Source organism: Photobacterium angustum (assembly GCF_002954615.1).
Lineage (GTDB): Bacteria > Pseudomonadota > Gammaproteobacteria > Enterobacterales > Vibrionaceae > Photobacterium > Photobacterium angustum_A.
The window spans coordinates 115,344-173,014 of record NZ_MSCJ01000002.1; the positions used below are offsets into that span (position 1 = coordinate 115,344).

General features: G+C 43.4%; 50 protein-coding genes, 7 tRNA genes, 3 rRNA genes and 1 riboswitch (2 of these 61 cut by a window edge). Of the genes, 13 read left to right on the top strand and 47 right to left on the bottom strand.

Annotated elements, in window-relative coordinates:
• On the top strand, nucleotides 1-244 hold the 3' end of the coding sequence (gene purD, locus BTO08_RS14195; protein ID WP_105061406.1) for a phosphoribosylamine--glycine ligase. The gene continues 1,043 nt to the left of window position 1, outside the view; the window shows 244 of its 1,287 coding nt (coding positions 1,044-1,287); the start codon falls outside the window, past its left edge; the stop codon is at nucleotides 242-244.
• Nucleotides 245-313: 69 nt separating this feature from the next.
• On the opposite strand, the gene BTO08_RS14200 is transcribed toward purD, so the two are convergent.
• Complete coding sequence (locus BTO08_RS14200; protein ID WP_242446270.1) at nucleotides 314-1,000, bottom strand: DUF1481 domain-containing protein; 687 nt, start codon at nucleotides 998-1,000, stop codon at nucleotides 314-316.
• Between the two features lie 43 nt (nucleotides 1,001-1,043).
• The gene (gene hupA, locus BTO08_RS14205; protein ID WP_005372678.1) at nucleotides 1,044-1,316 is read right to left on the bottom strand and encodes a nucleoid-associated protein HU-alpha; all 273 of its coding nucleotides are present in this window, start codon (nucleotides 1,314-1,316) and stop codon (nucleotides 1,044-1,046) included.
• Between the two features lie 227 nt (nucleotides 1,317-1,543).
• On the opposite strand from hupA, the gene BTO08_RS14210 reads away from it, so the two are divergent.
• Complete coding sequence (locus tag BTO08_RS14210; protein ID WP_005372680.1) at nucleotides 1,544-2,602, top strand: CNNM domain-containing protein; 1,059 nt, start codon at nucleotides 1,544-1,546, stop codon at nucleotides 2,600-2,602.
• Nucleotides 2,603-2,668: 66 nt separating this feature from the next.
• Here the strand turns inward: BTO08_RS14210 and brnQ are convergent, their stop codons facing one another.
• The 3 genes from brnQ to BTO08_RS14220 form a co-directional block, all read right to left on the bottom strand.
• Complete coding sequence (gene brnQ / locus BTO08_RS14215; protein ID WP_105061408.1) at nucleotides 2,669-3,976, bottom strand: branched-chain amino acid transport system II carrier protein; 1,308 nt, start codon at nucleotides 3,974-3,976, stop codon at nucleotides 2,669-2,671.
• Between the two features lie 115 nt (nucleotides 3,977-4,091).
• Nucleotides 4,092-4,214 carry a hypothetical protein gene (locus BTO08_RS22500; RefSeq protein WP_255418321.1) on the bottom strand — a complete coding sequence of 41 codons (123 nt, stop codon included), beginning with the start codon at nucleotides 4,212-4,214 and terminating at the stop codon, nucleotides 4,092-4,094.
• A gap of 350 nt (nucleotides 4,215-4,564) precedes the next feature.
• Nucleotides 4,565-5,152, bottom strand: a complete 588-nt coding sequence (locus tag BTO08_RS14220) for a YjaG family protein (protein WP_005372684.1) — start codon at nucleotides 5,150-5,152, stop codon at nucleotides 4,565-4,567.
• A gap of 67 nt (nucleotides 5,153-5,219) precedes the next feature.
• On the opposite strand from BTO08_RS14220, the gene BTO08_RS14225 reads away from it, so the two are divergent.
• The gene (locus BTO08_RS14225) at nucleotides 5,220-6,131 is read left to right on the top strand and encodes a D-2-hydroxyacid dehydrogenase (protein ID WP_105061409.1); all 912 of its coding nucleotides are present in this window, start codon (nucleotides 5,220-5,222) and stop codon (nucleotides 6,129-6,131) included.
• A 31-nt stretch (nucleotides 6,132-6,162) separates the two neighbouring features.
• Entirely contained in the window at nucleotides 6,163-6,750 is a 588-nt protein-coding gene (locus tag BTO08_RS14230) for a uracil-DNA glycosylase family protein (RefSeq protein WP_105061490.1), read from the top strand.
• A gap of 58 nt (nucleotides 6,751-6,808) precedes the next feature.
• Here the strand turns inward: BTO08_RS14230 and hemE are convergent, their stop codons facing one another.
• Nucleotides 6,809-7,876 carry a uroporphyrinogen decarboxylase gene (hemE, locus tag BTO08_RS14235; protein WP_005372689.1) on the bottom strand — a complete coding sequence of 356 codons (1,068 nt, stop codon included), beginning with the start codon at nucleotides 7,874-7,876 and terminating at the stop codon, nucleotides 6,809-6,811.
• Nucleotides 7,877-8,009: 133 nt separating this feature from the next.
• Complete coding sequence (gene nudC / locus BTO08_RS14240; protein WP_105061410.1) at nucleotides 8,010-8,771, bottom strand: NAD(+) diphosphatase; 762 nt, start codon at nucleotides 8,769-8,771, stop codon at nucleotides 8,010-8,012.
• Between the two features lie 150 nt (nucleotides 8,772-8,921).
• Here nudC and rsd point away from each other — a divergent pair, with 150 nt between their 5' ends.
• Nucleotides 8,922-9,404 carry a sigma D regulator gene (rsd, locus tag BTO08_RS14245; RefSeq protein WP_105061411.1) on the top strand — a complete coding sequence of 161 codons (483 nt, stop codon included), beginning with the start codon at nucleotides 8,922-8,924 and terminating at the stop codon, nucleotides 9,402-9,404.
• A 167-nt stretch (nucleotides 9,405-9,571) separates the two neighbouring features.
• On the opposite strand, the gene rpoC is transcribed toward rsd, so the two are convergent.
• The 16 genes from rpoC to murB form a co-directional block, all read right to left on the bottom strand.
• Nucleotides 9,572-13,789: a DNA-directed RNA polymerase subunit beta' gene (gene rpoC / locus BTO08_RS14250; RefSeq protein ID WP_105061412.1), complete on the bottom strand. Its 4,218-nt coding sequence runs from the start codon at nucleotides 13,787-13,789 to the stop codon at nucleotides 9,572-9,574.
• Nucleotides 13,790-13,889: 100 nt separating this feature from the next.
• Nucleotides 13,890-17,915, bottom strand: coding sequence for a DNA-directed RNA polymerase subunit beta (gene rpoB, locus BTO08_RS14255; protein WP_105061413.1), 4,026 nt, complete (start codon nucleotides 17,913-17,915; stop codon nucleotides 13,890-13,892).
• A 228-nt stretch (nucleotides 17,916-18,143) separates the two neighbouring features.
• Nucleotides 18,144-18,509 (bottom strand): 50S ribosomal protein L7/L12, encoded by a 366-nt coding sequence (gene rplL, locus BTO08_RS14260; RefSeq protein ID WP_105061414.1) that lies wholly within the window; start codon nucleotides 18,507-18,509, stop codon nucleotides 18,144-18,146.
• Nucleotides 18,510-18,568: 59 nt separating this feature from the next.
• Entirely contained in the window at nucleotides 18,569-19,063 is a 495-nt protein-coding gene (rplJ, locus tag BTO08_RS14265) for a 50S ribosomal protein L10 (RefSeq protein WP_105061415.1), read from the bottom strand.
• 234 nt (nucleotides 19,064-19,297) lie between these two features.
• Entirely contained in the window at nucleotides 19,298-20,002 is a 705-nt protein-coding gene (rplA, locus tag BTO08_RS14270; RefSeq protein WP_005372706.1) for a 50S ribosomal protein L1, read from the bottom strand.
• A gap of 4 nt (nucleotides 20,003-20,006) precedes the next feature.
• Complete coding sequence (gene rplK, locus BTO08_RS14275; RefSeq protein WP_005372708.1) at nucleotides 20,007-20,435, bottom strand: 50S ribosomal protein L11; 429 nt, start codon at nucleotides 20,433-20,435, stop codon at nucleotides 20,007-20,009.
• A gap of 125 nt (nucleotides 20,436-20,560) precedes the next feature.
• On the bottom strand, nucleotides 20,561-21,106 hold the full coding sequence (gene nusG, locus BTO08_RS14280; protein WP_045084741.1) for a transcription termination/antitermination protein NusG: 546 nt from the start codon (nucleotides 21,104-21,106) through the stop codon (nucleotides 20,561-20,563).
• Between the two features lie 11 nt (nucleotides 21,107-21,117).
• The gene (gene secE / locus BTO08_RS14285) at nucleotides 21,118-21,495 is read right to left on the bottom strand and encodes a preprotein translocase subunit SecE (RefSeq protein ID WP_005372715.1); all 378 of its coding nucleotides are present in this window, start codon (nucleotides 21,493-21,495) and stop codon (nucleotides 21,118-21,120) included.
• Between the two features lie 241 nt (nucleotides 21,496-21,736).
• Nucleotides 21,737-22,921, bottom strand: a complete 1,185-nt coding sequence (tuf, locus tag BTO08_RS14290) for an elongation factor Tu (protein ID WP_105061082.1) — start codon at nucleotides 22,919-22,921, stop codon at nucleotides 21,737-21,739.
• 100 nt (nucleotides 22,922-23,021) lie between these two features.
• Nucleotides 23,022-23,097, bottom strand: a tRNA-Thr gene (locus tag BTO08_RS14295).
• A gap of 12 nt (nucleotides 23,098-23,109) precedes the next feature.
• Nucleotides 23,110-23,184, bottom strand: a tRNA-Gly gene (locus BTO08_RS14300).
• A 39-nt stretch (nucleotides 23,185-23,223) separates the two neighbouring features.
• Nucleotides 23,224-23,308 (bottom strand) — tRNA-Tyr (locus tag BTO08_RS14305).
• 15 nt (nucleotides 23,309-23,323) lie between these two features.
• Nucleotides 23,324-23,399: transfer RNA gene (locus tag BTO08_RS14310), tRNA-Thr, on the bottom strand.
• 96 nt (nucleotides 23,400-23,495) lie between these two features.
• The gene (locus tag BTO08_RS14315) at nucleotides 23,496-24,227 is read right to left on the bottom strand and encodes a type III pantothenate kinase (protein ID WP_105061416.1); all 732 of its coding nucleotides are present in this window, start codon (nucleotides 24,225-24,227) and stop codon (nucleotides 23,496-23,498) included.
• Complete coding sequence (gene birA, locus BTO08_RS14320) at nucleotides 24,227-25,189, bottom strand: bifunctional biotin--[acetyl-CoA-carboxylase] ligase/biotin operon repressor BirA (protein WP_105061417.1); 963 nt, start codon at nucleotides 25,187-25,189, stop codon at nucleotides 24,227-24,229. Before birA ends, BTO08_RS14315 begins: the two co-directional genes overlap by 1 nt.
• Nucleotides 25,186-26,226, bottom strand: coding sequence for a UDP-N-acetylmuramate dehydrogenase (murB, locus tag BTO08_RS14325; RefSeq protein ID WP_105061418.1), 1,041 nt, complete (start codon nucleotides 26,224-26,226; stop codon nucleotides 25,186-25,188). The genes birA and murB overlap by 4 nt, the downstream gene beginning before the upstream one ends.
• 85 nt (nucleotides 26,227-26,311) lie before the next feature.
• On the opposite strand from murB, the gene BTO08_RS14330 reads away from it, so the two are divergent.
• Nucleotides 26,312-26,779 (top strand): GNAT family N-acetyltransferase, encoded by a 468-nt coding sequence (locus BTO08_RS14330; protein ID WP_105061419.1) that lies wholly within the window; start codon nucleotides 26,312-26,314, stop codon nucleotides 26,777-26,779.
• Between the two features lie 84 nt (nucleotides 26,780-26,863).
• Entirely contained in the window at nucleotides 26,864-28,213 is a 1,350-nt protein-coding gene (pssA, locus tag BTO08_RS14335; RefSeq protein WP_105061420.1) for a CDP-diacylglycerol--serine O-phosphatidyltransferase, read from the top strand.
• 325 nt (nucleotides 28,214-28,538) lie between these two features.
• On the opposite strand, the gene rrf is transcribed toward pssA, so the two are convergent.
• From rrf to BTO08_RS14365, 6 genes are all read right to left on the bottom strand, one after another.
• Nucleotides 28,539-28,654: ribosomal RNA gene (rrf, locus tag BTO08_RS14340) — 5S ribosomal RNA — on the bottom strand.
• A 132-nt stretch (nucleotides 28,655-28,786) separates the two neighbouring features.
• A 23S ribosomal RNA gene (locus BTO08_RS14345) occupies nucleotides 28,787-31,677 on the bottom strand.
• 357 nt (nucleotides 31,678-32,034) lie between these two features.
• A tRNA-Val gene (locus BTO08_RS14350) sits at nucleotides 32,035-32,110 on the bottom strand.
• A 31-nt stretch (nucleotides 32,111-32,141) separates the two neighbouring features.
• Nucleotides 32,142-32,217, bottom strand: a tRNA-Lys gene (locus tag BTO08_RS14355).
• 2 nt (nucleotides 32,218-32,219) lie between these two features.
• Nucleotides 32,220-32,295, bottom strand: a tRNA-Glu gene (locus BTO08_RS14360).
• Between the two features lie 99 nt (nucleotides 32,296-32,394).
• Nucleotides 32,395-33,939: ribosomal RNA gene (locus BTO08_RS14365) — 16S ribosomal RNA — on the bottom strand.
• Together the 16S, 23S and 5S rRNA genes with 3 tRNA genes alongside form the textbook arrangement of a ribosomal RNA operon.
• A 638-nt stretch (nucleotides 33,940-34,577) precedes the next feature.
• Here BTO08_RS14365 and BTO08_RS14370 point away from each other — a divergent pair.
• Nucleotides 34,578-35,048 carry an RNA recognition motif domain-containing protein gene (locus BTO08_RS14370; RefSeq protein ID WP_005372573.1) on the top strand — a complete coding sequence of 157 codons (471 nt, stop codon included), beginning with the start codon at nucleotides 34,578-34,580 and terminating at the stop codon, nucleotides 35,046-35,048.
• Here BTO08_RS14370 and murI read toward each other — a convergent pair.
• Together murI and btuB are read right to left on the bottom strand one after the other, a co-directional pair.
• Nucleotides 35,011-35,823: a glutamate racemase gene (gene murI, locus BTO08_RS14375; protein WP_105061421.1), complete on the bottom strand. Its 813-nt coding sequence runs from the start codon at nucleotides 35,821-35,823 to the stop codon at nucleotides 35,011-35,013. The genes BTO08_RS14370 and murI overlap by 38 nt on opposite strands.
• A 243-nt stretch (nucleotides 35,824-36,066) precedes the next feature.
• Entirely contained in the window at nucleotides 36,067-37,926 is a 1,860-nt protein-coding gene (gene btuB, locus BTO08_RS14380) for a TonB-dependent vitamin B12 receptor (protein ID WP_105061422.1), read from the bottom strand.
• Nucleotides 37,927-37,958: 32 nt separating this feature from the next.
• Nucleotides 37,959-38,199, bottom strand: a riboswitch (cobalamin riboswitch).
• A 147-nt stretch (nucleotides 38,200-38,346) separates the two neighbouring features.
• On the opposite strand from btuB, the gene trmA reads away from it, so the two are divergent.
• Nucleotides 38,347-39,453 (top strand): tRNA (uridine(54)-C5)-methyltransferase TrmA, encoded by a 1,107-nt coding sequence (gene trmA / locus BTO08_RS14385; RefSeq protein ID WP_105061423.1) that lies wholly within the window; start codon nucleotides 38,347-38,349, stop codon nucleotides 39,451-39,453.
• Nucleotides 39,454-39,519: 66 nt separating this feature from the next.
• Here the strand turns inward: trmA and BTO08_RS14390 are convergent, their stop codons facing one another.
• Nucleotides 39,520-39,900, bottom strand: a complete 381-nt coding sequence (locus BTO08_RS14390) for a YijD family membrane protein (RefSeq protein ID WP_105061424.1) — start codon at nucleotides 39,898-39,900, stop codon at nucleotides 39,520-39,522.
• A 27-nt stretch (nucleotides 39,901-39,927) separates the two neighbouring features.
• Nucleotides 39,928-40,560, bottom strand: a complete 633-nt coding sequence (fabR, locus tag BTO08_RS14395) for an HTH-type transcriptional repressor FabR (protein WP_005372563.1) — start codon at nucleotides 40,558-40,560, stop codon at nucleotides 39,928-39,930.
• A gap of 305 nt (nucleotides 40,561-40,865) precedes the next feature.
• On the opposite strand from fabR, the gene sthA reads away from it, so the two are divergent.
• Nucleotides 40,866-42,281 carry a Si-specific NAD(P)(+) transhydrogenase gene (gene sthA, locus BTO08_RS14400; RefSeq protein ID WP_105061425.1) on the top strand — a complete coding sequence of 472 codons (1,416 nt, stop codon included), beginning with the start codon at nucleotides 40,866-40,868 and terminating at the stop codon, nucleotides 42,279-42,281.
• Nucleotides 42,282-42,345: 64 nt separating this feature from the next.
• On the opposite strand, the gene cysQ is transcribed toward sthA, so the two are convergent.
• The 14 genes from cysQ to gspC all read right to left on the bottom strand — a co-directional run bounded on the left by cysQ (nucleotide 42,346) and on the right by gspC (nucleotide 55,144).
• Entirely contained in the window at nucleotides 42,346-43,179 is an 834-nt protein-coding gene (gene cysQ / locus BTO08_RS14405; RefSeq protein ID WP_005372561.1) for a 3'(2'),5'-bisphosphate nucleotidase CysQ, read from the bottom strand.
• A 3-nt stretch (nucleotides 43,180-43,182) separates the two neighbouring features.
• Nucleotides 43,183-43,740, bottom strand: coding sequence for an ADP compounds hydrolase NudE (gene nudE, locus BTO08_RS14410; RefSeq protein WP_105061426.1), 558 nt, complete (start codon nucleotides 43,738-43,740; stop codon nucleotides 43,183-43,185).
• A 159-nt stretch (nucleotides 43,741-43,899) separates the two neighbouring features.
• A complete protein-coding gene (locus tag BTO08_RS14415; protein WP_105061427.1) occupies nucleotides 43,900-44,658 on the bottom strand; it encodes a type II secretion system protein N in 759 nt (252 codons plus the stop codon).
• Nucleotides 44,659-44,660: 2 nt separating this feature from the next.
• A complete protein-coding gene (locus BTO08_RS14420; protein ID WP_105061428.1) occupies nucleotides 44,661-45,143 on the bottom strand; it encodes a type II secretion system protein M in 483 nt (160 codons plus the stop codon).
• Complete coding sequence (gspL, locus tag BTO08_RS14425; RefSeq protein WP_242446271.1) at nucleotides 45,143-46,432, bottom strand: type II secretion system protein GspL; 1,290 nt, start codon at nucleotides 46,430-46,432, stop codon at nucleotides 45,143-45,145. The genes BTO08_RS14420 and gspL overlap by 1 nt, the downstream gene beginning before the upstream one ends.
• Entirely contained in the window at nucleotides 46,401-47,414 is a 1,014-nt protein-coding gene (gene gspK / locus BTO08_RS14430; RefSeq protein WP_105061430.1) for a type II secretion system minor pseudopilin GspK, read from the bottom strand. The genes gspL and gspK overlap by 32 nt, the downstream gene beginning before the upstream one ends.
• A complete protein-coding gene (gene gspJ, locus BTO08_RS14435) occupies nucleotides 47,411-48,061 on the bottom strand; it encodes a type II secretion system minor pseudopilin GspJ (protein WP_105061431.1) in 651 nt (216 codons plus the stop codon). The genes gspK and gspJ overlap by 4 nt, the downstream gene beginning before the upstream one ends.
• Nucleotides 48,048-48,407, bottom strand: a complete 360-nt coding sequence (gene gspI, locus BTO08_RS14440) for a type II secretion system minor pseudopilin GspI (RefSeq protein WP_045150031.1) — start codon at nucleotides 48,405-48,407, stop codon at nucleotides 48,048-48,050. Before gspI ends, gspJ begins: the two co-directional genes overlap by 14 nt.
• Nucleotides 48,397-48,984: a type II secretion system minor pseudopilin GspH gene (gene gspH, locus BTO08_RS14445; RefSeq protein WP_005372552.1), complete on the bottom strand. Its 588-nt coding sequence runs from the start codon at nucleotides 48,982-48,984 to the stop codon at nucleotides 48,397-48,399. Before gspH ends, gspI begins: the two co-directional genes overlap by 11 nt.
• 9 nt (nucleotides 48,985-48,993) lie before the next feature.
• On the bottom strand, nucleotides 48,994-49,437 hold the full coding sequence (gspG, locus tag BTO08_RS14450; RefSeq protein ID WP_105061432.1) for a type II secretion system major pseudopilin GspG: 444 nt from the start codon (nucleotides 49,435-49,437) through the stop codon (nucleotides 48,994-48,996).
• A gap of 19 nt (nucleotides 49,438-49,456) precedes the next feature.
• Nucleotides 49,457-50,683, bottom strand: a complete 1,227-nt coding sequence (gene gspF / locus BTO08_RS14455; RefSeq protein ID WP_105061433.1) for a type II secretion system inner membrane protein GspF — start codon at nucleotides 50,681-50,683, stop codon at nucleotides 49,457-49,459.
• Entirely contained in the window at nucleotides 50,683-52,185 is a 1,503-nt protein-coding gene (gene gspE / locus BTO08_RS14460) for a type II secretion system ATPase GspE (RefSeq protein WP_105061434.1), read from the bottom strand. The genes gspF and gspE overlap by 1 nt, the downstream gene beginning before the upstream one ends.
• Nucleotides 52,185-54,197 carry a type II secretion system secretin GspD gene (gene gspD, locus BTO08_RS14465; RefSeq protein ID WP_198038480.1) on the bottom strand — a complete coding sequence of 671 codons (2,013 nt, stop codon included), beginning with the start codon at nucleotides 54,195-54,197 and terminating at the stop codon, nucleotides 52,185-52,187. Before gspD ends, gspE begins: the two co-directional genes overlap by 1 nt.
• A gap of 59 nt (nucleotides 54,198-54,256) precedes the next feature.
• A complete protein-coding gene (gene gspC, locus BTO08_RS14470) occupies nucleotides 54,257-55,144 on the bottom strand; it encodes a type II secretion system protein GspC (RefSeq protein WP_105061436.1) in 888 nt (295 codons plus the stop codon).
• Between the two features lie 281 nt (nucleotides 55,145-55,425).
• Here gspC and hslR point away from each other — a divergent pair, with 281 nt between their 5' ends.
• From hslR to pckA, 3 genes are all read left to right on the top strand, one after another.
• A complete protein-coding gene (hslR, locus tag BTO08_RS14475; protein WP_105061437.1) occupies nucleotides 55,426-55,836 on the top strand; it encodes a ribosome-associated heat shock protein Hsp15 in 411 nt (136 codons plus the stop codon).
• Between the two features lie 167 nt (nucleotides 55,837-56,003).
• Entirely contained in the window at nucleotides 56,004-56,882 is an 879-nt protein-coding gene (gene hslO, locus BTO08_RS14480; RefSeq protein ID WP_105061438.1) for an Hsp33 family molecular chaperone HslO, read from the top strand.
• 315 nt (nucleotides 56,883-57,197) lie between these two features.
• On the top strand, nucleotides 57,198-57,671 hold the 5' portion of the coding sequence (gene pckA / locus BTO08_RS14485) for a phosphoenolpyruvate carboxykinase (ATP) (RefSeq protein WP_105061439.1). The gene runs 1,158 nt beyond the window's last position; 474 of the gene's 1,632 nt are visible here — the first part of the coding sequence; it begins with the start codon at nucleotides 57,198-57,200; the stop codon falls past the right edge of the window.

Sequence of the window (57,671 nt, forward strand, 5' to 3'; positions counted from 1 at the left end):
AGATGTGATTTCAGGTTTACCACAACAAGAAATCGCAGGCGAAAAAGTCTTCCATGCAGGTGCTGCAAATAACAACGGTAATATCGTTACTAACGGTGGTCGTGTGTTATGCGCAACGGCGATGGGCGATACTGTCCTTGAAGCACAACAACGCGCTTATGCGCTGGCAAAACAAATTTCGTGGGATGGCATGTTCCATCGTGACGATATCGGTTATCGTGCTATTGCTCGTGAGCAACAATAAAACTCATTCCTCCTGAGTTAAAAAAACGCGCTTAATCAGCGCGTTTTTTATTGCCTTTTTAACAAGCATTTATTGCTTAGTATCAATCAATATCGGTGCTTGTAGACAAGCCTCACTCACCACATCCGGTAACAGCTTATTAATTGTTAACTTACCGTTTTTCTGCTTGCCAATTGCCGCCCAATATCCCGATGGGTCAAATACGGATAATACATTAGGATCATCAATAGCGATCGGTTGTTGAGTTTGACAAGAGATCAGCTGTTGTTGCTGCCTATAACCTTGCTCAAAATACTGTTTTGATTTTTTTAATCGTTCAACCTGATCGATTAAATATTCGCTGTGCTGTTTAAGCTCTGCTATCTCATTTGTCGTTAACGGTAAGATATGACCATCTTCTTTATAGCGTTGATAAACTGCAACGCCTTGGCTATCGAAGCGAAGTTGTAATTCAAAGGGAACTTGCTGCCCATCGATTAACCGATCACCTTGTTGTAACAGCGTCTTAAGCTTACCAGACTGCCATTGATAATCACTTTGATAATCACCTTGCTTGGTATTATAAACACGCTCTCCTAGCCGTTCAGGAGCATTCTGGCGGGATAAATACCAATAGATATGTGTACCATCTGATTTTTGCTCAGCAACATTCACCTTAGTGATCGGTAATGCGGGGTTATCAGCAAGGTTTCCTGCAACACATCCAGAAAGAACGAGAGGAAGAAGAAAAGGAAAGAGAAATGAAATTTTAGACATAAAAAAACCGCCAGACGAATAATTCATTCTGGCGGTATCACAATTACTTCAATGCATCTTTTAGTGCTTTACCAGCAACAAACGCAGGAACGTTAGCTGCAGCAATTTGAATTTCAGCACCAGTTTGTGGGTTACGGCCAGTGCGAGCTGCACGATGGTTTACTTTAAATGTACCAAAGCCAATTAGTTGAACCTGGTCACCGTCTTTTAGCGCATCAGTAATGCCGTCAAGAGTAGATTCCAAAGCTGCTTTTGCTTGTGCTTTAGATAGATCCGCTTTTTCTGCGATCAGGTCAATCAGTTGGGTCTTGTTCATTAGGTTTCCCTTCTAAGGTTTTTTCGTAAGACGGGACAACTCTAATTCAAAAGAAGCCCGTGTGGCAAAGGTTTGTCTGCTTTATTCGACTCAGGTGCGGACTCTTTAACCACAATCTGAGCGCAAGTTCACAAAATGTTACTAAATACTGCATGAAAATAGTTGTATTTATTCTGTCTAGCCCCGATTAATATAGCGGATATTCGCTAATTTACTGATAGGTTGACATGGTACTCCTTACGATTTACATCTCCGTTGCGATTGGTGTTTCGTTTATTTGTTCCGTATTAGAAGCGGTGTTACTTAGTATTTCACCAAGTTATATCGCCACATTACGCCAACAGAATCACCCGGCGGCGGCAAAACTCACCGCGCTCAAAGATAATATTGATCGGCCTCTTGCCTCGATCTTGACCCTAAACACCATTGCTCACACCATCGGTGCTGCAACCGCAGGTGCACAAGCGACTATCGTATTTGGTAGTGAGTGGCTAGGTGTGTTCTCGGGCGTATTAACAATAGGTATTTTATTACTCTCTGAAATTGTGCCAAAAACCATTGGTGCAACTTACTGGCGTCAACTTGCACCATTCTCAGCGACTATGTTGCGTTGGATGGTATTGCTTTTGATCCCTCTAGTGTGGGTATCAGAGCAAATTACTCGTCGTTTATCACGCGGTCATGAGCAACCAAAATTACGTGATGAAATTTCAGCAATGGCATTACTAGCACACGAAACAGGTGAGTTAGGTGAAGGCGAGTCAAAAATCCTAACCAACTTACTGCAATTCCGTGATGTAAGCGTAACGAAAATTATGACGCCACGTCCGGTGCTATTTCGTGTTGATGCAGAGCAAACCATTAATGAATTCTTGTCTCAGCATAAAAATAGCCCGTTCTCTCGTCCATTGGTATATAGCGAGCAGAGTGACAACATTGTCGGTTTCGTTCACCGCCTAGAGCTATTTGCAGAAAGCCAAGCGGGTAAAGGGGGTCAAGAGCTCGGTGTATTAATGCGCCCACTACCCGTTATTATGAATAACGTTAGCGTACCTAAGGCTTTTGAACGCTTAATGCAGGAACGTTCACAGCTTATCTTAATCGTTGACGAATACGGCACAGTACAAGGTCTAGTGACCTTAGAAGATATTTTCGAAAGCCTGGTGGGTGAAGAAATTGTCGATGAAGCCGATAAAAATACTGACATGCAGCAACTGGCTTTCCAGCGTTGGGAAAAGTGGAAGAAAAAGCATGGTGTAATTCAAAATAATGATGAAGAGAAATAATCCTCCATCATGAAAAAAGGGACCTTTCGGTCCCTTTTTTATTATCTCTTTAAACTACTCAGTACATTAGTATTCTTTAGTCAGTACTTGGCGTTTTACTGTCAAACGCTGCGCAATTAATCCGATAACCAAAGTGATTACCGTAGGTAAAATCCAACCTGCGTAATAGTGATATAACGGTAGATTAACCTCTAGTACCTTATCCATCTGTGCTGGCATCGCTTCAAGAATATGCGTTGCATCAATACAGCCAAAAATCATCGCAACGGCTAAGGTTGCTAGTACCATCTTTTGTGATAATTGATGGCGTAACGGCGCAATAATCAGTAATGAAATCGCAATAGGGTGTAACGCAACAACCACAGGTAATGTCACTTTCAACAATTGCGATAAACCAACGTTAGCAATAACGCCTGATAGCACCATGATCACAATAACACTTTTACGATAAGTCACCGGTGTGAAAGTACGGCTATAAAACTCACTACCCGCAGTTGTCACCCCAATCGCCGTTGTTAAGCACGCCAAGACTAATACCGCACCTAATAACAAAGTACCAAACACACCAAAATGATAATTGGTGAAAGCAGTTAAGATCTCACCACCATTGGTGAAGTTTAACCCTAGCCCTTCACTTGTTACGCCAATATAAGCAAGAGACAAGTACACTAATGCCATTGCACTTGAATACATAAGCGCCGCAATTAACGTGTATTTTGCAATTGCTTTAGGCTCTTTAACGCCCATGCCTTCAATAGCACGGAAGATAACCCAGCCAAAACCAATCGATCCTAACGCATCCATCGTCATATAACCTTGGGTTAAACCTTCAGCCATCGCTCCATTAACATAAGCTCCCGTTGCTTCAGTGACATAACCTGAAGGATATAAAATAGCGACAACAGCCATCACACCTAAAATCGTTAGCAGTATTGGCGTTAACCATTTGCCTAAAGTGTCCACCAGCTTACCGGGATATAACGAGAACAAAATAGCGGCGATACAAAATGCTATAGAAAAAGGGATGAGACCAACATCACCCATGAAGGGAGCAAGACTAAATTGGTAAGCCACGGTGATCGTACGAGGAATAATAAAAGCAGGACCAATCACAATAAACAACATCACCCAAAAGCTAGTTGCTAAAGGTTTCGGTAATGCAGCGGTTAAGTTATCAGAGCCTCGAACCCAAGCGACAATCACCAGCGCAATCGCAGGTAAACCCACTCCAGTTAAAAGAAAGCCTGTCATGCCACTTAGAAAGTTATCACCAGCTTGATAGCCTAAGAATGGAGGGAAGATTAAGTTTCCCGCGCCTAAATACATGGCGAATGTCATAAAGCCTAATGCGGCAATATTGCGTGCACTTAACATAGTATTCCTTTGATTGTGACTTTCAGCTTGGAGGAAGCGAGATGGGAATATGTTTCAAAGGACCTATCAGCTTCTTCGCAAGCTGACAGTAATGTTTAAATATAAGTTGCCAGCTCTAAATACGTTTTAGAGAGAGCATGAGGAGTTGGCGTATATTACCGTCACACATCGCATATTGCGCAGTAATATTACGACCACAAAAACAGGTAGCGAATGTCATTGCTATAAATGTATGCATTGTACCTCCTCGTGAATAAACCATTATTGCCATAAACAATGTGCTACGGCGCTGTAATGTTATAAACGGCGAAGGGATTGAATTACAATAGCCAAAATAAAATAAGTGGAATGGTGCAAAGTTAAACCAACAAGCAGTGATATTCACTGGTTTTCAAATAAAAAACCAGAACTAAAAACTTCACAAGCCCAAAACATACTGAAACATAAACAATACAAATGATGAAATAACAGTCTTTTCTACGATATTTTGCTTATATAACGAAATATTTTTATGCTGAAAAACGCACTTTCACCGATACAAAAAAAGAGCCCTTAGGCTCTTTCTTTACTGTCATAGCGATATAGCTGTTAGAGCTCAATACCGATATTACTGACAGGCTCATCACGCAACTCTGCACGAAGATCTTTAATCAATTCAATATCACGTGTTTCAGCTTCTTTTAATGCACGGAAAATCGCCCACTGGGTATCCCATTCCGCACATACAGCTTCATTTTCTTTTTGATTATCGTTAGTGATCTCGATACCTGTTTGTGCGTACTCAAGATTAGCAACAGTTTCTGCCGATAAAGCACTTAGTTTGATCACTGTTTCCATCATAAGATCACGATCTAACATCGCATGAAGAAGATCAGCAAGTGCAACACACGCATCAATCGCAGGGCTTACCGCGTAGATATCAAACTCATCTTCGCTTGGCACCATATCTTCTAATTTTTCTAGCTGATTCTCGAAGTTAATTTTGGCGTTTTTAACGGTCAAAATCTCCCAGACGCTATCTAAGATCACTCGATATTTATAAGAATCAGCAAATCCTGTTTCTGCACAGAAAAATACATAATTTGGGTACATACGCTCACACAAAGACACCATAAATGTCAGGTGTTGCCACGGTTCTAATTTTTCTAAGCGTAACTGGATCGGATTTTTAAGCATGAGATAATCTACAGTAGTGATTTGAAGTGAAGTTTACTTGATAAACGAATAAGGCTAAAGGAAAAGCATGATCAAAGTTTCAGTAATATCAAAGCAACAACAACGCTATACCCAATTATTGGCACAGGCGCAGTTACCGGACCTTTGCTTAACCGATGATCCTTCGCAAGCAAGCATAATTCTAGCGGATCCTCCTTTGATCGCCAACCAACTCGAACAATTACCCAAACTAAAGTGGTTACAATCAACATTTGCAGGTATTGATGCCCTCATTAAACCTCATCTAAGACAAGATTATTTACTCACTAACGTTAAAGGATATTTTGGCCCTTTGATCAGTGAATATGTTATTGGTCAGTGCCTTAATTACTATCGTCACTTCCACCAATACGCACAGCAACAAACACAATCTTTATGGCAGCCAATCCCTTATCAATCTGTCAGTGGTAAAACCATGGTAATCATAGGTACAGGAAGCATCGGCTGTATACTCGCAAAAACGGCAAAAGCATTGAATTTCTCGGTCATTGGTGTCAACAGGCAAGGCTTATCAGCCTCTACTGATTTTACTCAAACGTATCCAATTACAGAATTGCAGCACGCACTCAGCAAGGCAGATGTGATTGTTTCTATTCTGCCATCAACAGAGCAGACGAATGATATCTATAACCAACAATGCTGGTCCCACTGTCGTAATGCACTTTTTTTCAATGTCGGTAGAGGTAATACTGTTGTTGAATCAGACTTAATTAATGCGCTTGATAATAAACAGCTCAACCATGCTTACCTTGATGTTTTCAAGCAAGAGCCACTTAACCAAGATCATCCTTTTTGGCACCATCCAAAAATCAGTATCACTCCACATATAGCGGCAGAAAGTTTTCCAGAACAAGTCATAGAGATATTCAAAACTAATTACCTCCGCTTTAAACAACATCAAGATCTAAATTATCTTATTGATTTTAAAAGTGGATATTAAAAGTGCAACTATATTTGAACGTACAAACAAGATGAAACAAGTTGATAACTTACGCGATCTTATTCACCACTGCGAGATCTGCAAAGATCACCTAGCACCTCGACCAGTAATTCAATTTAGCTCTAAAGCTAGGTTATTGCTTATTGGGCAGGCGCCCGGATTAAAAGTCCATCAAACAGGGATCCCATTCAATGATCCTAGCGGTGATCGTCTACGCCAATGGCTTGGGCTGGACAAAGATACCTTCTATAACCCAGAACACATTGCCATTATGCCGATGGGTTTATGTTATCCAGGAAAAGGGAAAACTGGTGATTTACCACCTCGCCCAGAGTGTGCACCAAAATGGCATCAGCCAGTACTTGATCTGATGCCTAATATCGGTATGACATTACTGATCGGACAATACGCACAAAACTATTATTTACAAGGTAAGCCGAAAACACTCACAGAAACCGTAAGGCAATGGCAACAATGGGCACCCCGCTACATTCCATTGCCTCACCCATCGCCTCGTAATGCCATTTGGCTTAAAAAGAACCCATGGTTTGAATCAGATGTCGTTCCTTATATTCGCCAATACGTCCACCAGCATTTAGCAATCAAAGACCAAGTTTAGAGATAAAAAAACCCACGCTATTGCGTGGGTTTCAGTTTTATCATATCAATTTGGCAAATTATTTATGATAAGGCTTCGATAATTCATGTACGGCTTCAACAAAGACACCAGCATTTTCAGGCGGAACATCCAAGTGAATACCATGACCTAAGTTAAAGACATGGCCTGTACCACCGTCACCAAATCCTTCAAGAATCGTTGCTACTTCTTGACGAATACGTTCAGGTTGCGCATACAGCATGGATGGATCCATATTACCTTGTAGTGCAACCTTATCACCGATGCGACGTTTCGCTTCTGCGATATCAATGGTCCAATCTAAGCCTACGCCATCACAGCCCGTCGCTGCAATTTGCTCAAGCCACATGCCACCATTTTTAGTAAACAGCGTAACAGGTACACGACGACCTTCATTTTCACGAATTAAGCCATCTACAATCTTATGCATGTAACGCAGCGAGAATTCGTTGTAATCACGTGGGGTTAATACACCACCCCAAGTATCAAACACCATCACAGCCTGTGCACCGGCTTTGATCTGTGCATTTAGATATTCAGTAACACTATCAGCTAACTTATCTAGCAATAGGTGTAGTGTTTGTGGCTCTGCATACATCATCTTCTTGATCTTAGTGAAAGCTTTAGAGCTACCACCTTCAACCATGTAAGTCGCCAATGTCCATGGGCTACCAGAGAAGCCAATCAACGGTACTTCACCTTGCAGATCATGACGAATTTGACGAACTGCATTCATTACGTATTGCAGCTCACCTTCAGGATCAGGTAAACCAATTTTATCTACGTCAGCTTTACAAGTAATAGGACGTTGGAATTTAGGGCCTTCGCCGGCTTCGAAGTATAAGCCAAGACCCATTGCATCAGGAATCGTCAAGATATCTGAGAACAAGATAGCAGCATCAAGCGGAAAACGCTTAAGTGGCTGCAATGTGACTTCACTTGCTAGCTCAGCGTTCTTACATAGCGACATAAAGTCACCTGCAACGCTACGTGTTTCACGGTATTCAGGGAGATAACGACCCGCTTGGCGCATCATCCACACCGGCGTGTAATCAACAGGCTGTTTTAACAACGCACGTAGGTAGCGGTCATTCTTTAATTCGCTCATTTGAGACTCCATGGGTAAATTCTGCATTTATTGTATCATTCATTACTCAGAACAAAATAGAACATATCTTATTCTATCAATAGGAAATAACGATACGATAACGCGTTAAACCTGATTGTTAATCATTACAGGGCTAGCTTGAAAAAGACAGCGTATGATCTATCAACCGACGTGCGATTGTCCCTTGTGGCGGTAACTGAGGTAAATGCTCCGCATCAGCCCAGATTGCGTCGGTTAACTCTTCATAATCAGGCTTAATATCACCACTGGCGTAATCAGCAGTAAATCCCATCATCAGATTAGAGGGAAATGCCCACGGCTGACTAGCAAAGTATTGAATATTCGCAACAGTAATGCCTGTTTCTTCCAATACTTCACGTGCAACACATTGCTCTAGTGTTTCACCAGTTTCAACAAAACCCGCAATCACGGTATACATACCTGTTTTATGTCTGGGATGCTGCGCGAGCAAAATTTTCTCATCTTTACGTACCGCGACAATAATACAAGGCGAAACACGTGGATAATCTATTGCCTTACAAGTTTGACACTGCATTGCCAATTGGTCTTCACACAACATTGCTTCATGACCACAGCGTCCGCAAAAGTGTTGTTGATAGAGCATATGAGATAATTGGATTGCTCGTCCGACAAGATTAAAAAGCCCTGAATCTTCATTTAATAATTCGCGCAAACTATAGAAAACGTCTGAATCGTCTAAAAACTTAGCTTCTCCCCAATAAACAGGTATCCCATTAAACGTACCTATTTGTCGAATATCACTCATCTTAGTCGCTAAATCAGACATTGCTCGCAATGGAAGCTTACTATTTTCAAGTAGTATTTTACCATTCAGGGTTTCGCAGCTATATGCCACATTCTCATTTTTTAACATTTTTATTACATTCTTCCTTGCAGATGCTATTAATTACTGGCAATCTAAAGTTGAAACCAAGTAGTTATCCGAACAACTAGCTCTCTTTGAAAAGAGAAAGATCATCGACTATCGATTTAACGATACCGACAAGATCATGAGGACGTGCTCATGCTTAGTAAATTCGAACAAGTCAAAAAAGAATGGGGCGGTCATAATGACGTCATTGACCAATGGCTGATGATGCGTCAACAACTGCTTATCGATTATTGTAAACTAGCAGGCTTAGCCCCGAAAGAAGAGGCTAACCGCCAACTTCCTACCGCCTCTCAATTATCGTTATTCAGTGAAGCTCTAGTTGATTATATTTCAGCGGGTCACTTCAAAATTTACGATAACGTAATGGAGCGCTGGCATCAAACAGGTTATTCACCCACCGAAGAAATTTCCACTCTTTACGCAAAAATCACTTTAACGACAGATCCATTATTGAACTTCAATGATAAATACAGCGAAGTTAAAAAAGACGATTTACTCGAAAATTTTGATGAAGACTTATCTCAAGTGGGTGAGCTAATGGAACTTCGCTTTGCCCTTGAAGATAAACTGATTGAGCTGATCAGCGACAGTCTATCTTGCCCTCCTGGCGCATAGCCTAGCCATTATAATATGTGGCAGTACACCGGCTGCCACTTCATTACACACTATCCGACACCTCTCTATTACTCTCCTTATATGAACCGTCCACCAGCCTGACATTTATTACAGACAATAAAAAAGGCACCCCGAAGGATGCCTTTTAGAATCAGTCACGTTGAGAATTAATTCTCGTCGTTAAGACCTGCATTCAATAGTGCCGCTAAGTCTTGAGAGGCTTGCTCTGCATCAACTTGTGGTGCTACTGGCTCAAGCTCAACATCACGCTGCTGTTGACGACGTTGGTGGTAAGAGAAACCTGTACCCGCTGGGATCAGACGACCCACGATTACGTTCTCTTTCAGACCACGTAGGTCATCACGCTTACCAGAAACAGCTGCTTCTGTTAGTACGCGCGTTGTTTCCTGGAACGATGCTGCTGAGATGAATGACTCAGTCGCAAGCGATGCTTTAGTGATACCTAGTAAGTCACGAGAGTAACTTGCAGGAGTCTTACCTTCAGCTTCAAGCTGACGGTTAGCAATCGTTACGCGAGAGAATTCAACTTGCTCGCCTTCTAGGAACTCAGAATCACCAGCAACAGTGATAGTTACCTTACGTAGCATCTGACGAATGATAGTCTCAATGTGCTTATCATTAATCTTAACGCCCTGTAGACGGTAAACTTCCTGAACTTCGTTAACGATGTATTCTGCAACTGCGTGTACACCACGTAGACGTAGAATATCGTGCGGAGTTTCTGGACCATCAGCGATTACGTCACCCTTCTCAACTTTTTCACCTTCGAAAACGTTAAGCTGGCGATGCTTCAGGATCATCTCTTCGTACGGCTGACCTTCACTTGGAGTGATGATCAAACGACGCTTACCTTTAGTTTCTTTACCGAACGATACTGTACCGGTAATTTCTGCCAAGATAGCTGGTTCTTTTGGCTTACGTGCTTCGAACAAGTCAGCAACGCGTGGTAGACCACCCGTGATATCCTTGTTACCGCCAGATTTTTGCGGAATACGTGCAAGCGTATCACCGATACCAACCATAGCGCCGTCGTCAAGCTGAACAATCGCCTTACCAGGTAGGAAGTATTGAGCTGGCATATCAGTACCAGGGATCATTACATCATTACCATCAGCATCAACAAGTTTGATAGCTGGACGCATATCTTTACCTGCTGCTGGACGAGCTGCAGCATCAGTAACTTCGCTTGAAGATAGACCTGTTAGGTCATCTGTTTGACGAGAAACTGTTACGCCGTCGATCATGTCAACGAACTGGATACGACCTGCCACTTCAGTGATGATTGGCATGGTGTGCGCTTCCCAGTTTGCTACTGTTTCACCAGCAACAACGTCTGCACCGTCACCTTTGCTTAAGATAGTACCGTAAGACAGTTTGTAGTTCTCTTTCGTACGGCCGAACTCATCAATGATGCTTAGTTCAGATGCACGAGAAGTAATTACAAGCTTGCCAGCATTGTTCGTTACGAACTTAGCATTGTGCAGCTTCATAGAACCTGTAGTTTTCACTACAACGCTATTGTCTGCTGCCGCTGCTGATGCCGCACCACCGATGTGGAACGTACGCATCGTAAGCTGTGTACCCGGTTCACCGATTGACTGAGCAGCAACAACACCCACTGCCTCACCAGAGTTAACCAAGTGACCACGAGCAAGGTCACGACCGTAACAAAACTTACAACAACCGAAGTCATTTTCACACGTTACAACTGAACGTACTTTAACTTGGTCTACAGAGTTTGCTTCTAGGATCTCACACCACTTCTCATCAAGAAGCGTATTACGTGGTGCTAGAACTTCTTCTGTACCCGGTTTTAGAACGTCTTCAGCAACAACACGACCAAGAACACGATCACCAAGTTGTTCTTTAACATCACCACCCTCGATTAGAGGCATCATGGTGATACCAGCGTAAGTACCACAGTCATCAGCTGTGATCACTACGTCTTGCGCTACGTCTACTAGACGACGCGTTAGGTAACCTGAGTTTGCTGTCTTAAGTGCGGTATCCGCAAGACCCTTACGAGCACCGTGAGTAGAGATAAAGTACTGTAGTACGTTTAGACCTTCACGGAAGTTCGCAGTGATCGGCGTTTCGATGATTGAGCCATCTGGCTTAGCCATCAGACCACGCATACCCGCCAACTGACGAATCTGTGCAGCAGAACCACGAGCACCAGAGTCGGCCATCATGTATACACTGTTGAACGATTTTTGCTGCTCTTCAACGCCGTCACGGTTAATAACAGTGTCAAAAGACAGGTTATCCATCATCGCTTTAGCAACTTGTTCGTTCGCTGTAGCCCAGATATCGATAACTTTGTTGTAACGTTCACCAGCAGTTACAAGACCTGACTGGAACTGTTCTTGAATTTCAGCAACTTCTGCTTCAGCTTCAGCGATCTTAGTGTATTTAGCCGCAGGTACAACCATATCGTCGATACCAACAGATACACCAGAAAGTGCAGCGTAAGCAAAACCTGTATACATAATTTGGTCAGCAAAGATAACAGTATCTTTCATGCCCAGCTTACGGTAACAAGTGTTAAGAAGCTTAGAGATTTGCTTCTTACCTAGTGCTTCAGTGTTTACAAGGCTAAATGGCAGACCTTTCGGTACGATAGGCCATAGCATTGCACGACCAACAGTAGTATCAACAAGTTGAGTATTCTCAACAAAGTTACCCTGCTCGTCTTTCACGTATTCTGTAATACGTACTTTAACGCGAGCGTGAAGCTCAGCCATCTTAGTACGGTATGCTTTCTCAGCTTCAGCTGGTCCAGCAAGGTACATGCCTTCACCTTTCGCGTTGATTTTCTCACGCGTCATGTAGTAAAGACCCAATACAACGTCCTGAGAAGGTACGATGATCGGATCACCAGATGCTGGTGAAAGGATGTTGTTTGTTGACATCATTAGAGCACGTGCTTCTAGCTGTGCTTCTAGCGTCAACGGCAAGTGAACCGCCATCTGGTCACCATCGAAGTCGGCGTTGTATGCCGCACACACAAGTGGGTGAAGCTGAATCGCTTTACCTTCGATTAGGATTGGTTCAAACGCCTGAATACCTAGACGGTGCAGTGTTGGTGCACGGTTAAGCATTACTGGGTGTTCACGAATAACTTCGTCTAGGATATCCCAAACTACTGCTTCTTCGCGCTCAACCATCTTCTTAGCAGCTTTGATTGTCGTAGCAAGACCACGAGTCTCTAACTTACCGTAGATGAATGGCTTAAATAGCTCTAGTGCCATCTTCTTAGGAAGACCACACTGATGCAGACGTAGGTATGGGCCTACTGTGATAACAGAACGACCTGAGTAGTCTACACGCTTACCAAGAAGGTTCTGACGGAAACGACCTTGTTTACCCTTGATCATATCAGCAAGAGATTTCAGAGGACGCTTGTTAGAGCCAGTGATAGCGCGGCCACGACGACCGTTATCTAGCAATGCATCAACAGATTCCTGAAGCATACGCTTTTCGTTACGTACGATGATATCAGGAGCAGCCAGGTCTAAAAGACGCTTCAGACGGTTGTTACGGTTAATAACACGACGGTATAGATCATTCAGATCTGAAGTCGCGAAACGGCCGCCGTCTAGTGGTACCAAAGGACGTAGATCCGGTGGTAAAACTGGCAGTACAGACAGGATCATCCACTCTGGGTTGTTACCTGACTGTAGGAAAGCTTCAACTAGCTTAAGACGCTTAGTTAGCTTCTTACGCTTAGTTTCAGAGTTAGTTTCTTCTAACTCTTCACGCATATTTTCGATTTCAGCATTTAGGTCCATGTTGCCTAAAAGTGCTTTAACCGCTTCTGCGCCCATCTTAGCGTCGAACTCGTCGCCCCACTCTTCAAGTGCATCCAAGTACTGCTCTTCAGAAAGCAGCTGGCTACGCTCAAGGTTGGTCATACCAGGTTCAATAACTACGTATGATTCAAAGTAAAGTACACGCTCGATATCACGTAGAGGCATGTCCATTAACAAACCGATACGAGATGGCAGTGACTTTAAGAACCAGATGTGGGCAACAGGTGAAGCAAGCTCAATGTGACCCATACGCTCACGGCGTACTTTAGTCTGAGTAACTTCAACACCACATTTTTCACAGATCACACCACGGTGCTTCAGGCGCTTGTACTTGCCACAAAGACACTCGTAGTCTTTTACTGGGCCAAAGATACGTGCACAGAAAAGACCGTCACGCTCAGGCTTGAAGGTACGATAGTTGATTGTTTCTGGCTTTTTAACTTCACCAAAAGACCATGAACGGATCATGTCAGGTGAAGCTAGACCGATTTTGATTGCATCAAATTCTTCGGTCTTATGTTGTGCTTTCAGAAACTTAAGTAAGTCTTTCACATTCGGCTCCTGTGAGGAGTTGACCCATAAAGGCGCCAGTCTACTGGCGCCTTCATATTTATACCGGAGTAACTAATAAGTATAGGTGACTAACCCAGTCTTATTCGTCTTCCAGCTCGATGTTAATACCCAACGAGCGGATTTCTTTCAACAATACGTTGAATGATTCCGGCATACCTGGTTCCATACGATGATCACCGTCAACGATGTTTTTATACATCTTCGTACGGCCGTTAACGTCATCTGACTTAACGGTTAGCATTTCTTGAAGGGTATATGCTGCGCCGTATGCTTCAAGCGCCCATACTTCCATCTCACCAAAACGCTGACCACCGAACTGAGCTTTACCACCCAGCGGCTGCTGAGTAACAAGGCTGTAAGAACCGGTAGAACGGGCGTGCATCTTGTCATCAACCAAGTGGTTCAGTTTAAGCATGTACATGTAACCAACAGTTACAGGACGCTCAAATGCATCACCAGTACGGCCATCAAACAACGTTAGCTGACCTGATTCAGGTAGATCACCCAGTTTTAGCAACTCTTTAATTGATGACTCAGGTGCGCCGTCAAATACAGGTGTTGCAATAGGTAGACCTTTACGAAGGTTTTGTACAAGAGTACGCACTTCCTGATCAGTAAGAGCTTCGATATCAACTTTCTGGCGAGTATCACCTAGGTTGTATACGCGTTGTAGGAAGTTACGGAACTTGTGTAACTCCTGCTGCTCTTTAAGCATATCGTTAAGTTTGTCACCGATACCTTTCGCCGCAAGACCTAAGTGAGTCTCAAGGATCTGACCGATGTTCATACGAGACGGTACACCCAGTGGGTTCAGAACGATATCAACCGTTTGACCTTTCTCATCGTAAGGCATGTCTTCAACAGGGTTAATCTTAGAGATAACACCCTTGTTACCGTGACGACCCGCCATCTTATCACCCGGTTGGATGCGACGACGTACAGCTAGGTATACTTTAACAATCTTAAGTACGCCAGGTGCTAGGTCATCACCTTGAGTGATCTTACGACGCTTAGTTTCAAACTTCTTATCGAACTCAGCTTTCAGTTCATCATACTGCTCTGCAAGCTGTTCCAACTGGTTTTGTAAAGCTTCGTCATCAAGCGTAACAGCGAATAGTGCATCGCGGTTCATTGAAGCAATCTTGTCTTCGCCGTAACCCGCAGATAGTAGAAGCGTACGAACACGAGCAAGAAGACCACCCTCAAGGATCTGGAATTCTTCTGTGATGTCTTTCTTCGCTTCTTTCAGCTGCATCTCTTCAATTTCAAGAGCACGCTTGTCTTTCTCAACGCCATCACGAGTGAATACTTGTACATCAATGATCGTACCAGTAACGCTACCAGGAACACGTAGAGATGAATCTTTAACATCAGATGCTTTCTCACCGAAGATAGCTCGTAGAAGCTTCTCTTCTGGTGTTAGTTGTGTTTCACCCTTAGGTGTCACTTTACCAACTAGGATGTCACCACCCTTCACTTCAGCACCGATGTAAACGATACCTGACTCGTCCAACTTAGAAAGCGCAGCTTCACCCACATTAGGGATATCAGCAGTGATTTCTTCAGAACCCAGCTTCGTATCACGCGCCACACAAGAAAGCTCTTGAATGTGGATTGTTGTGAAACGATCTTCCTGAACTACACGCTCAGAAACTAAGATGGAATCCTCGAAGTTGTAACCGTTCCAAGGCATGAACGCGATACGCATGTTTTGACCAAGCGCTAGCTCACCAAGGTCTGTTGAAGGACCATCAGCAAGAACATCACCGCGTGATACTGGCTCGCCAGGTAGCACGGTTGGACGCTGGTTAATACATGTATTCTGGTTAGAACGCGTGTACTTAGTTAGGTTGTAGATATCGATACCTGCTTCACCAGGGATCAACTCGTCGTCGTTAACTTTGATAACGATACGAGATGCATCTACAGACTGAACTGTACCACCACGTTTAGCTACAGCTGTAACACCAGAATCAACACCGATTTGACGCTCAATACCAGTACCTACTAGCGGCTTATCAGCACGGATAGTTGGAACTGCCTGACGTTGCATGTTCGCACCCATTAGGGCACGGTTAGCATCATCGTGTTCTAGGAACGGGATCAGAGATGCCGCCACAGATACAACCTGGTTGGTTGCAACGTCCATGTATTGAACATGGTCACGTGGGTGCAGACCTGAATCACCTTTCTGACGAGCAGTGATCAATTCGTCAGCAAATGAACCGTCTTCGTTAAGCGCGGCGTTAGCCTGTGCAATAACGTATAGACCTTCTTCGATTGCTGATAGGTATTCGATATCGTCTGTAACTTTTCCGTCTACCACTTTACGGTAAGGTGTTTCCAAGAAACCGTAAGGGTTACAACGCGCAAAAACAGATAGCGAGTTGATTAGACCGATGTTTGGACCTTCAGGCGTTTCGATAGGACATAGACGACCGTAGTGCGTCGCGTGTACGTCTCGAACCTCAAAGCCAGCACGCTCACGAGTCAGACCACCTGGACCAAGCGCCGAGATACGACGTTTGTGAGTAACTTCTGACAGTGGGTTGTTTTGGTCCATAAACTGTGACAACTGAGAAGAGCCGAAGAACTCTTTCACTGCCGCAGAAATAGGTTTAGCGTTAATTAGGTCTTGAGGCATGATTGCATCAAGATCGCCTAAACTTAGACGCTCTTTCACAGCACGCTCAACACGTACTAGACCAACGCGGAATTGGTTTTCAGCCATTTCGCCAACAGAACGAATACGACGGTTACCAAGGTGGTCGATATCATCAACTTCACCTTTACCGTTACGGATATCGATCAGTTTACGCATAACATCAATGATGTCTGCGTGGTCTAAGATACCAGGACCTGTAGTCTCTTCACGAAGTAGAGAACTGTTGAACTTCATACGACCAACAGCAGATAGATCGTAACGATCTTCTGAGAAGAACAAGCTTTCAAAAAGTTGCTCAGCTGCTTCACGTGTTGGTGGCTCGCCAGGGCGCATCATACGGTAGATTTCTACCAATGCACTTAGACGATCAGTTGTATTGTCGATACGTAGGGTATCTGACATGTAAGGACCGTGGTCTAAATCGTTCGTAAACAGAACTTCAATAGACTTATGACCCGCCTGAGATAGAAGTGCTAATGCTTCCAGGCTTAATTCCTGGTTAGCCGCTACAATCAGTTCACCGGTTTCTTCGTTGATGTAATCGCGTGATGCGATCTTACCAACGATGTACTCAACTGGTACTTCGATGTGATCAATGCCGTCTTTGCCTAATTGGCGAATATGACGAGCAGTGATACGACGACCTTGCTCTACGTAAACTGTACCGTTCGCTTCGATATCAAAGCTTGCAGTTTCGCCACGTAGACGATCCGGTACCAACTCCATAACAAGAGATTTACCTTGAACTTCGAAATGAATTTTTTCGAAGAACATGTCAAGGATCTGTTCTGTTGTGTAGTTAAGTGCACGAAGGATGATAGACGCAGGTAATTTACGACGACGGTCGATACGTACGAATACACTGTCCTTAGGATCGAACTCGAAATCCAACCATGAACCACGGTAAGGGATTACGCGAGCGTTATATAACACTTTACCTGAGGAGTGGGTCTTACCCTTATCGCTGTCGAAGAAGACACCCGGGCTACGGTGTAGCTGGGATACGATAACCCTCTCGGTACCGTTAATAACGAATGTACCGTTATCTGTCATGAGCGGAATTTCGCCCATGTAAACTTCTTGTTCTTTAATGTCTTTTACAGTGCCAGCCGGCGCGTCTTTATCGTACATGACAAGACGTAGCTTCACACGCAGTGGAGCAGAATAAGTTACGCCACGAATCTGACATTCTTTAACATCGAAGACCGGCTCACCGAGACGATAGCTAACGTATTGCAGCTCGGAATTGCCATTGTAGCTCTGGATTGGAAAAACAGAGCGAAAGGCAGCTTCTAGACCGTAATGCCCTTCTGGATCCTGCTCGATAAATTTTTGGAAAGAATCAAGCTGGATCGACAGCAAGTATGGAGCATCCAACACTTGCGGACGCTTACCAAAATCCTTACGGATACGCTTTTTCTCGGTATAAGAGTAAACCATAGGTTCCTCAGATCGCTGATAAGTGATCCAAACTACCCCAATACACACGGGGGGTAGTGACTAAACGTTGTTTATGTGTAGGAACAACCCAATGAAATCAGGGTCGTTTTTTTGCTAGACAGTGGATACAAAACAAGGTGAAAATTACCACTGCCCTACAGCGCAAAAAGGCCGGTGGCAATTTGCCACCAGCCAATAGCCATAAAAGGCTATGAAATCAAATAATTATTACTTGATTTCAACAGAAGCACCAGCTTCTTCTAATTGAGCTTTAAGAGCTTCAGCTTCAGCTTTCTCAACGCCTTCTTTTAGAGGTGCTGGAGCGCCGTCAACTACTGCTTTAGCTTCTTTAAGACCAAGACCAGTTGCGCCACGTACTGCTTTGATTACAGCAACTTTGTTAGCGCCACAAGCTGTTAGGATTACGTCGAATTCAGTTTGCTCTTCAGCTGCGTCTGCAGCTGCGCCGCCTGCTACAACTGCAGCTGCAGCAGTAACACCGAATTTTTCTTCCATAGCTTCAATTAGCTCAACAACTTGCATTACAGACATTTCTGCAACTGCGTCTAGGATTTGCTCGTTAGTGATAGACATAACAATTCTCTTTTAAAGTCAACAATAAGTTTAAATAGTAACCAGATAAAACTCTGCTATTAAGCAGCAGCTTCTTCTTTCTGATCACGTACTGCAGCGATAGTACGTACAAGTTTACCAGCAGACGCTTCTTTCATGCACATCATTAGGCGTGCGATAGCTTCGTCGTAAGTTGGTAGAGTTGCTAGTACTTCAACGTTTGCAACAGCGCCTTCAAATGCAGCTGCTTTGATCTCGAATGCTTTGTTCTCTTTAGCGAAGTCTTTGAAAAGACGCGCTGCAGCACCTGGGTGCTCATTAGAGAAACCGATTAGAGAAGGACCAACAAAAACGTCTTTTAGACATTCGAAGTCAGTACCTTCTACTGCACGGCGTGCTAGTGTGTTACGAACAACTTTAACGTATACGCCAGCTTCACGAGCTTGCTTACGTAAAGTAGTCATCGCACCCACAGTAACACCGCGAGAGTCAGCAACAACAGCAGAAAGTGCACCGTTGGCAGCTTCGTTGACTTCAGCAACAATTGCTTTTTTGTCTTGAAGATTTAATGCCATTGGATTTGCTCCTGGATTGTTTGACACCACTCACTGCTCAAATAGCAGGAGAGTCTTACGGCGCAGATCCAAGAAAGACATACATCAATCATGCTCTGGCACCGTCTACGTAGGTAAATATTAAGTTCCGAAAAACACCTACGGTCTTTGACGGAGGCTAACTGCAAGCAATTAGCCCCAGCCACGAATTCGGAAGCGACAAATTATACACGAACTTGTCGCTTCTGCAAATTATTACGCTACGTTTGCTTTCAGAGAGTTCTGATCTAACGCTACGCCTGCACCCATAGTAGTAGAGATGCTTACTTTCTTAATGAAAGTACCTTTCGCTGAAGATGGCTTAGCCTTCTTCAGTGCAACTAGAAGAGCTTCTAAGTTCTCTTGTAGTTGAGCGGCATCGAAGTTCACTTTACCGATAGTAGTGTGAATGATACCGTTTTTGTCGTTACGGTAACGAACCTGACCTGCTTTAGCATTTTTAACTGCTTCAGCAACGTTAGGAGTTACAGTACCAACTTTAGGGTTTGGCATAAGACCACGAGGACCTAAGATAGTACCAAGTTGACCTACAACGCGCATTGCATCAGGAGATGCGATAACTACGTCGAAGTTCATCTCGCCTTTCTTAACTAGGTCAGCTAGATCTTCCATACCTACAAGCTCAGCGCCAGCTTCTTTAGCAGCTTCAGCGTTTGCGCCTTGAGTAAATACAGCAACACGGATGTCACGACCAGTACCGTTTGGTAGTACAGTTGCACCACGTACGTTTTGGTCAGATTTACGTGCATCAATGCCTAGGTTAACTGCAACGTCAACACTTTCATTGAATTTAGCAGTAGCTAGTTCTTTTAGAAGAGCAACAGCTTCGTTGATTTCGTACTCACGAGTAGAGTCAACTTTGTCACGGATAACGCGCATGCGCTTAGTCAGTTTAGCCATCTTATTAACCCTCTACCACTAGGCCCATTGAGCGAGCAGTACCAGCAATTGAACGCTTCATAGCTTCAATATCAGCACCAGTCATGTCTGCAGCTTTAGTCTCAGCGATCTCTTGGATCTGAGCGTCAGTTACAGTACCTACTTTCTCAGTGTTCGGACGACCAGAACCAGACTTAAGGCCAGCTGCTTTAAGCAGAAGAACTGCTGCAGGTGGAGTCTTAGTTACGAACGTGAATGAACGGTCACTGTAAACAGTGATAACAACTGGAGTTGGAAGACCTTTCTCTACTGAGTCAGTCTTAGCGTTAAACGCTTTACAGAATTCCATGATGTTAACACCATGTTGACCAAGAGCTGGACCAACTGGTGGACTAGGGTTCGCCATACCAGCTGCAACTTGCAGCTTGATGTAAGCTTCTACTTTTTTAGCCATTGCTATATACCTAAATTTGGGTTCAAACGTCTATTTTTAAACAAACAGACTCCCCGTCTAACGAAAGGGCGCGAAATTATAGCCTAATCTCACGCCCCTGACAATACAACTTGAACAGAATTTGATCAGTTCTTTTCGATTTGACCGAACTCTAGTTCTACTGGTGTTGCACGACCGAAAATCGATACAGAAACCTTCACGCGGCTCTTATCGTAATCTACTGATTCAATTGTACCATTGAAGTCAGCAAATGGGCCATCAGTCACACGAACAACTTCACCAGGTTCAAATACTGTTTTATGAACAGGAGACTCACTAGCTTGCTGTAGACGGTTTAGGATCGCATCCGCTTCTTTATCAGAAATCGGAGCTGGGCGATCAGATGTTCCGCCAATGAAGCCCATAACACGTGGAATACTGCGTACTAAGTGCCATGTTTCGTCGTTCATCACCATTTGTACCAGTACGTAACCTGGGAAGAACTTACGCTCACTCTTACGGCGCTGACCTGCACGAACTTCAACTACTTCTTCTGTAGGAACAAGAACTTCATCAAAGTGCTCTTCCATACCATGCATTTTGATATGTTCGCGTAGTGACTGTGCAACTCGGCCTTCAAAACCTGAAAAAGCCTGTACTACATACCATCGTTTTTTTGGAGCTTCGCTCATGAATTCTTACCTCACACGCCGGTAACTAGGCGTACTAAACGGACCATAATGCCGTCGATACCCCAAAGGGCTAACGCCATCACTACAGTGACTGCTAGAACGATAAAGGTTGTCTGCGTAGCTTCCTGACGAGTAGGCCATACCACCTTGCGGACTTCCATGCGCGACTCACTTGCAAAACGAATCGCGGCTTTACCTTTTGCTGTAAATGCGGCAGTGATCCCAGCAACTGCTACTAGAGCAATTACTGCAGATGTACGCAGCACAACAGAAACATCACTGTACAGGTAATTACCAACCACAGCAGCAGCTAGCAAAGCAAAAACTACGACCCATTTCAGGCCATCCATTTTGCTTTCGCTTTCTTGGTTTTCGGCATTCGCATTCATACAACCAACCTGTAACTAGTCTTTATTTAGACGAAAATAACCCCGCTATAGCGAGGCCATGGATGAAGAAAAAGGGGTAAGCCTTTAATAACATTAATAAAAAACTTCATCTTACGAAATTTTATCTCTACCACTTGAACAAAAAATATGCATTTTTATATTAAAGTGTAGAAAAAGGGCATCAAATGATGCCCTTTTTTGTGCGCTGTCGTCAAATTAAATTCAACGAAATCATCGTAACTTAAGCAACGATAGTTGCAACAACACCAGCACCAACTGTACGGCCACCTTCACGGATAGCAAAACGTAGACCTTCGTCCATCGCGATTGGAGCGATTAGAGTAACAGTCATAGCGATGTTATCACCAGGCATTACCATTTCTACGCCTTCTGGTAACTCGATAGTACCAGTTACGTCAGTTGTACGGAAGTAGAACTGTGGACGGTAACCTTTGAAGAAAGGAGTGTGACGACCACCTTCATCTTTAGAAAGAACATAGATTTCTGAAGTGAAAGTTGTGTGTGGAGTGATTGAACCTGGCTTAGCAAGTACTTGACCACGTTGAACTTCGTCACGCTTAGTACCACGTAGAAGAACACCAACGTTCTCACCAGCACGGCCTTCGTCAAGAAGCTTACGGAACATCTCAACACCAGTACAAGTAGTTGTAATAGTGTCTACGATACCAACGATAGCAACTTCGTCACCAACTTTGATGATACCTTGCTCAACACGACCAGTTACAACAGTACCACGGCCTTGGATTGAGAATACATCTTCGATTGGAAGAATGAATGGTAGATCGATAGCACGCTCTGGCTCAGGAATGTATGAATCTAGCGCTTCTGCTAGTTCAACAATCTTGTCTTCCCACTCTTTCTCGCCGTTTAGAGCGCCTAGAGCAGAACCCATGATTACTGGGCAATCATCACCTGGGAAGTCGTACTCAGAAAGAAGTTCACGAACTTCCATCTCAACTAGCTCAAGTAGTTCTTCATCATCAACCATGTCACACTTGTTCATGAATACGATGATGTAAGGAATACCAACCTGGCGACCAAGTAGGATGTGCTCACGTGTTTGTGGCATTGGGCCGTCAGTTGCAGCAACAACTAGGATACCGCCGTCCATTTGAGCAGCACCAGTGATCATGTTTTTAACATAATCGGCGTGTCCAGGACAGTCAACGTGTGCGTAGTGACGAGTTGGAGTATCGTACTCAACGTGAGAAGTTGAGATTGTGATACCACGCTCGCGCTCTTCAGGAGCGTTATCGATAGATGCGAAGTCTTTAGCAACACCACCGTACACTTTTGCAAGTGTAGTACAGATAGCAGCAGTTAGAGTTGTTTTACCGTGGTCAACGTGGCCGATAGTACCAACGTTTACGTGCGGTTTTACGCGTTCAAATTTTTCTTTAGACATGGATAGTCCCTCTGGGCACGGTATTAGGTGGCATTACGACCACACAACCAAACATGGGTTTGTTGAGTATATAACAAATGGATGAATTAGGGCTTGAGAGTGGTGCTGATAGGCAGATTTGAACTGCCGACCTCACCCTTACCAAGGGTGCGCTCTACCGACTGAGCTATATCAGCACACAAGAAATGTGGAGCGGGCAGCGGGAATCGAACCCGCATCATCAGCTTGGAAGGCTGAGGTAATAGCCATTATACGATGCCCGCAGAACTTGTATCTCGTAGAGCTATTCAACCATTTGAAAATGGTGGTGGGGGAAGGATTCGAACCTTCGAAGGCAGTGCCGGCAGATTTACAATCTGCTCCCTTTGGCCACTCGGGAACCCCACCGAAATTTTTTAAAACTGGTGCCGACTACCGGAGTCGAACTGGTGACCTACTGATTACAAGTCAGTTGCTCTACCTACTGAGCTAAGTCGGCGTTAGTGGTGCGCATTCTAGATAATGATTATTTTTGTTGCAATACCCTAACGTGTTTTTTTTATTGTTTTTTATTTAATTGTCGTAATTTTGGGCATTAACCGCGCTTTGCATACAATCCTAACCCTTCAAGTACCAACTCCGAGCGATGATAAAAAGGCTTACACCACGATTTTGGCAAATGACGAACACCGCCACCGCATAGAATAACCGCGGGAGCTTCATTTAATTCTGCAGATGCTTGTTTTAAACCAAATTCAATTAATCCAACCAAAGCAGCACGACAGCCATTCTTTAAACCATCAGCGGTATTATTTGCCAGTGTTAATGATTCACTATGCTCACTATCAGAAAACACCTTGGTCGTGTTCTCTAGCACTGATTTCATCATTAACTGATAACCAGGCATGATCCAACCACCAAGATGTTTTCCATCACTGTCCATAACATCAAACGTTAATGCCGTGCCTATATCAACAATCACCGTAGGTTGCTCAAAGCTTTGGCGAATAGCAACTAGAGTTAGCCAACGGTCAACGCCAAGATATTGATATTCAGAATATGCATTAACAACACCGAAGTCTTCACGTGCAGTTTTTACTTGAGTAACCGGAATATTGGCCATTTGGGCAATACGCTGAATCGTATTATCAACCTCAACTGGTCCGACACTCGCAAAAACAATACGCTCAACATTACCTTCCAGTAACGGTTGTAAAACAAGCTCTAATTTTTTACTTGGGTATTTACCAATTTGTTCAATGTGTTCATTTTGGGTCAGTAAGGCAACTTTGACGTAAGTATTGCCTGCTTCAATTAATAATTGCATCAGCAACCTCTAAGGCTGATTTCACCGCCGATATACGGTGTAATACCAGTGTCGGTTTCCAGTAGTAAAGCCCCTTGAGCATCAATCCCGCGAGCAGTACCTTCGATGGTTCGCTCACCGATTAATAATTTCACAGGGCGGTTTAAAAAGTTATCTATTTTATTCCAGCGTTCAACAAAGCCAACTAAACCTTGGTGTTCATAATCACAGAGTGTTTGATTAAGGTGTGAGATCAATGTAGCCGCTAAGATATTTCGAGACGGTAAGCTATCACAAGCTTGCGACAGTGTTGTCCACGCTTGCGTGATCTCACTTTGCTCTGTTAGTGGCATATTAATATTTAGCCCCATTCCAATCACTAAGTGTGCGGCATCCCCTGCTTGACCTGTCATTTCAACAAGAATACCAGCTAGCTTTTTATCCTGATAATAAATATCGTTAGGCCATTTAACTCGAACATCATCTGCACCAAGTTTTTGGAGAGTTTCAGCAATCGCGACACCGACAACTAAACTCAGCCCCATTGCCGCAGCCATACCAGCTTCTAAACGCCAGTAAATGGAAAGGTACAGGTTGCTACCAAAAGGTGAAACCCATTGTCGACCTCGTCGTCCACGGCCAGCTTCTTGATATTCAGCCAAACATACGCTACCGCTTGGCAGCTGCCCTACTCTATCTAGAAGATATTGATTGGTTGAGTCGATGACAGGAATTAAATCAAGATGGGGACACTTAACTTTCGCTAAAATCTGCTGCTTATCAAGTAAATCAATCGCCGATGCAAGACAATAACCTTTGCCTTGCACCCTAAAAATATCAAGCCCCCACTGTTGAATGACTTGAATTTGTTTCGCGATTGCAGCACGAGTCATACCCAGCGTTTGTCCCAATACTTCACCTGAATGAAATTCACCATCTGAGAGTAACTGAATCAAAGCTAGTCGTACGGTATGATCTTTCATCGCAGCATCTCGTTGAGATTAGTTTCAGCATTATGTGCCATAAAACGCACCTCATGCTCAAGAGAGACACCAAATTTAGTCATTACCGTATCGACAACATACTGTGCTAGCTGAAGTACATCATGTGCAGTTGCATTACCAACATTCGTTAATACGAGTGCTTGTTGCTGGTGAATTTTAGCACCACCAATTTGGTAACCTTTCAAACCACATTGATCAATCAACCAACCCGCAGCTAACTTACAATGAGTTTCGTCCACTGGGTAATTTGGCATGTTAGGGTACTCAGACAAAAGAAAGTCACGTACGTCTAACGAAATAATTGGGTTTTTGAAAAAACTACCTGCATTCCCCATAACCTGCGGATCAGGCAGTTTTTCACGGCGAATGGCGCACACTTCATCAAAAATCTCTTTGGCTGTAACGGTATCGAGCGAGAATTTTGCTAATGGGCCATAGGCTATTTTCGGAGACCAAGCTTTAGTTAAGCGAAAACCTACTGCTGTAATAATGTGGTGATCTTTTAACTCTCGCTTAAAAATTGAATCTCGATATGAGAAATGGCATTCATCAGCCATCAAACGCTTCACTTCCCCTGTTTGTACATTTAATACATCAACATACTGGCAGACATCTTTTAATTCTACGCCATAAGCGCCAATATTTTGTATCGGGGACGACCCCACACAACCAGGGATGAGTGCTAGGTTCTCAAGGCCATTAAACCCATTTTCAACGGCCCAAGACACAAATGCATGCCAGTCTTCACCGCCCCCTACATGTAAATCAACATACTCGGCACTATCGACCACATTAATACCTTTAATGCGGTTTAAAATGATAGCGCCTTGGTAATCTTCACAAAAAAGTAAGTTGCTTCCTTGACCAACAACTAACTTAGGGACTTCCTGATATGTTTCGTCCTGCCAAATAGCAAGGAGATCTTCAACACTTGATGCTTCAAGTATGTATTTCGCCGATACATCAATCCCAAAGGTGTGATAAGGCGCTAACCCATTTTCATGTAAAACTTTCATGTTAATTCACAACCAAATCTTTATACTTTTCTATACGAATTGAAACTATTTTACCTGATCCCATTCAACAACGCAGTGTTTTCCCATGTCTCAAATTATTTATCGTCAACTTGATCCTATTCGCTTGCCTTTAGTTAATAAAATATACAAGTCATTCTACCCATCAGGAAAAGCAAAGAGAGATGAAACAATCTGGGTTGCAGAATCAAACAACAGTATTATTGCATCCGTACGATTTAAAACTATTGATGATATACAACTACTGACAGGAATGCTTGTCATCCCAGAGTATCGTTTACAAGGTATTGCTTATAAGCTCATTGAAGCATGCCGTAATCAAATGAACCAACAAGCATGCTATTGCTTTGCATTTCAAGAGTTAGAAGTTTTCTATCAAAACTCAGGGTTTCAAACTATTAATAGCGAAAACCTTCCCAATAATATCAAGCAACGTTTTCAACGCTATGCCAATAGCGGTAAGAATCTAATTCCAATGTTATTTATTGATACACTTACCTCAGAAAGCATGAGCAAAAACATATCTAAACACTAGATACATTGACTTCGCTTTTTTTCTGGTATAATTGATCCCTTAATCAAAATTCATCTACTTATAGATCGTGTAAACGAGGCGATAATGGATTCAGCTATTGCTAACAGGCAGCTCATCGAACAACTGCCATGTATTGCGCACAAGCCCGAGAATTTAGAGACTCTTTTTGATGCAAATTCGTTTAGAGAGCGTCTATATCAAGAAATAAAATCAGCTAAAGAACGCATTTACTTAGTTGCCTTATATCTCCAAGATGATGAAGCAGGAAGAGGTGTGCTTACCGCTCTGTATGAAGCTAAGCAACTCAACCCCGAACTTGATATAAAGGTATTAGTTGATTGGCATAGAGCTCAACGAGGCTTAATTGGCGCCAGTCAGTCCGATGGCAATGCCGCGCTATATCGTGAGTACGCAGAAAAATATACTCACAAGATCGATGTGCTTGGCGTTCCCGTTCGTAATCGAGAAGTGTTCGGTGTCCTTCACCTGAAAGGCTTTGTTATTGATGATAATGTTATTTATAGCGGTGCAAGCTTAAATGATGTGTATCTAGCTCAACATGACCGTTACCGTTACGACCGCTACCACGTCATTAAAAATGAAAAGCTAGCTAACAGCATGGCGCAGTTCATTATTGACATACTTGTTTCGAGTAATGCAGTTAACTGCCTAGCACAACCAGAAAGACCCGATACAAAGTCATTGAAGACGGCAATTCGAGATCTACGCTCCGAACTACAACAAGCTATCTACCATTTTGAGCCGGATGAGATTAAAGATGACGAGGTAGGATTAACACCTCTGATAGGTTTAGGGAAACGTAAGAACAAACTTAATCAGGATATTTGTACGCTCATCGCTAGTGCACAATCTGAGCTGACTATTTGTACTCCCTACTTTAACTTTCCAAGAATGGTAAGTCGCGAAGTAAAGAAAGCCCTTAAGCGCGGTGTAAAGATCACAATCATTGTTGGTGATAAAACAGCAAATGACTTTTATATTCCACCATCAGAGCCTTTTAAGACTATTGCTGGGTTACCTTATTTATATGAAGTCAATTTACGTAATTTTGCTAAACATAATGAAGCCGCTATTGCACATCGTCAATTAGCGATCCATTTATGGAAACACGATAATAATAGCTTTCACTTAAAAGGGCTTTGGGTAGATCGCCGTTATATGTTGGTAACGGGGAATAACCTCAATCCACGAGCTTGGAAACTTGATCTTGAAAATGCGATTTTAATTCATGACAAAAATCAACTACTCGCCGAGCAGCAACAACAAGAATTAGATTGTATTCTCGAACATACCCAGCTTATTGGTAGTTATAAGCAAATTGAAAAAATTGATAATTATCCCGCTCAAGTTAAAAAGCTCATTACACGTATTCGTCGTGTTAAAGCGGATCACATCCTGAATCAAATTCTATAATTCAAACCCTTTATCACTGCAGTAACTCTTTACTGCAGTGATACATCTCTTTATTAAATACTATTCTGTTGTAGGTCTGTAGGTCTGTAGGTCTGTAGGTCTGTAGGTCTGTAGGTCTGTAGGTCTGTAGGTCTGTAGGTCTGTAGGTCTGTAGGTCTGTAGGTCTGTAGGTCTGTAGGTCTGTAGGTCTGTAGGTCTGTAGGTCTGTAGGTCTGTAGGTCTGTAGGTCTGTAGGTCTGTAGGTCTACTTTATAGATGCAAACTAACTTTAAAAGTATTAAAACGAAAAAAGGCCATCCTTTCGGATGGCCTTTTAAAATTTGAAGCCTGGCGATGTCCTACTCTCACATGGGGAGACCCCACACTACCATCGGCGCTATTACGTTTCACTACTGAGTTCGGCATGGGATCAGGTGGGTCCATAACGCTATGGTCGCCAAGCAAATTCGGTTTTATTTATTGTCATTAGACAATAAATAGCAATCTGGGAAAATCTAACTAGTGTTCTCTACACGTTCAAGTGTACTTGGAGTCCGCTTTTCTCTTTACGAGATAAAACCCCTTGGGTGTTGTATGGTTAAGCCTCACGGGCAATTAGTATCGGTTAGCTCAATGCCTCGCAGCACTTACACACCCGACCTATCAACGTTGTAGTCTTCAACAACCCTTTAGAGACCTTAAAGGTCTAGGGATGACTCATCTTGAGGCTCGCTTCCCGCTTAGATGCTTTCAGCGGTTATCGATTCCGAACTTAGCTACCGGGCAATGCGTCTGGCGACACAACCCGAACACCAGCGGTTCGTCCACTCCGGTCCTCTCGTACTAGGAGCAGCCCCTCTCAATCATCCAACGCCCACGGCAGATAGGGACCGAACTGTCTCACGACGTTCTAAACCCAGCTCGCGTACCACTTTAAATGGCGAACAGCCATACCCTTGGGACCGACTTCAGCCCCAGGATGTGATGAGCCGACATCGAGGTGCCAAACACCGCCGTCGATATGAACTCTTGGGCGGTATCAGCCTGTTATCCCCGGAGTACCTTTTATCCGTTGAGCGATGGCCCTTCCATTCAGAACCACCGGATCACTATGACCTGCTTTCGCACCTGCTCGAATTGTCATTCTCGCAGTCAAGCGGGCTTATGCCATTGCACTAACCTCACGATGTCCGACCGTGATTAGCCCACCTTCGTGCTCCTCCGTTACTCTTTGGGAGGAGACCGCCCCAGTCAAACTACCCACCAGGCACTGTCCGTAATCCCGATAAGGGACCAACGTTAGAACATCAAGCATACAAGGGTGGTATTTCAAGATTGACTCCACAACCACTGGCGCGGTTGCTTCAACGTCTCCCACCTATCCTACACATGTAGGGTCAATGTTCAGTGCCAAGCTATAGTAAAGGTTCACGGGGTCTTTCCGTCTAGCCGCGGGGACGCAGCATCTTCACTGCGATTTCAATTTCACTGAGTCTCGGGTGGAGACAGCGTGGCCATCATTACGCCATTCGTGCAGGTCGGAACTTACCCGACAAGGAATTTCGCTACCTTAGGACCGTTATAGTTACGGCCGCCGTTTACCGGGGCTTCGATCAAGAGCTTCGACCGAAGTCTAACCCCATCAATTAACCTTCCGGCACCGGGCAGGCGTCACACCGTATACGTCATCTTTCGATTTTGCACAGTGCTGTGTTTTTAATAAACAGTTGCAGCCACCTGGTATCTGCGACTCCCGGCAGCTTAGAGAGCAAGTCTCATCACCGCTAGGAGCGTACCTTCTCCCGAAGTTACGGTACCATTTTGCCTAGTTCCTTCACCCGAGTTCTCTCAAGCGCCTTGGTATTCTCTACCTGATCACCTGTGTCGGTTTGGGGTACGATTTCTTATAATCTGAAGCTTAGAAGCTTTTCCCGGAAGCATGGCATCAATGACTTCGTTACCGTAGTAACTCGACATCGTATCTCAGCCTTAAGATGGTCCGGATTTGCCTAAACCATCAGCCTACATACTTGGACCTGGACAACCGTCGCCAGGCTCACCTAGCCTTCTCCGTCCCTCCATCGCAATTATAAGAAGTACGGGAATATTAACCCGTTTCCCATCGACTACGCCTTTCGGCCTCGCCTTAGGGGTCGACTTACCCTGCCCCGATTAACGTTGGACAGGAACCCTTGATCTTCCGGCGAGGGAGTTTTTCACTCCCTTTATCGTTACTCATGTCAGCATTCGCACTTCTGATACCTCCAGCAAACCTTACGATTCACCTTCAACGGCTTACAGAACGCTCCCCTACCCAATGAAGTAAACTTCATTGCCGCAGCTTCGGTGTATAGCTTAGCCCCGTTAAATCTTCCGCGCAGGCCGACTCGACCAGTGAGCTATTACGCTTTCTTTAAATGATGGCTGCTTCTAAGCCAACATCCTGGCTGTCTGAGCCTTCCCACATCGTTTCCCACTTAGCTATAACTTTGGGACCTTAGCTGGCGGTCTGGGTTGTTTCCCTCTTCACGACGGACGTTAGCACCCGCCGTGTGTCTCCCGGATAGTACTTACTGGTATTCGGAGTTTGCAAAGGGTTGGTAAGTCGGGATGACCCCCTAGCCTTAACAGTGCTCTACCCCCAGTAGTATTCGTCCGAGGCGCTACCTAAATAGCTTTCGGGGAGAACCAGCTATCTCCGAGTTTGATTGGCCTTTCACCCCTAGCCACAAGTCATCCGCTAATTTTTCAACATTAGTCGGTTCGGTCCTCCAGTAAGTGTTACCTCACCTTCAACCTGCCCATGGCTAGATCACTCGGTTTCGGGTCTAATCCTAGCAACTCATTCGCCCAGTTAAGACTCGGTTTCCCTACGGCTCCCCTAAACGGTTAACCTTGCTACTAAAATTAAGTCGCTGACCCATTATACAAAAGGTACGCAGTCACCCAACAAGTGGGCTCCTACTGCTTGTACGTACACGGTTTCAGGTTCTATTTCACTCCCCTCACAGGGGTTCTTTTCGCCTTTCCCTCACGGTACTGGTTCACTATCGGTCAGTCAGGAGTATTTAGCCTTGGAGGATGGTCCCCCCATATTCAAACAGGATATCACGTGTCCCGTCCTACTCGTTTTCACTGATAATGCGTTGTCGGTTACGGGGCTATCACCCTGTATCGCAGAACTTTCCAGAACTTTCACCTAACGCAAAACTAGCTTAAGGGCTAATCCGGTTTCGCTCGCCGCTACTACCGGAATCTCGGTTGATTTCTCTTCCTCGGGGTACTTAGATGTTTCAGTTCCCCCGGTTCGCCTCGTGCTGCTATGTATTCACAACACGATACGTGCTTATGCACGTGGGTTTCCCCATTCGGAAATCCCAGAGTCACCGGTTTTTACTACCTTCTCTGGGCTTATCGCAAGTTAATACGTCCTTCATCGCCTCTGACTGCCAAGGCATCCACCGTGTACGCTTAGTCACTTAACCATACAACCCCAAGAGGTTTCGTATGTTCAAACAACCAAGGTTTGTGTTTAACACTTCGATCAAGAAAGTATTAAACGTTGGTTTTTCGCCGGACTCATTTATTTGTCTTCACTTTTAAAAAGTGAAAGCAAACACAGACACTTGAATGTGTATTGTTTGAGAACTCGTTCTTCTTTCGAAGAACATTTTTAAATCAATCTATCGATTGAATTTACTAGTCAGCTTTCCAGATTGTTAAAGAGCATGCAATTATCTAACGATAACCACTTTCTAACGATTTTCAGCGACAAAAATGCGGACTTAACAAAGGTATTCTTCATTAAATCTGCGAATTCCGTGCAGAAAACTTTTAGAGAGTGGTGGGCGATACCGGGCTCGAACCAGTGACCCCCTCCTTGTAAGGGAGGTGCTCTCCCAACTGAGCTAATCGCCCACGATAGTTTTACTTCCTTCGTGAGAAAGAATGGTGGGTCGTGCAGGATTCGAACCTGCGACCAATTGATTAAAAGTCAACTGCTCTACCAACTGAGCTAACGACCCATTGGCGTCCCGTAGGGGAGTCGAACCCCTGTTACCGCCGTGAAAGGGCGGTGTCCTAGGCCTCTAGACGAACGGGACAATGTTCATACTTAATGTTGTTGGGCAACATTAAGTGGCTCTCTTACATTTTAACCAAGCAATCTGTGTGGACACTGCATTAAACAGTAAGTCTTTAGGTAAGGAGGTGATCCAGCCCCAGGTTCCCCTAGGGCTACCTTGTTACGACTTCACCCCAGTCATGAACCACACCGTGGTAAACGCCCTCCCGAAGGTTAAGCTATCTACTTCTGGTGCAGCCCACTCCCATGGTGTGACGGGCGGTGTGTACAAGGCCCGGGAACGTATTCACCGTGACATTCTGATTCACGATTACTAGCGATTCCGACTTCATGGAGTCGAGTTGCAGACTCCAATCCGGACTACGACGTACTTTCTGGGATTCGCTCACCATCGCTGGTTGGCAGCCCTCTGTATACGCCATTGTAGCACGTGTGTAGCCCTACTCGTAAGGGCCATGATGACTTGACGTCGTCCCCACCTTCCTCCGGTTTATCACCGGCAGTCTCCCTGGAGTTCCCACCATTACGTGCTGGCAAACAAGGATAAGGGTTGCGCTCGTTGCGGGACTTAACCCAACATTTCACAACACGAGCTGACGACAGCCATGCAGCACCTGTCTCAGAGTTCCCGAAGGCACCAATCCATCTCTGGAAAGTTCTCTGGATGTCAAGAGTAGGTAAGGTTCTTCGCGTTGCATCGAATTAAACCACATGCTCCACCGCTTGTGCGGGCCCCCGTCAATTCATTTGAGTTTTAATCTTGCGACCGTACTCCCCAGGCGGTCTACTTAACGCGTTAGCTCCGAAAGCCACGGCTCAAGGCCACAACCTCCAAGTAGACATCGTTTACGGCGTGGACTACCAGGGTATCTAATCCTGTTTGCTCCCCACGCTTTCGCATCTGAGTGTCAGTATCTGTCCAGGGGGCCGCCTTCGCCACCGGTATTCCTTCAGATCTCTACGCATTTCACCGCTACACCTGAAATTCTACCCCCCTCTACAGTACTCTAGTCTGCCAGTTCAAAATGCTGTTCCGAGGTTGAGCCCCGGGCTTTCACATCTTGCTTAACAAACCACCTGCATGCGCTTTACGCCCAGTAATTCCGATTAACGCTCGCACCCTCCGTATTACCGCGGCTGCTGGCACGGAGTTAGCCGGTGCTTCTTCTGTTGCTAACGTCAAACGCTGAAGCTATTAACATCAACGCCTTCCTCACAACTGAAAGTACTTTACAACCCGAAGGCCTTCTTCATACACGCGGCATGGCTGCATCAGGGTTTCCCCCATTGTGCAATATTCCCCACTGCTGCCTCCCGTAGGAGTCTGGACCGTGTCTCAGTTCCAGTGTGGCTGATCATCCTCTCAGACCAGCTAGGGATCGTTGCCTTGGTGAGCCATTACCCCACCAACAAGCTAATCCCACCTGGGCTAATCCTGACGCGAGAGGCCCGAAGGTCCCCCTCTTTGCTCCGAAGAGATTATGCGGTATTAGCTATCGTTTCCAATAGTTATCCCCCACATCAGGGCATATTCCCAGGCATTACTCACCCGTCCGCCGCTCGTCAGCATTGATAGCAAGCTATCAATCTGTTACCGCTCGACTTGCATGTGTTAGGCCTGCCGCCAGCGTTCAATCTGAGCCATGATCAAACTCTTCAATTAAAGTTTTGTTGGTCTTTCGACCGGCTCAATGAATACTGTTAAAATACCGCTAACTAGAAGCTAGTTAGGATATTTGAATTGACTGTGCCAAATAATCCTTCTCTATAAAGAGATGAGTTATTTGTATTGGTCACTAGTATCATTGATAAATCTTTTGACTTAACTTTTCAACGAGTGCCCACACAGATTGCATGGTCAAATTATTAAAGAACGTTGACTCAATACTTTGTATTGGTCAGGGATAGGTATTCTACTCAGCCCTTAACTGTAGTCAAGAAGAAGTTCTAATTTTAAACTTTCTTATTGACTACCCTTGGTCAAACCAAAGATTTAATCGTTATTCGATATTATTAATTCAAAAAGTTTGAACTCGATCATTTGTTTGCTCGTGTTCCCTTTCGATGGAGCGGCATTATAGAGACTTCGATCACTCTGACAAGTCTTTTTTAAAAAAAATAATGTATTTGCTTGTTATTTCATCTACTGTGATTGATATGCTTGTAATTACAACATTTGATGAACTGATTGTTCACTCGCTAGTAATTACAACTCAATGAAAGTAATATCATTGTGAGTTCGATGTTAAAAGAAACAATACGCATTCTTCCTTCCATTTTGACGATGTAGTTTAATTAAATATGAAATCAAATAATCAAACCATAATAACCGCGATAGTAATTGCTATTGTCGGTGCATTAATTCTTACCCTTATTCCTACTCTTCCTTCTTCTATTAGCTTTGCTTTAGGTGCTATCGCTGTCGGTGCTGCACTTTACTTCATGCAAACACCTAAAGAAGCTACCCCTATCGATAATACTGAAACCTCTCAAAGCAGCAAAACCCTTTACGTTGGTAACCTTCCTTATCGCGCTAATGAGACCGATGTTAAAAATCTATTCGCTGAACATGGCGATGTTTTTGCTGTACGTCTAATGAAAGATAAACGCACAGGCAAGCGAAGAGGCTTTGGCTTTGTTGTGATGAGTAGCTTAGATGCCGATAGTGCTATCGAGCAATTAAACAATAAAGAATATGGCCAACGTACATTAAAAGTACGTGAAGCTAATGAACCTAAAAACGCGGATACGGATATTTCAGAGACTGAATAGTACCCAACTCTATCTGACGTAAACTTTTATTCAGCGCCGCTACACTTTCTGTAGCGGCGCTGCTGTATGTAAGGTTAATGATTTCATTATGGCGTTGTTTTTCTTGTTCAGATAACCCTAACAAGGACGATACGCGCAAAGCTATCGCTTTACCGGAGTCCACAATACTCACTTCATTATTAAGAACGGCTTTTATTTCTTCTTTAATTAATGGGAAATGTGTACAGCCTAAGATAATACTATCTACTTGCTGCTGCCATGGCGCTAAAATATCACTAAGTTCATTTAGAGAAATAGATTCACCACGTAGCTTTTGCTCAGCCATTTCTACTAATCGGGTTGAACCGATCATTTTTACTTCGCAATCACTGGCAAATTGGTTAATTAACTGCTGCGTATATTCACGCTTAACCGTGGCCGGCGTTGCTAATAAGCCAATGACTTTGGTATTACTTAACTTCGCAGCGGGTTTAATCGCTGGAACAACGCCAACAATAGGAATATTAAGATTTTGGCGTAGGGTCGGTAATACAATTGTACTTGCGGTATTACACGCAATAACAACTAAGTCGGCCTGGTACTGTTCAACTAATGTCGAGACAATATGGTTGGTACGTTCGATAAGGACATTATCGGGTAATTCACCATACGGGAAAGCGGCGTTATCGAAGGCATAGATATATTGCACTTGCGGTAAAAGATTGTAGATTTCTTTATAAACAGATAAACCACCTACACCAGAATCAAAAATAACAATCTTTTTCACTCGTACCATACCTAATAAACATTACTTACCTTATGATACTGCGATCTTCAGCTCTCGCAAACAGCCCTGTTAGCTAACTGGTACCGCTGATAATAAAATCACTCAGTTATGTCTATATTTTTCCATGTAATACCTAGAGAGCGCTGGAAAAACGGCGCATCAACCACAAAGGTTAGTACTGAATCTTTCCCGTTATGTACAAGCTTTATTAAAAAGGCCGCTGTATTAGCGGCCTTAATCTTGCGTTTTCGATTAGAATTGGTAGTTAATACTGGTGTAATAAGTACGGCCTGGCATTTGATAACCACCAGCAGTCTCATAATCTTCATTTAGAAGGTTCGCTACTCGCCCTTTTAACGCAAGTTTTGGCTGTAGCCAATATGTTAATGCCAAATCCCACGTATCATAAGCAGCTAACTCCCCCGTTGGACCATATTGATCTGGGCGCTTGCCATGGTATTGATACGTTAGTGCGCTATCGAGATCACCAATACTTGCTGTACCTACCCACTTAAACGAGAATTTCTCACGGCGATCTAAACGCTGACCCTGGCTATTACGGGGATCTTTAAAGTCAAAGTTGAGCTGGTGAGATAAAAAGCCCGTATCAAAGTCTGCTTCAACTTCAATACCTTTGATTTTGCTTTTTCCTGATTCGTTATAGTACTTCCAAGACGTGTTATTAAAACCAATAAGGTTATCAATCTCCATACGATAACCTGTAACAGCTAAATCAATCACGTTGTAGTTAGCTTCAATAGCCACTTCTGCATTTTTTGATTTCTCAGGGTTTAGTGTTTCAGTACCGTAAAATGGTGAATATAGTTGGAATAAATTCGGCGCTTTGAATGCACTGCCGTAAGATGTACGTAGTTGCACTTCATCAGTGATATACCAACCACCTGCCACATTATAAGTAAACTGAGAACCATACTGCTGGTTATCGTCTAAACGTAAGCTCGACTCTAATGAAAAATCATTAACATTCACTAAACCAATACCATAAACACCCGTATTGTTTCTGCTAAAGGCATCTGAAGATAGCTTGTCTTGCCATGACTCTTTACGCCAATCAACACCACCGACTAATTGTAGATTGTCGTTAACGGTAAAATGGTTATTCCACTGTAGATTGCGTTGGGTGAATTTCTCATCCTGACTGGCAACAACAGGCTTAGTGGTCGCCGCTTTGTTGTAATCGTAATTCGTTTGATGTTGGTAATCTGCGATTAACTTAGATTGGTAACGCCCTAAATTTAAATCCAATCCTGCGCTATAGTCAAATAACTCAGGTTCTGACTGCATATATTGATGTACTGGCTCACCAGAAAAGAAATCAACGAATGAGCTGTCATATTGATATTGATTTTTATACCAACGTGTAGAGACAAACCCTTTTAAGGTATCGCTAAAACGTTGATGATAAGCAATCATGGCATTACGACTGGCAAAGCCATGTTTATCACCATCATTTAAGCCAGGCTGTGGCTTAACGTTATAGCCTTCATCATCTTCATAACCTACAGCAAGTTGCAGCAAACCATTTTCACCAACTTTATACGCGCCTGATGCACTCGCCTCTTGATAGTTATAACTACCAATACCTACATTCAGCTTCGTTTTTGATGGTGAATCAACATCAGCTAATGTAATGATATTAATTACACCGCCTATGGCTTCAGAGCCATAAAGCGCCGCACGGGCACCACGGGTAAATTCAATACGCTCAACCTGAGTTAAAGGGACTTGGTTAAAATCAACCGCACCTTTTGCCGCACGTGCCATACGAATACCATCAACTAACACGAGCACCTGATCGGAGTTAGTACCACGTACCATAATACTCGCTAACTGGCCTCGCCCACCATTTTGCGTCACCTGAACGCCCGGTAATAAACTAATCACTTCTGTGAGTGTTTTGGCTTGTATCTTATCGATATCTTGGCGGGTCACGACATTAAATGGTGCAAGTACTGAAGTCACAGGTTGTTCAAAACGGTTGGCAGTGACGACCATGACATCATCGGTTTGGGTGTTATCTTCTGCTGCTATTATAGAAAAAGAAGGGAAATACACCGACGTTACCGCCAGCGCTAAAAGTGTTTTTTTCATTTGAAGATCCTAAGTCGCGTATATAACAAAGCAAGAGTGCTTTACCGCTGGTTGGTATTCGGACTTAAGAGCATGACCTGAAGAAGGTCGCCTAGGCATCAACTTCCCATCTCAACAATACATCATTCAATATTTATTGATTAAACATATTGTTAAAACAGTGTTTGGAATACATCCGTGTGCGTTCGTTCTCTATTACCGCTGCGCGTCAGTTACGGATTTTCACCGTATTCCCGTACCATCCCATGGTTAACCAGCGCAGGGCAGATGCTAGTGATGTATCGCTTTTATGTCTAGTTTTGTTTGCTATTAGTTATAAATAATTCACTTTAATAAGCACATTTATTCCACGAAGACTGGACATCACTGTGCAATGCAATAAAATCTGCGCTCTTATTTTGAGCAGTCGAGGCATACACTATGACATCTACCATCCTTAACACCGCTGGTTATCAGCAACAGTTGGATGAAAAGGCAGAGCGTATTCAAAACATTTGTGCTGATTTTGATACCCCTGAACTCGAGGTGTTTGCCTCTCCTGCAGAGCATTACCGTATGCGTGCAGAATTCCGTGTTTGGCATGAAGGTGAAGATCTTTTCTATATCATGTTTAACCAAGAAACACGTGAAAAATACCGTGTTGATCAATTTCCTGCGGCAAGTCGTTTGATCAATGATTTAATGCCAATGCTGGTTGATGCGATCAAACCCATTAAAGCGCTACGTCATAAATTATTCCAAGTCGATTTCTTATCAACCCTTAGTGGGGAAATCCTTGTTTCTATGCTTTATCACCGTCAACTTGATGATGAGTGGACAGCAGAAGCTAAGCAACTAAAACAACGTCTAAATGATGAAGGCTTTAAGCTAAATCTTATTGGTCGCGCTCGTAAGATGAAAATCGTCCTTGATCAAGACTATGTTATCGAACAGCTAAAAGTTCACGATCGCACCCTAACCTACAAGCAAGTTGAAAACAGCTTTACCCAACCTAACGGTGAAGTTGCACAAAAGATGCTTGAATGGGCCGTTGACTGCACCCAAGACAGCAAGGGTGATTTACTTGAACTTTACTGTGGTAATGGTAACTTTTCACTGGCGCTAGCACAAAACTTCGAACGCGTATTAGCAACAGAGTTAGCAAAACCATCTGTAGATTCTGCGCAATACAACATTGCGGTTAATAACATTGATAACGTACAAATCATTCGCATGTCTGCAGAAGATTTTACTGATGCAATGGAAGGTAAACGTGAGTTCCGCCGCTTAAAAGATCAAAATGTCGATCTTCAAAGCTACAACTGCAATACGATCTTTGTCGATCCTCCACGATCGGGTATGGATGAGGGAACCTGCCGTATGGTGCAAGGTTATGAGCGTATCATGTACATCTCTTGTAACCCTGAAACACTCAAAGAGAATTTAGACATCCTGTGTGAAACACACAAAATCACACGTTTTGCCTTATTTGATCAATTCCCATATACCCATCATATGGAAGCTGGCGTATTACTTGAACGTAAATAATTTACCAAGTAACACCTAATAAAAAAGGCGCTGAATGCGCCTTTTTTATTCTGAGTATTAATGAAATTATTTCGCTTCAGCTTCTGGCTTAGCTTTTTTATTCATTACACCCATTTTGTAACTCACCCAGAATAGCAGTGCTAGTGCAATCATTAATGGCAGGAAGTTCGAACCCATTTCTGGCACAGCTGCACGAAGACATGCTGAGTAACCAAATGCGCCAACAAAGAAACATGCCGTTGCAATCGCAGGCGTACCTTCTGTCATTGGTTTACGTAGGTATTCTTGGTATAGACAGTACACTGCCAATACAAATGCAAGCACAGGGAAAATAGAGAATGCCACGCTGCTTGACGTTAATACTGCTAATGTTGCGTTACCGCATACACCAGCTAGTAATGATAGAACTAGAGTTTTACGTTCTGCTTTAACTTGTTGCTTGTCCATATCCTTCACCACAAAATCGAAATAAGGTTATAGTTTTTGCCTGAGCTCTCGACGCTCACGCTCTTTTCGGTACCAATAAGCACCCTTTGCAATCATTCTTAATTGCATAATCAATCTTTCTGCATGCTCAGCACGAGCATGGCTATCCAGATCTAACGCTTCTGCCCCTGAACTAAAGACTAAAGTAACGGACGCCTCTGCTTGGGTATACGCTTCTTCGTGCGTCACCCCTGTTTTGGCCTCAAGATACTCACTTAGTTCAGCAACAAAGTGTTGTATTTCACGAACGACAGCAGCACGAAATGCTGTTGATGTGCCTGAACGTTCACGTAATAGTAGACGAAAGACATTAGGACTACTTTCGATAAACTCCATAAACGTCTCAACCGAGGTACGGATCACACTCCCTTCGGTCGCAATACGTTGACGAGCTTGTCGCATTAGCTGACGAAGGATCAATCCACCTTCATCCACCATAGTTAAACCTAATTCGTCCATATCTTTAAAATGACGATAAAACGATGTTGGGGCAATCCCAGCTTCACGAGCGACTTCTCGTAAACTTAAATTAGAAAAACTTCTGTCTGCACTTAACTGGCTAAACGCAGCATCGATAAGCGAGCGACGGGTTTTTTCTTTCTGTTGAGCCCTGATCCCCATGGACATCTGCTTCTCTATAGTTTTCTGATCATAATACGCGACTAAATGAAGATAAACCGTCGCGTAAGAATAGCCCTATACTACTGGCTCTACCGCCTTCACGCAAAGCCAGATTAACATCATTTATTCACACACTTCACAATCTACTACCTCACCGTTCAGGGTGATTATTCGCATTTATTCTTCCAACTCAACGATAGAGCGTGATCCCTCGCTAGCTCTGACCATCAATTGATTCTCCTATTGATTACAAATCGTTACACTTACGATGCGAAAATGTTACCAATACAAATAGGAATAATGTGATGACGGATACGCAGTGCAGTAATAACAGTCATTTTGATGTGATTATTATTGGTAGTGGCCCTGGCGGTGAAGGTGCTGCTATGGGATTAACTAAAGCCGGTTTCAACGTTGCGATTATTGAGCGCGAAGACAGTGTTGGTGGGGGCTGTACGCACTGGGGAACGATTCCATCGAAGGCTCTGCGTCATGCTGTTAGTCGTATTATTGAATTTAATCAAAACCCACTTTATTGCAAAAACAACTCAACACTTCACAGTACCTTTAGCCAAATCCTCGGCCATGCTGAAGTCGTTGTTAATAAGCAAACACGGATGCGCCAAGGGTTTTATGACCGTAACCAATGCCAGATTATTCATGGTGAGGCACGCTTTATTGCCAGTCACGATGTTGAAGTAAAAAGCACTGACGGTAGCATTGAGCGCTACAGCGCTGATAAATTTATAATCGCGACAGGCTCTCGTCCTTATCATCCTGACGGCGTCGATTTTGATCACTCCCGCGTGTATGACAGTGATTCAATTTTACGTTTAGAACACGATCCTCGCCATATTATTATTTACGGCGCAGGCGTGATTGGTTGTGAATACGCATCTATTTTCCGTGGACTTGGCGTTAAAGTTGATTTAATTAATACCCGTCAACGTTTACTGGAATTTCTTGATAATGAAATTTCGGACTCACTGTCTTATCACCTATGGAACAATGGAGTGATGATACGTAATGATGAGATCTTTGAAGAAATTGAAGGAACTGATGACGGGGTGATCCTGCATTTACAATCTGGTAAAAAAATGCGTGCAGATTGTATTTTATATGCCAATGGCCGTACTGGTAATACCGATAAACTCGCGCTCGAACATGTTGGCTTAACTCCTGACTCTCGCGGACAACTCAACGTTAACCGCAGCTATCAAACCGAGGTCGATCATGTATATGCGGTGGGAGATGTGATTGGGTATCCAAGTCTTGCTAGTGCAGCCTATGACCAAGGTCGATTTGCAGCGCAAGCGATCAGTAAAGGAAAAGCTCAAGGGCAATTGATTGATCATATTCCAACCGGGATTTACACCATTCCTGAAATTAGCTCGGTGGGGAAAACAGAGCAGCAATTAACCGCTGAGAAAGTACCGTATGAAGTGGGGCGTTCCCAATTTAAGCATCTAGCACGCGCGCAAATTGCAGGCACAGAAGTGGGCAGTTTGAAAATTTTATTCCACCGAGAAACCAAAGAAATTTTAGGTATTCACTGTTTTGGTGAGCGTGCCGCAGAAATTATTCATATCGGACAGGCGATCATGGAGCAAAAAGGTGAAGGTAATACGATTGATTATTTCGTCAATACCACCTTTAACTACCCGACAATGGCAGAAGCTTATCGAGTGGCGGCTCTCAATGGTTTAAACCGTTTGTTCTAACCATTAGCTAAAACTCATAGAAATAAAAAACGGAGCCACATAGCTCCGTTTTTTATGCAACATATCAGTCAGCATTCATCATCCGATCGTCTGGCTCTAAAATATCAGCCCAAGGCAGACCTTCATCACCTAAAGTAATAAAGTTTGGATTCTCTAATGTATTACGCTCGTTATAAGACAGCGGCGTTAAATGCGTATTAAGAATCCGACCGCCCGCCTCTTCAACAATACACTGAGTGGCTGCGGTATCCCATTCACCTGTAGGCCCTAAGCGTAAGTAACAATCTACCGCGCCTTCTGCCACCAAACATGATTTTAATGCTGCAGAGCCTAAAGGTACGAGTTCATAGTTATAACTCGGATCTAAACGCGATGTGATTGAACTGATATCTTGGCGACGACTAATGGCCACAACAACCGATTTAGTATTCTCTTCATGATGATGAGTTGCAATTTTGACACTCTCACCTTCAGCGGTAATCTTATATGCACCTTTTCCTGCATAGGCATAATACGACACCCCAGATACGGGCGCATAAACCACTCCCATGATCGGGCGATTATCTTCGACTAACGCAATAATTGTCGCAAAATCACCGCTACCTGCGATAAATTCTTGCGTACCATCTAATGGATCAACTAACCAATAACGTTTCCATTGGCTACGCTCTGTTAATGGAACGCTAGCATCTTCTTCAGACAACACGGGAATATCAGGCGTTAGTTGTGTCAATCGCTCCATCACTAACTTATGAGCTGCAAGATCAGCACTTGTCACTGGCGTATTATCATCTTTGATCTGTTTCTCAAACTGACCACGTTGATAAATATCTAAAATCAATTGACCTGATGCTCGAGCGATCTCAACCACATCGGGCAGTAAATGCGAATAGGCCATTAGTTACTCCTCTCGTGCTAATTGCTTCAATGCTAAGAACAATGCGGTAATACTCCGCGCTTCGGCAAAATCAACATGTGTCAGAAGCTCTTCGGCTTGGGCTAATGGCCAACGAATAATATCTAACGGCTCAGGCTCATCACCTTCAAGTTTTTCAGGATACAGATCCTGTGCTAAAAACAATGTCATGCGACTGGAAAAATAAGACGGGGCTAATACAACTTCTTTTAATGGTTGTAGTTGATGGGCACCAAAACCAATTTCTTCTTTTAATTCACGATTAGCCGCTTCAATAGGTGTTTCCCCCTCATCAATTAAGCCTTTGGGAAAGCCTAATTCATAACGTTCGGTACCTGCTGAGTATTCGCGGATCAACAATAAGTCACCTTGTTCCGTCACAGGGACAATCAGCACCGCATGGCGTCCACTTGGCTTCATACGTTCATAGGTACGCTCAACACCATTAGAAAAACGTAAATCCAATGATTCAATTTTAAACAGTCGTGATTGAGCAACAACCTCTGCAGATAAGATTTGAGGTTTATCTTTACTTATCGCCATCTTAAAGCCCTATATCATGTTATCGCGAAGAAAAATTTTGTTATGCCTATGCTTCATTAAAAGCTAATCGCGCAGATAAATAAAGAGGCAGTCTACTTAGACTGCCTCTTACTATTCACTTTGTGATTAATAACCACTCAAATCGCAACGATTAGATAATTACAAACGCCCTGAGTAATTAATTTTATATTGCCCTTTTGAGTCAGGATCACCTAACCATTTTAATTGTTGAGACAATTGCTCTGGGAATGTTGCCCCCGGCTTAAACCATCCTGATAGGCTGTAACCATTATTTTTAGCTAAATTTGCTTTCCAATCACTGCTAACATCATCAGATGACTGTGAAGCTTTTGCTAAAATATTGCCTTCTTGACAACTTAAATCGGCAAAAACAGGGCCTGGATTAATATTCCCCATTGGCGTTGACGCATTACCTTGTGCCCAAGCCAACGTTGCATTCAAGGTTTTACAATAGGGCGCAGCATACACATAATCACGTACCGTAAGTTCAATATTTCCCGTTAATGTCAGCGGCACAGGTAACTTGGCATACTGCATAACATTCGCTGCTGGTACTGAGACTAAGAGTTTTTCAGCAAACGGTCCCGAGGTGCTATAACCAACAATACCACTACCTTGTAGTTGCATATCACTGTCACGGCCAAATCGGACATCAAACGCGAGTTTACCTGTAAATAGGCTTCCCAGTTTCATGTCCCATTGAATTTGACCTAAACTTTGATTTTGCCACACAACGGTTTTAGCAGAGCCTTGCCATAAGGTTCCTTGAATACCACTTAATGATAAACCCTGAACTTTTGGTGTTTGTTGCCATGCCCAATTAGCCGGTAAATGGACAATAGTGCTGGCAATAAATACCACCCCAAATGTTGCGCCGATAGCGAGTTTAAATTTCACCTTTAACCTCGTCCTAACTGTAATCGGTTTACTTCAACCATGCCGTTTTGATCTGTTTTCGAGATATCAATAAATTGCGTTTCAATCCCAAAGTTATCTTGCAGGTAAGAGAGCCAATTAAGTAATGCATTGAAGGGTACAGGCTTTACCCATACTTGAATCGCATCATTACGTGGTTGCATACGGATCAATTCAATCTTAAAACGTTCCGTCGTTTCATTTACCACTTGGTTAAGCCCTTTGTCACTGACATTTACCGTACCACCAGCACGCTTAAACGCCGTGATCTTATTTGCTTTACCTTCAACCCAAGACAATAGCTGACGTTCACTTTGAATACGTGTCTGCGCTAATTCAGTGCGTTGATTTAATGGTTGCCATAATCCCCAGTACAAGATAGCTAGCAATAAAGCACCGCCAGCACCCATAACAAGATACTGCTCTCGCTGGCTTAATGCTTTCCACCATGCTTTAATTTCTGCCATTATGCTTTTCTCCTTAGCACGACGGCACCACTGACTAAGCCATCTTCTTTGCTTAATTGACCTTGCTCAACGGTAAAGTCTTTCGTCAACACACTGCGTAATTTCTCAAAATCTTGGAAGTCAGAAGCCGTTGCTTGTAAACGCAGTTCGCCCCGATTTTGATCGTATTTTAGATTAACAATTTTCACGCTCGGTGCTTTTGATAATGCCGGCTTTAACTCGCTTAACCACATTAAAATACCGTTATCCGCACCCTGTCCACCTAAGCTTTTCAATGCTGCATTCATTTGATTTTTCAAATAACTCTGTGACGGAATACGTTTAAACTGAGGTAAAACCTGACGGAAGATCCGCTCGCTTTCAGCACGGTACGCTTTAGCTTGATGCTCTAGCTGTTGTAACTCCATCACGTGTTCTCCGACTACAGCTACAAGTACTAAACTTGCGGCAATCGCGACTTTACGCCATGGTTTTAAATGCTTACGCCAAGCAGCTTGTGGTTTATAAGTCCCTGATAGTAAATTGACTTTACTTCCCGCAGCCCCTAACGCTAACAGTTGCATCACGAGCTCCGGTGCATGTGCTTGCCAACGCCCACTGACACCTTGAGGTGCTGATGTATAGTGGTGTATGACAACTTGGCTTGGATTCGATTCAACATCAGCCACCGCAGATTCAATGGCGGCTTGCTCTGTCTCTTCGTCGTCGTCCTCGTCACTTGTAGCTAACACAATTGGCGCTTTTTGGGCGCTGATCCATGCATCTAACCAACTCGTTTCTGCACAAATACCCATAAACTCTGATTGACGGATCAACCATTGCCCTTCAATTTCAGCTGCACTATAACCATCATCAAACAACGGCAAACACAAACAGTCTGGAATAACTTTTTTTAGCTCTAAACCACATTCTTTAAATGCAGATAACCATTGCAGCATCTTTTGATGCTCAATAAGCGCTACCGTTGCAATATCATCTTCCCGATGAAGCAACTGAACATGTAAACTTTCAACATCCTGCGCCAATTCTTCTTCTAAGAGATAAGGTAAAACAGCGGTCAATTGGCGGCTACTGCCGGTAGGAATAGTAACTTGTGTTAATAGCATCTCACTGGTAGGCACTAAACCATATACTGGCCGAGTACCCGCATATTCCACTAGCTGATCTAATTGCGTGATATCAGCTAACTGACCTGATGCAATCACTTCGTTCTGCTGTGGCGACCAGACAAGCCATTGCACCGGCACCTCAGGCCGACTACTCAGTCTTATCGTCAGAAATTCGCTCACGGATTCCTCCATACTGGCGACGTACTACCGTCACCTTGTTATTATCATCTCGTTTAAATAGCGTTACCGCTCGTAATCTGGCGTTATCTATTTGTATTTCAGCATCTAATGAAAAATAGTTACTGCTGACCGTTAAGTACTTTTTCTGTTGTTCTTGTTTATCAGCTTGATCGCCTTGTGGTAGCTCTTTCATGAAATCATCAACGCTATCCCACCCTTTACGACGGGCGTCGCGATCTTTAATAATTTTTTTTGCAGCATCCAATGAAAGCTCTGGCGAAAATAAAGCTGACAGTAATACAGCCTGTCTTTGAGTAATCGTATTTACATTGAGTTTAAAATCATCGGTTGGCAATGCACACACCAAACCTTTTACTTTCTCATAAATATCAGCCGTCACCCCGTTAATCGCACGTAATTCACTGCGATCCGCTAACCAACCATTAGGGGGTAAGTAAGGCGGTTGAAATGCTTCATAAGTGCTATCTTCACCGCCGTAGCTTGATTGCACCGAGGTATTCTTATCAATAAATTCCCAGCTAGAATCTGCGATTTGCTCTGCAGAATAATCATCAACACCACTGTCGATCATGATGTTTTGAAAGTAAGTCACCAAAAATGGCTGCTTACTGCCATCGGCGATGGGTTTTACAGCACCAAGCGCATTAATGTTAAAGCAAGCTTGCTTATCAAACATGCTACCGGTGACTACCGCACCATCAATCGGATAAGTTTGATCTTCTATCGCCCATGGCTGAGTTAAATCGATAATCTTGCTGTCTTTAAACGTTAAAGACAGCCCTTTTTCAGCTAACGCTTCAACCCCTAAACTGTACCAATACGCCTGCTGATGCTGAATTTGATTCTCAACACGATGAAAGTTATGTTGTAAACGTCCCGTCATTTGCACGGCGATCAAGCTCATTAACGCGACCAGCAAGAGCACCACAATTAACGCAACCCCGCGCTGTTTTTTCATCATTGTGGTTGCTCCGAATCAGCAGAAGCAGATAATGCAGATTTAGGTACGAGATAAATACGCTCAATTTCACCAAAATCTTTCAGTGTCATCGTCACTTTAATACCTTCTGGTAACTTATCTGCGGTATCCCATTTATCTTGCCATTTTTTATCGGTGAAAAAGGAAAACTGCAATTTAGTCACACCGTCTAATAACACCTTAACCAGTGGCTTTTCACCAATAACATTATCTGGGTAGCGAAACCAAACACGCTCTAATTGATCGTCAACCACACGATAGCCAACGCGGGTAACATCACCGCGTGGAAACATGGCTTGGGGATTTTGCCAGCCTGTTCGCACGAACATGATCCCATCGCTACTCGAATCCAAAAGGTACTCACCAGCTTGTAATACTTTATCATTGGGCTCTTCGCCATTAAGCCTACTTTTACGGGCTACAATTTGACGAAAGTCGTTATCCATCATAATCGTGGCACGCTGTATTTCTTTTAATCTTTGGTTATGATCTTTTGATTGCGCATCACTACGCATCACGTTATTCATGACTTGATAAGCGGACAAGCTCAGCATGGCAAAGACAGCTATCGCAACAAGTACTTCCAGTAACGTAAAACCGCGCTGGCGGGAATGATTAATTGACGACATAAGTCTTTACCGTTATTACTGAATGTTCACGCTGTGGATCGCTTGCTACCGAAATTTCAATTTGGCGTAATAATTTCTGCTGCGTTTTAATACTTTTTACCGTCCAATACCACTCACGATCGGCTAATGTTGATTTACCTGTCTTACTTGAGGTTGGATACTGACCGCTTAAATGTAATTGTGCGAGTTCATTATCAGCCACCATCGCAGCAAAGGTTTTTTCTTCTAAATAGCCCAGCGTATTTAAGTGTTGGCTGACCGCTTTCATAATACTCAGCGCAGCAACAGCAAAAATAGCTAATGCAACTAACACTTCTAATAAGGTAAAACCTTGTTTACTTCTCACGTTTTGTTGCCTGTTCTAAGGTTTCACCTGGCTTAAGCAAGACTAAATTACCCACCTCATCGGCGCTGACTCGCCAAAATTGATTTTCGCCGTCAACCTCAAAACTTAAAGTAAACGGCGTGTATTCACCGCTCGCCATAACCACAATTTGAGGTTTGATCTTTTTCTTTTCTTCGTCTGACTTTGTAAATAAGTCTTCATCTTTAAACAGTGAATCTGATTTAAAAAGTCGGTCTTTGTCTTTCCATGCTCCGCCAATTTCAACCTGAGTTGTAATCGCGTTATCTAACTTCACATCAGTATAAAATTTGGCACCTTCTAGTGGTTGCCAGCCATCTTGGGTTAATTGCAAAAAGTTATATTGGTGTGGCTCAACACGAATGCCGTAGTCCACACCATTGAGCATTGCATCCTCACCCAATAGTTGGGCGAGGTGATGAAAACGTACTGCTTGCTCTTTTACCTCATCTCGTTTGTTATCCGGTAAAGTTGAGATCACCGCAACTGCGCTGGTTGCGAGTAACACCAGCACCAACATCATTTCAATGAGAGTAAAACCTGCACTACGTTTCATCATAAATACTTATTACTTCTTGTTGTAATCCAACATGTTCCAGTTGCCGATATCGGTATTCACACCATCACCACCTTCTTGACCATCTGCGCCCAAGCTAAAGATATCAATCGCGCCATGCTCACCTGGTGCCACATAATGGTACTCATAACCCCAAGGATCTTTAGGTAGACGCTTAATGTAACCACCATCACGGTAATTACGCGGCTCAGGAGAAGATGACGGCTTAGTCATCAATGCCTCTAAACCTTGATCGGTTGTTGGATATACGCTGTTATCTAACTTGTACATTTCTAAAGATTGTTCAAGCGCACTAATATCTGTCACAACTTTTTGTTGGTCAGCTTTTTCTTTGTTACCTAATAGATTGGGAACGACTAAACTCGCTAATACGCCCAAAATCACAATTACCACCATTACTTCTAATAGGGTAAAACCACGTTGTTTTTGTTGCATTAAAACCTCCGAAGAAAAACTACATCCCAACCATGTTGTTCAGTTCAATAATTGGCATTAAGGTTGCGATAACAATAAACATTACCACCCCAGCCATAGCGACAATTAATAATGGCTCAAAGACCCCTAGTGCCATATTAACAAGTGATTCAAAATCACGATCTTGGTTATCTGCTGCACGGGTTAGCATTTGCTCTAACTCGCCGCTTCGTTCACCACTCGCGATCATGTGTAGCATCATCGGTGGGAACAATTTTGTTTGCTCAAGGGATACTCGTAGACTTCCCCCTTCACGTACATTATCTGCGGCAGATAAAATTTTCTTATTCACATACGTATTGGTCATAACATCAGAAGCGACCTTCATCCCATCCAGTAATGGAATCGCACTGGATGTACAAATCGATAATGTTCGCGCAAAACGTGAGGTATTTAACCCTCGTGCTACTTTACCAATCACTGGTACATGTAAGATGCCGCGATCCCACTTCATCCGATACTTTGGCTGCTTGAGGGCTGTCTTGATCAAAGCAATGATTGATACAATCACCACAACGACCACTAATCCCCAATGCTGAACAAAATTACTTGCTGCCAATAACACTTCCGTAATGGTGGGTAATTGTTGTCCCATTTGTACAAATTGATCGACAATTTTAGGCACAACCGTTGCCAGCAAAAATGCCACCACAGACACAGCGACAAGCGTTAACATGATGGGATAAATCATCGCTTGCTGTAATTTACTGCGCATTTGTTGACGGTTTTCGGTGTAATCTGCCAAACGATTTAAAATCGTATCAAGGTGACCCGATTTTTCTCCCGCCGCCACCATCGCACGAAAGAGTTGATCAAAAATATGGGGATATTCCGCCATACTGTCAGCTAAGGTATATCCTTCTACTACCCGAGAACGCACCGCCAATAAAATGTTTTTTAGACGTGGCTTTTCGTTTTGCTCAGCGACCGCCTTGATACATTCTTCTAATGGCATTGAGGCTTGTACCAGTGTTGCTAACTGGCGGGTGATCAGAGCAAGTTCATTGGTACTGATCCCACGTTTAAAGCTGAACTGTTTACGTGTCGTGGTTTTACTGCGACTTTGACCTGAGGTTTGAATAACCTCTATCGGCACCATGCCTTTTTCACGTAATTGTTGGCGTACTTGACGGGCAGTATCCCCCTCAATTACCCCTTTTTTCTGTCGGCCTTTGGCATCTAAGGCTTTGTATTCAAATGCCGCCATTAGCTCTCCTTCGTCACACGCATCACTTCTTCAAGTGTGGTGACCCCTTGACGTACTTTCGCTAAACCATCATCGCGAATACTCGGCGTATATTGACGCACGTATTTTTCAATCGCTTGCTCCCCCGCCTCGCCATGGATCAACTCTTGTACCTGTTCATCCACCAGCAATAGCTCATGAATACCCGTACGACCACGATAACCTTTTTGGTTACAGTGCTCACAACCAGATGGGCGATATAATGTCAGTGGTTCAGATTCAGCTAAATTAAATAGCTTCTTCTGCTGGCTATCGGCTTCATAAGGCTGACGACAATCTTTACATAGCGTACGTACTAATCGCTGGGCTAACACCCCGAGCAATGATGATGACACTAAGAAGGGTTCAATACCCATATCACGTAAACGAGTGATCGCACCGACCGCAGTATTAGTGTGGAGGGTAGATAACACCATGTGACCTGTCAGTGATGCTTGAACAGCAATGGCTGCGGTTTCTAAATCACGGATCTCACCAATCATCACCACATCGGGATCTTGACGAAGAATGGCACGTAAACCACGCGCAAACGTCATATCAACTTTGCTGTTAACTTGAGTTTGTCCAATGCCATCAATATCAAATTCAATCGGATCTTCGACTGTTAAGATATTACGCTCAGCACTGTTTAGCTCTTGCAAACCCGCATACAAAGTCGTGGACTTACCTGAACCTGTCGGACCTGTGACCAAAATAATACCGTGTGGACGCTCGATGATTTTTCTAAACGCTTGGTGGTTTTCCGGCGTCATGCCTAAGCTATGCAAATCAAGGCGTGTCGCGTTTTTATCTAATAAACGCAGTACTACTCGCTCTCCATGAGAAGAAGGCATGGTTGATACACGTACATCAACAGCACGACCACCAATTCGCAGTGAAATACGACCATCTTGAGGAATACGTTTTTCTGCAATATCAAGCTTTGCCATAACCTTAATACGTGAAACAAGCAGCGGTGCCAATTTACGGCTTGGCTGTAAGACCTCACGTAACATGCCATCGATACGAAAACGGATCGACAGCACTTTTTCAAAGGTTTCGATATGAATATCAGATGCACCTTCTTTGATCGCTTCGGCCAACATGGCATTGATCAATTTGATAATAGGTGCATCATCTTCCGATTCCAGCAAATCTTCTGTTTCAGGCAAGTCTTCAGCAAGAGCAAAAAAGTCATCACTATCAGAACCCAAATCTTGCATTAACTGGCGCGCTTCTGATGAATCACGTTGGTATGCTTGTGTTAACTTTTGCTCAAACTCACTGTCACTTAATGCGATGGGCGTAAAACAGCAACCTAGCACTCGACGCACTTCAGCAAGTACTGCAGCAGACAGTTGTCCACTGAAATAGAGTTGCCATCCTTGCTCACCTGCCTCTACCACTACATGATGGCGTTTGGCAAAAGAGAAAGGTAATCGAAACGTTACCGTTGATTCTGTTTCTAAAAACCCATCAGCCATTAGCGTTGCTCCAACTGAGAAACAAAGGCACGCACTTCAGCAGGTAAATCCATATCTTCACCGTATTTTGGTAATACTGGCATATCTGCGTCCATCAAGCGCATACCTTGCTCTGCTTTGTATAACTGCTGCGCACGAATATAGTTGTACTTACGCTGAGTTAAACCGTCTGCACTCATTCCGTCACGTAGAATGGTTGGACGAATGAAAACCATTAAGTTGGTTTTTTCGGTTTGGTTATTGGTAGAGCGGAATAACGCACCGAGCACAGGAATATCACCTAAAATCGGTACTTTTTGCTCAGACTCAAGAGTCTTCTCTTGCATTAAGCCACCTAGCGCGATCATGTTACCGTCTTTAACCAATACCGATGTGGTTAGCTCTCGCTTATCAAAACGAATATCAACGGCACCATTAGCATCAGCCACTTGCGAGACAACCTGTTCAATCTTCATTTGAACCGAGTCCCCTTCGTTGATCTGTGGGGTGACTTTAAGTTGAATACCGACATCCTTACGCTCAACCGTAGTAAACGGGTTATCGTTATTAGAGCCTGTTTGTGAACCAGTAGTCACAGGGACTTCCTGACCGACCGATAAATTCGCTTCTTGGTTATCCAAGACTGTGATATTCGGTGTCGATAGTACATTCACATTTCGGTTTGCTTGAACGGCTGTTACTAACGCAGTCCAATCACCCAATGCAATTGCAGCAGCAGCCCCTTTCACACCACCAAGGAAAGCAGCCATTGGTGCTAAATCACCACTTTCTGTCGTTACAATTGGTGGTAATTCCGCACCAGTATCGGGATCGTAACGTTTTTGTGTTGTCGTTTTGTCTTTCGCTGCTTCTTGCGCAGATAACAAACCACCAATTGGTGCACCACTGTTACCAAACTGGATCACACCGCCGTCTTGTGAGCCCCACTGCACACCGAAATCGACGCCGTCACCTTCTTGTACTTCAACTATCATGGCTTCGATATGGACTTGTGCACGACGAATATCTAATTGAGAAATAATCGACTCAAGTTTATTCATCACATCACTTGGCGCAGAAATAATCAGAGAGTTAGTCGCGTCATGCGCAGAAATCATGACTTCATCTTTACTCGATTGACTCACTTGTGGCGTGTTACTCTTATTTGCCGCTTGGATATTTTCAGACACGCCTTTTAGCACATCAACCATATCAGCGGCTTTCGCGTATTTAAGGTAGATAACGCGACTATTACCGCTTGCTGCCATCTCTTTATCAAGCTTATGAATCAGAGCTTTTAAACGTTCACGAACTTTAGGATCGCCAGAAATTAATACCGAATTTGTTCGCTCATCGGCCACCGCTTTCGGGATCAAAAAACCTGGAGTTGATTTCGCATCAGCACTTTTATTTAACGCTTCAACGATACGAACCATTTCAGGTGCCGAAGCATTATTCAGCGATACTACGGTCACGTCTTTATTACCAGCACGATCGACACGCTCAATAATATCCGCTAAACGGTTAACCACCGCAGCACGACCAGTGATCATAATGATATTGGCAGGATCGTAGTGAACAACGTTACCTGCACCCGCATTATCATTAAGTTGGCGTAATAATGGGGAGAGCTCTCTCACTGACACGTTTTTAACTGCGATCACACGCGTAACCACAGCATCACCAGGAACATTACTGTCGTTCGAACCCACAACAGGGATAGCTGAGGTTTTGGCATCTTTATCACGAATAACTTTTAGTACGCCATCTTCCATTTCAACAACAGCAAAACCATAGACTTCCAATACGTTAAGGAAGAAACGGTAATACTGCTCATCATTAAGAAGATCATAACTACGCACATTTACCTGACCACGAACCGCAGGATCAATAATGATAGTCTTATGTAATGAACGTCCAACAATATTGATGAACTCTTGAATATCTGTCCCTTTGAAATTGGCACTTAGCTCATCAGCCATTGCCGAACTACAAAGCAAGCTACTTGCTAACCATAGGGCACTTTTACCCATTAATTTTTTCACAAAAAACTCCTGCGTTTTCGTCTTTTTTGTCACGCAATGCACTGCTATTATTGCAGTTCAATGTGAATATCATGAACTTGACCGCCGCGTTCAACCGTCAAAGTAAAATCAGTCGCTGAAGAAAGCTCAGCCCAGAGCTTTGCCATCACACTTGGATCGGTCAGGCTATTACCGTTAATCGCCACCGCTAAATCATTCGCTTTCAGACCAACTGAATCAAATAAAATTCTGTCTTTACCCGGATTCACTCGATATCCCTGTACTTCGCCATCCTTCTTCACCTGAGATAAGCGAATATAACTAAATAGAGACTGAGGTTGAGCTAAAATTTTCTTTTTGATCTCAGCTAATTTCGAGCTGTCGACATTTGGTTTAGTCGCTTTATTCGAGGTTGATTTTTGCGTAGCTGGCTGGGCTGATTTAGAGAATTTTAACCCCTCAAGCATCACGGTTTCATCACGACCACTATTGCTAATAATAACGCGATCGTTATACACCGCTTTTAATGTCACGCGGGTACCATCAACAACTTCGTTAACACCATAAGTATTTTGCTTACCGTTATTTGTGATCACGGCAAAGGCGGATTGGGGGTCACTGCTCGCGACAACCCCAACCAACTTTAAATTCAATCGCGTCTGTGGCGCGTCTTTTTTGACCGTAGCTTCAACGGCCTTTGGCTGCGCGTTATATTGCCCAAATAGATTCATGGACAATAAGTTACCTACATTAATATCAGAGCCTGATGTGGCCACTTTTACTGACTTCGCTTGCCAAGGTGCCACTGTTGTTGGTGGCGCTAATAACATCCACACCATACGGCCAGAAATCCACGCTAAAATAACCACTAGTAGCCACGTTAGTAGTCGAGTAAGTGTGCGCTGAGACATTGGGCGCTTTGTGGTCATCATGGGCAGCCATGTAGGTACTTGCATAGTGGAAATCCATTCAATGAATATCAGGAGGTATATTACTTTTCCCTATATAAAAGAGGGGTATTGTAACTAACTATTATGATCTCTTTTTAACACTTTGAATGCTATTTATTATTGTAAAAAAGAAGCAAATTACTCAAAAGACTACCGATAATTTGTAATAAATTCTTGGTTGATGATTGAAAACCCCGATTAACATCACCATTTATTAGAAATACATGGTAGCTGACGCTATTAAAACAATGTGATATTTTATCGCCCCTTTGAATAAAGGAACCGTTATGGGTCAAGCGACATCCGAACTAAAACAGGTTCGTCTTGATAAATGGTTATGGGCTGCACGTTTTTATAAAACTCGTTCTGTTGCTCGCGCTATGATTGATGGCGGAAAAGTGCAATATAACGGACAACGCTCAAAACCAAGTAAAATGGTTGAAGTTGGCGCTGAAGTAAAATTGCGCCAAGGTAACGATGAAAAAACCGTTACCATCGAAAAAATCTCTGATACCCGCCGTGGTGCACCGGAAGCACAATTGCTATATCAAGAAACAGCACAAAGTATTGAATTACGGGAACGTCATGCACAAATGCGCAAACTCAATGCTTTTGATAGTCCGAGTCCGATCAAACGACCTGATAAAAAGCAGCGTCGTGACATCATGAGATTCAAAAACATCAATACATCAGAATAAAAGGTTGCCAGCCTTAATCCATTCATCGTTGGTAATAGCAGAGTGCTTTATATCAAGTAAGCCAAATGCTGAGCCACATGAGTTCATTGGAATACTGGGTATAACGCATTTAAATGCACTACCAAATATGATGCAGGGTTGGCACCACAGCTGGAGAGAAAGAGAACATGACACAAGATTTTTTAAACCGTTACCTATTTGATGGCGTTTCAGTACGTGGTGAATTAGTACAGTTAGGTGATACGTACCAACAAATCATCTCAAGCACTGACTACCCAGCACCAATCAAAACACTACTTGGTGAATTGCTAGTCGCAACCAGTCTATTAACAGCCACGCTAAAATTTGAAGGCTCAATCACGGTACAAGTACAAGGTGATGGTCCTGTTAGCCTAGCTGTGATTAATGGCGATCAAAACCAAAAGCTACGTGGTGTGGCTCGTTGGGAAGGTGATATTAAAGACGATAGCACTATCCATGACCTAATGGGCAAAGGCTACATGGTGATCACTATCCTTCCAACCAAAGGTGAGCGTTACCAAGGTGTTGTTGGCCTTGAAGGTGAAACCATGGCGGAATGTTTAGAGGCTTACTTTAAAAACTCTGAACAGCTAAAAACACGTATCTGGTTACGTACCGGTGAGTTTGAAGGCCAACCTAAAGCTGCAGGCATGCTATTACAAGTAATGCCAGATGGTCAGGGCAGTGAAAGTGATTTTGAGCACTTAGAAACAATTACTGATACGGTAAAAGATGACGAGCTATTTAGCTTAGACGCACAAGATCTACTTTACCGTTTATACCACCAAGAAGAAGTCAAAGTATTCGAGCCACAAGCTGTCAGCTTTGAATGTAGCTGCTCACGCGATCGTAGTGGTTCAGCGGTTATTAGCCTTCACCCTGATGAGATTGAAAAAATCTTAGCGGAAGATGGAAAAGTATCACTGCATTGTGATTACTGTGGTACTGACTATGACTTCGATAGCATTGATATTGCAGCACTTCGCGAAAATGCAGGTAATGCTGACGATAACAAGGTTCATTAATTTTTGCTTCGTATTAAGCTTGAAATATAATTACAAAGCCGGCATATATGCCGGCTTTTTCATATTAAAAACCAACATTCTAGCTAAAAATTGAAAGTGAATCACAAAAAAGCGCTTCTTTTTTCACCAGAAATAATAATTCAACCCTCTAGATTTCTGCTTTAACCGCCCTGTAAACTAAATAAAAACATCTAATTCACACGCCCGTTAGCCTTATAAAGGTTAGGGTTATTTTATGATGTATATCCCTGATTTAGCCCGTTATGGTTGCTAGCATGGTTAATAGTTAAACAACATCTTACCCAAGGAGCGCCAATGAGCACAATGTGTGTCGATAATAAGGTTGCAACGAACATGGATTTGTCCCAATACGGAATACTCAATGTTACAGATGTGATTCGTAATCCTTCTTACGAAATACTGTTCGCAGAAGAGACGAAAACAGAATTAAAAGGGTTTGAAAAAGGCATTGTCACCGAACTCGGTGCGGTTGCTGTTGATACAGGGATATTTACCGGTCGTTCACCACAAGACAAATTTATTGTAAAAGACGACACTACCCAAGATACCTTGTGGTGGTCAGATCAAGGCAAGAACGATAATAAACCACTTAGCCAACAAGCATGGCTTGATCTTAAATCTCTCGTAACAGCACAACTCTCTAACAAGCGTCTTTTTGTGGTAGATGGTTATTGTGGCGCTAATCCTGATACACGTTTATGTATTCGGGTGATCACTGAAGTTGCTTGGCAAGCACACTTCGTTAAAAACATGTTTATTCGCCCAACA

Excerpts from the sequence above, each read along its gene's own strand:
- trmA (WP_105061423.1), top strand. The coding sequence starts at position 38,347 with ATGACATCTACCATCCTTAACACCGCTGGTTATCAGCAACAGTTGGAT.
- BTO08_RS14220 (WP_005372684.1), bottom strand. The coding sequence starts at position 5,152 with ATGCTTAAAAATCCGATCCAGTTACGCTTAGAAAAATTAGAACCGTGG.
- gspG (WP_105061432.1), bottom strand. The coding sequence starts at position 49,437 with ATGCAACAAAAACAACGTGGTTTTACCCTATTAGAAGTAATGGTGGTA.
- hslO (WP_105061438.1), top strand. The coding sequence starts at position 56,004 with ATGACACAAGATTTTTTAAACCGTTACCTATTTGATGGCGTTTCAGTA.
- BTO08_RS22500 (WP_255418321.1), bottom strand. The coding sequence starts at position 4,214 with ATGCATACATTTATAGCAATGACATTCGCTACCTGTTTTTGTGGTCGT.
- btuB (WP_105061422.1), bottom strand. The coding sequence starts at position 37,926 with ATGAAAAAAACACTTTTAGCGCTGGCGGTAACGTCGGTGTATTTCCCT.
- nudE (WP_105061426.1), bottom strand. The coding sequence starts at position 43,740 with ATGGCGATAAGTAAAGATAAACCTCAAATCTTATCTGCAGAGGTTGTT.
- secE (WP_005372715.1), bottom strand. The coding sequence starts at position 21,495 with ATGAATGCGAATGCCGAAAACCAAGAAAGCGAAAGCAAAATGGATGGC.
- gspJ (WP_105061431.1), bottom strand. The coding sequence starts at position 48,061 with ATGTCGTCAATTAATCATTCCCGCCAGCGCGGTTTTACGTTACTGGAA.
- BTO08_RS14210 (WP_005372680.1), top strand. The coding sequence starts at position 1,544 with ATGGTACTCCTTACGATTTACATCTCCGTTGCGATTGGTGTTTCGTTT.
- cysQ (WP_005372561.1), bottom strand. The coding sequence starts at position 43,179 with ATGGCCTATTCGCATTTACTGCCCGATGTGGTTGAGATCGCTCGAGCA.
- rpoB (WP_105061413.1), bottom strand. The coding sequence starts at position 17,915 with ATGGTTTACTCTTATACCGAGAAAAAGCGTATCCGTAAGGATTTTGGT.
- brnQ (WP_105061408.1), bottom strand. The coding sequence starts at position 3,976 with ATGTTAAGTGCACGCAATATTGCCGCATTAGGCTTTATGACATTCGCC.
- birA (WP_105061417.1), bottom strand. The coding sequence starts at position 25,189 with ATGAAAGATCATACCGTACGACTAGCTTTGATTCAGTTACTCTCAGAT.
- hemE (WP_005372689.1), bottom strand. The coding sequence starts at position 7,876 with ATGAGCGAATTAAAGAATGACCGCTACCTACGTGCGTTGTTAAAACAG.
- BTO08_RS14315 (WP_105061416.1), bottom strand. The coding sequence starts at position 24,227 with ATGCAATTATTAATTGAAGCAGGCAATACTTACGTCAAAGTTGCCTTA.
- BTO08_RS14200 (WP_242446270.1), bottom strand. The coding sequence starts at position 1,000 with ATGTCTAAAATTTCATTTCTCTTTCCTTTTCTTCTTCCTCTCGTTCTT.
- BTO08_RS14225 (WP_105061409.1), top strand. The coding sequence starts at position 5,220 with ATGATCAAAGTTTCAGTAATATCAAAGCAACAACAACGCTATACCCAA.
- gspH (WP_005372552.1), bottom strand. The coding sequence starts at position 48,984 with ATGATGAAACGTAGTGCAGGTTTTACTCTCATTGAAATGATGTTGGTG.
- BTO08_RS14230 (WP_105061490.1), top strand. The coding sequence starts at position 6,163 with ATGAAACAAGTTGATAACTTACGCGATCTTATTCACCACTGCGAGATC.
- murI (WP_105061421.1), bottom strand. The coding sequence starts at position 35,823 with ATGGTACGAGTGAAAAAGATTGTTATTTTTGATTCTGGTGTAGGTGGT.
- nudC (WP_105061410.1), bottom strand. The coding sequence starts at position 8,771 with ATGTTAAAAAATGAGAATGTGGCATATAGCTGCGAAACCCTGAATGGT.
- gspK (WP_105061430.1), bottom strand. The coding sequence starts at position 47,414 with ATGATGAAAAAACAGCGCGGGGTTGCGTTAATTGTGGTGCTCTTGCTG.
- pssA (WP_105061420.1), top strand. The coding sequence starts at position 26,864 with ATGGATTCAGCTATTGCTAACAGGCAGCTCATCGAACAACTGCCATGT.
- tuf (WP_105061082.1), bottom strand. The coding sequence starts at position 22,921 with ATGTCTAAAGAAAAATTTGAACGCGTAAAACCGCACGTAAACGTTGGT.
- rplA (WP_005372706.1), bottom strand. The coding sequence starts at position 20,002 with ATGGCTAAACTGACTAAGCGCATGCGCGTTATCCGTGACAAAGTTGAC.
- gspE (WP_105061434.1), bottom strand. The coding sequence starts at position 52,185 with ATGGCTGATGGGTTTTTAGAAACAGAATCAACGGTAACGTTTCGATTA.
- gspC (WP_105061436.1), bottom strand. The coding sequence starts at position 55,144 with ATGCAAGTACCTACATGGCTGCCCATGATGACCACAAAGCGCCCAATG.
- hslR (WP_105061437.1), top strand. The coding sequence starts at position 55,426 with ATGGGTCAAGCGACATCCGAACTAAAACAGGTTCGTCTTGATAAATGG.
- rsd (WP_105061411.1), top strand. The coding sequence starts at position 8,922 with ATGCTTAGTAAATTCGAACAAGTCAAAAAAGAATGGGGCGGTCATAAT.
- rplJ (WP_105061415.1), bottom strand. The coding sequence starts at position 19,063 with ATGGCATTAAATCTTCAAGACAAAAAAGCAATTGTTGCTGAAGTCAAC.
- hupA (WP_005372678.1), bottom strand. The coding sequence starts at position 1,316 with ATGAACAAGACCCAACTGATTGACCTGATCGCAGAAAAAGCGGATCTA.
- rplK (WP_005372708.1), bottom strand. The coding sequence starts at position 20,435 with ATGGCTAAAAAAGTAGAAGCTTACATCAAGCTGCAAGTTGCAGCTGGT.
- nusG (WP_045084741.1), bottom strand. The coding sequence starts at position 21,106 with ATGAGCGAAGCTCCAAAAAAACGATGGTATGTAGTACAGGCTTTTTCA.
- gspD (WP_198038480.1), bottom strand. The coding sequence starts at position 54,197 with ATGGGTAAAAGTGCCCTATGGTTAGCAAGTAGCTTGCTTTGTAGTTCG.
- rplL (WP_105061414.1), bottom strand. The coding sequence starts at position 18,509 with ATGTCTATCACTAACGAGCAAATCCTAGACGCAGTTGCAGAAATGTCT.
- BTO08_RS14330 (WP_105061419.1), top strand. The coding sequence starts at position 26,312 with ATGTCTCAAATTATTTATCGTCAACTTGATCCTATTCGCTTGCCTTTA.
- sthA (WP_105061425.1), top strand. The coding sequence starts at position 40,866 with ATGACGGATACGCAGTGCAGTAATAACAGTCATTTTGATGTGATTATT.
- gspF (WP_105061433.1), bottom strand. The coding sequence starts at position 50,683 with ATGGCGGCATTTGAATACAAAGCCTTAGATGCCAAAGGCCGACAGAAA.
- fabR (WP_005372563.1), bottom strand. The coding sequence starts at position 40,560 with ATGGGGATCAGGGCTCAACAGAAAGAAAAAACCCGTCGCTCGCTTATC.
- BTO08_RS14420 (WP_105061428.1), bottom strand. The coding sequence starts at position 45,143 with ATGGCAGAAATTAAAGCATGGTGGAAAGCATTAAGCCAGCGAGAGCAG.
- BTO08_RS14390 (WP_105061424.1), bottom strand. The coding sequence starts at position 39,900 with ATGGACAAGCAACAAGTTAAAGCAGAACGTAAAACTCTAGTTCTATCA.
- BTO08_RS14370 (WP_005372573.1), top strand. The coding sequence starts at position 34,578 with ATGAAATCAAATAATCAAACCATAATAACCGCGATAGTAATTGCTATT.
- murB (WP_105061418.1), bottom strand. The coding sequence starts at position 26,226 with ATGAAAGTTTTACATGAAAATGGGTTAGCGCCTTATCACACCTTTGGG.